The sequence below is a fragment of the Nocardioides luteus genome (assembly GCF_014648595.1).
GTDB lineage: Bacteria > Actinomycetota > Actinomycetes > Propionibacteriales > Nocardioidaceae > Nocardioides > Nocardioides luteus.
In genome coordinates this window covers 30,907-87,340 of the sequence record NZ_BMRK01000010.1, presented here as the reverse complement: position 1 = coordinate 87,340, position 56,434 = coordinate 30,907, and the positions used below count along the sequence as shown (strand labels likewise).

General features: G+C 70.9%; 54 protein-coding genes (1 of these 54 cut by a window edge). 36 read left to right on the top strand and 18 right to left on the bottom strand.

Translation table 11 applies throughout. The features are described 5' to 3' along the window. Positions 1-854, top strand: partial view of a hypothetical protein gene (locus tag IEY81_RS13915; protein WP_189119079.1) — the 3' portion only. It extends 361 nt beyond the left edge of the window; 854 of the gene's 1,215 nt are visible here — the last part of the coding sequence; its start codon lies off the left edge, out of view; the stop codon is at positions 852-854. Beyond that, complete coding sequence (locus IEY81_RS13910) at positions 851-2,098, top strand: M48 family metallopeptidase (protein ID WP_189119078.1); 1,248 nt, start codon at positions 851-853, stop codon at positions 2,096-2,098. Before IEY81_RS13915 ends, IEY81_RS13910 begins: the two co-directional genes overlap by 4 nt. A gap of 129 nt (positions 2,099-2,227) precedes the next feature. On the opposite strand, the gene IEY81_RS13905 is transcribed toward IEY81_RS13910, so the two are convergent. Then, positions 2,228-4,021, bottom strand: coding sequence for an AMP-dependent synthetase/ligase (locus IEY81_RS13905; RefSeq protein ID WP_189119077.1), 1,794 nt, complete (start codon positions 4,019-4,021; stop codon positions 2,228-2,230). 133 nt (positions 4,022-4,154) lie between these two features. Between IEY81_RS13905 and IEY81_RS13900 the strand changes: the two genes are divergently transcribed. The 5 genes from IEY81_RS13900 to IEY81_RS13880 all read left to right on the top strand — a co-directional run bounded on the left by IEY81_RS13900 (position 4,155) and on the right by IEY81_RS13880 (position 8,283). Further along, positions 4,155-4,586 (top strand): SRPBCC family protein, encoded by a 432-nt coding sequence (locus IEY81_RS13900; protein ID WP_189119076.1) that lies wholly within the window; start codon positions 4,155-4,157, stop codon positions 4,584-4,586. 10 nt (positions 4,587-4,596) lie between these two features. After that, a complete protein-coding gene (locus IEY81_RS13895) occupies positions 4,597-5,829 on the top strand; it encodes an ArsA family ATPase (RefSeq protein WP_189119075.1) in 1,233 nt (410 codons plus the stop codon). Between the two features lie 85 nt (positions 5,830-5,914). After that, entirely contained in the window at positions 5,915-6,358 is a 444-nt protein-coding gene (locus IEY81_RS13890) for a hypothetical protein (protein WP_189119074.1), read from the top strand. Positions 6,359-6,361: 3 nt separating this feature from the next. After that, positions 6,362-7,315, top strand: coding sequence for an ROK family glucokinase (locus IEY81_RS13885; RefSeq protein WP_189119073.1), 954 nt, complete (start codon positions 6,362-6,364; stop codon positions 7,313-7,315). Then, the gene (locus IEY81_RS13880) at positions 7,312-8,283 is read left to right on the top strand and encodes an ROK family protein (protein ID WP_189119072.1); all 972 of its coding nucleotides are present in this window, start codon (positions 7,312-7,314) and stop codon (positions 8,281-8,283) included. Before IEY81_RS13885 ends, IEY81_RS13880 begins: the two co-directional genes overlap by 4 nt. Here IEY81_RS13880 and IEY81_RS13875 read toward each other — a convergent pair whose 3' ends face one another. After that, positions 8,284-8,769 (bottom strand): hypothetical protein, encoded by a 486-nt coding sequence (locus IEY81_RS13875; protein WP_189119071.1) that lies wholly within the window; start codon positions 8,767-8,769, stop codon positions 8,284-8,286. It abuts the gene before it with no gap. A gap of 99 nt (positions 8,770-8,868) precedes the next feature. On the opposite strand from IEY81_RS13875, the gene IEY81_RS13870 reads away from it, so the two are divergent. From IEY81_RS13870 to IEY81_RS13850, 5 genes are read left to right on the top strand one after another with little or no spacing between them, the layout of a single operon-like run. Then, positions 8,869-9,621, top strand: a complete 753-nt coding sequence (locus IEY81_RS13870) for a lysophospholipid acyltransferase family protein (protein WP_189119070.1) — start codon at positions 8,869-8,871, stop codon at positions 9,619-9,621. Next, the gene (locus IEY81_RS13865; RefSeq protein WP_189119161.1) at positions 9,618-10,115 is read left to right on the top strand and encodes a flavin reductase family protein; all 498 of its coding nucleotides are present in this window, start codon (positions 9,618-9,620) and stop codon (positions 10,113-10,115) included. The genes IEY81_RS13870 and IEY81_RS13865 overlap by 4 nt, the downstream gene beginning before the upstream one ends. Continuing rightward, positions 10,112-10,954 (top strand): arylamine N-acetyltransferase family protein, encoded by an 843-nt coding sequence (locus tag IEY81_RS13860; protein WP_189119069.1) that lies wholly within the window; start codon positions 10,112-10,114, stop codon positions 10,952-10,954. Before IEY81_RS13865 ends, IEY81_RS13860 begins: the two co-directional genes overlap by 4 nt. Before the next feature lie 25 nt (positions 10,955-10,979). Then, positions 10,980-11,873: a hypothetical protein gene (locus tag IEY81_RS13855; RefSeq protein ID WP_229787857.1), complete on the top strand. Its 894-nt coding sequence runs from the start codon at positions 10,980-10,982 to the stop codon at positions 11,871-11,873. 53 nt (positions 11,874-11,926) lie between these two features. Next, positions 11,927-12,745, top strand: coding sequence for an NADPH-dependent oxidoreductase (locus IEY81_RS13850; protein ID WP_189119067.1), 819 nt, complete (start codon positions 11,927-11,929; stop codon positions 12,743-12,745). Here IEY81_RS13850 and IEY81_RS13845 read toward each other — a convergent pair. Beyond that, entirely contained in the window at positions 12,735-13,343 is a 609-nt protein-coding gene (locus IEY81_RS13845) for a GNAT family N-acetyltransferase (protein WP_189119066.1), read from the bottom strand. The two genes, IEY81_RS13850 and IEY81_RS13845, sit on opposite strands and share 11 nt — an antisense overlap. A 123-nt stretch (positions 13,344-13,466) precedes the next feature. Between IEY81_RS13845 and IEY81_RS13840 the strand changes: the two genes are divergently transcribed. Further along, entirely contained in the window at positions 13,467-14,804 is a 1,338-nt protein-coding gene (locus IEY81_RS13840) for a glycoside hydrolase family 10 protein (RefSeq protein WP_189119065.1), read from the top strand. Positions 14,805-15,798: 994 nt separating this feature from the next. Then, on the top strand, positions 15,799-17,091 hold the full coding sequence (locus IEY81_RS13835) for an HNH endonuclease (RefSeq protein ID WP_189119064.1): 1,293 nt from the start codon (positions 15,799-15,801) through the stop codon (positions 17,089-17,091). Positions 17,092-17,149: 58 nt separating this feature from the next. Here the strand turns inward: IEY81_RS13835 and IEY81_RS13830 are convergent, their stop codons facing one another. From IEY81_RS13830 to IEY81_RS13815, 4 genes are read right to left on the bottom strand one after another with little or no spacing between them, the layout of a single operon-like run. Continuing rightward, positions 17,150-17,419: a hypothetical protein gene (locus tag IEY81_RS13830; protein WP_189119063.1), complete on the bottom strand. Its 270-nt coding sequence runs from the start codon at positions 17,417-17,419 to the stop codon at positions 17,150-17,152. Further along, complete coding sequence (locus IEY81_RS13825) at positions 17,416-17,892, bottom strand: hypothetical protein (protein ID WP_189119062.1); 477 nt, start codon at positions 17,890-17,892, stop codon at positions 17,416-17,418. The genes IEY81_RS13830 and IEY81_RS13825 overlap by 4 nt, the downstream gene beginning before the upstream one ends. Then, positions 17,889-19,361, bottom strand: coding sequence for an FGGY family carbohydrate kinase (locus tag IEY81_RS13820; protein ID WP_189119061.1), 1,473 nt, complete (start codon positions 19,359-19,361; stop codon positions 17,889-17,891). Before IEY81_RS13820 ends, IEY81_RS13825 begins: the two co-directional genes overlap by 4 nt. Next, entirely contained in the window at positions 19,358-20,188 is an 831-nt protein-coding gene (locus IEY81_RS13815) for a DUF1028 domain-containing protein (protein ID WP_189119060.1), read from the bottom strand. Before IEY81_RS13815 ends, IEY81_RS13820 begins: the two co-directional genes overlap by 4 nt. A gap of 144 nt (positions 20,189-20,332) precedes the next feature. Here IEY81_RS13815 and IEY81_RS13810 point away from each other — a divergent pair, with 144 nt between their 5' ends. Together IEY81_RS13810 and IEY81_RS13805 are read left to right on the top strand one after the other, a co-directional pair. Beyond that, complete coding sequence (locus IEY81_RS13810) at positions 20,333-21,781, top strand: APC family permease (RefSeq protein WP_189119059.1); 1,449 nt, start codon at positions 20,333-20,335, stop codon at positions 21,779-21,781. A gap of 143 nt (positions 21,782-21,924) precedes the next feature. Then, the gene (locus IEY81_RS13805) at positions 21,925-23,265 is read left to right on the top strand and encodes a class II 3-deoxy-7-phosphoheptulonate synthase (protein WP_189119058.1); all 1,341 of its coding nucleotides are present in this window, start codon (positions 21,925-21,927) and stop codon (positions 23,263-23,265) included. A 108-nt stretch (positions 23,266-23,373) separates the two neighbouring features. Here IEY81_RS13805 and IEY81_RS13800 read toward each other — a convergent pair whose 3' ends face one another. From IEY81_RS13800 to pknB, 4 genes are all read right to left on the bottom strand, one after another. Next, positions 23,374-23,841 (bottom strand): GNAT family N-acetyltransferase, encoded by a 468-nt coding sequence (locus IEY81_RS13800; protein ID WP_189119057.1) that lies wholly within the window; start codon positions 23,839-23,841, stop codon positions 23,374-23,376. A gap of 11 nt (positions 23,842-23,852) precedes the next feature. Then, positions 23,853-24,827 (bottom strand): hypothetical protein, encoded by a 975-nt coding sequence (locus IEY81_RS13795; RefSeq protein ID WP_189119056.1) that lies wholly within the window; start codon positions 24,825-24,827, stop codon positions 23,853-23,855. 184 nt (positions 24,828-25,011) lie between these two features. Continuing rightward, positions 25,012-25,935, bottom strand: a complete 924-nt coding sequence (locus IEY81_RS13790; protein ID WP_229787855.1) for a deoxyribonuclease IV — start codon at positions 25,933-25,935, stop codon at positions 25,012-25,014. A 2-nt stretch (positions 25,936-25,937) separates the two neighbouring features. Next, positions 25,938-28,052, bottom strand: a complete 2,115-nt coding sequence (gene pknB / locus IEY81_RS13785; RefSeq protein WP_229787853.1) for a Stk1 family PASTA domain-containing Ser/Thr kinase — start codon at positions 28,050-28,052, stop codon at positions 25,938-25,940. Positions 28,053-28,165: 113 nt separating this feature from the next. Here pknB and IEY81_RS13780 point away from each other — a divergent pair, with 113 nt between their 5' ends. The 3 genes from IEY81_RS13780 to IEY81_RS13770 all read left to right on the top strand — a co-directional run bounded on the left by IEY81_RS13780 (position 28,166) and on the right by IEY81_RS13770 (position 29,496). Next, positions 28,166-28,537 carry an Rv2175c family DNA-binding protein gene (locus tag IEY81_RS13780; RefSeq protein WP_189119055.1) on the top strand — a complete coding sequence of 124 codons (372 nt, stop codon included), beginning with the start codon at positions 28,166-28,168 and terminating at the stop codon, positions 28,535-28,537. A 35-nt stretch (positions 28,538-28,572) separates the two neighbouring features. After that, positions 28,573-28,986 (top strand): guanyl-specific ribonuclease, encoded by a 414-nt coding sequence (locus IEY81_RS13775; RefSeq protein ID WP_229787851.1) that lies wholly within the window; start codon positions 28,573-28,575, stop codon positions 28,984-28,986. Positions 28,987-29,073: 87 nt separating this feature from the next. Continuing rightward, positions 29,074-29,496 carry a barstar family protein gene (locus tag IEY81_RS13770; protein WP_189119054.1) on the top strand — a complete coding sequence of 141 codons (423 nt, stop codon included), beginning with the start codon at positions 29,074-29,076 and terminating at the stop codon, positions 29,494-29,496. 25 nt (positions 29,497-29,521) lie between these two features. On the opposite strand, the gene IEY81_RS13765 is transcribed toward IEY81_RS13770, so the two are convergent. Next, positions 29,522-31,060, bottom strand: a complete 1,539-nt coding sequence (locus tag IEY81_RS13765) for a molybdopterin-dependent oxidoreductase (RefSeq protein ID WP_189119053.1) — start codon at positions 31,058-31,060, stop codon at positions 29,522-29,524. Positions 31,061-31,170: 110 nt separating this feature from the next. Here IEY81_RS13765 and sigK point away from each other — a divergent pair, with 110 nt between their 5' ends. Together sigK and IEY81_RS13755 are read left to right on the top strand one after the other, a co-directional pair. Continuing rightward, a complete protein-coding gene (sigK, locus tag IEY81_RS13760; RefSeq protein WP_189119052.1) occupies positions 31,171-31,770 on the top strand; it encodes an ECF RNA polymerase sigma factor SigK in 600 nt (199 codons plus the stop codon). After that, positions 31,760-32,437 carry an anti-sigma factor gene (locus IEY81_RS13755; RefSeq protein WP_189119158.1) on the top strand — a complete coding sequence of 226 codons (678 nt, stop codon included), beginning with the start codon at positions 31,760-31,762 and terminating at the stop codon, positions 32,435-32,437. Before sigK ends, IEY81_RS13755 begins: the two co-directional genes overlap by 11 nt. Before the next feature lie 208 nt (positions 32,438-32,645). Here the strand turns inward: IEY81_RS13755 and IEY81_RS13750 are convergent, their stop codons facing one another. Further along, positions 32,646-33,731 carry a polyprenyl synthetase family protein gene (locus IEY81_RS13750; protein ID WP_189119051.1) on the bottom strand — a complete coding sequence of 362 codons (1,086 nt, stop codon included), beginning with the start codon at positions 33,729-33,731 and terminating at the stop codon, positions 32,646-32,648. 34 nt (positions 33,732-33,765) lie between these two features. Between IEY81_RS13750 and metF the strand changes: the two genes are divergently transcribed. Continuing rightward, positions 33,766-34,656, top strand: coding sequence for a methylenetetrahydrofolate reductase [NAD(P)H] (gene metF, locus IEY81_RS13745; protein ID WP_189119050.1), 891 nt, complete (start codon positions 33,766-33,768; stop codon positions 34,654-34,656). 102 nt (positions 34,657-34,758) lie between these two features. On the opposite strand, the gene IEY81_RS13740 is transcribed toward metF, so the two are convergent. Both IEY81_RS13740 and IEY81_RS13735 read right to left on the bottom strand, forming a co-directional pair. Then, the gene (locus IEY81_RS13740) at positions 34,759-36,078 is read right to left on the bottom strand and encodes a phytoene desaturase family protein (RefSeq protein WP_189119049.1); all 1,320 of its coding nucleotides are present in this window, start codon (positions 36,076-36,078) and stop codon (positions 34,759-34,761) included. After that, positions 36,075-36,710, bottom strand: a complete 636-nt coding sequence (locus IEY81_RS13735; protein ID WP_189119048.1) for a DUF4126 domain-containing protein — start codon at positions 36,708-36,710, stop codon at positions 36,075-36,077. The genes IEY81_RS13740 and IEY81_RS13735 overlap by 4 nt, the downstream gene beginning before the upstream one ends. A gap of 152 nt (positions 36,711-36,862) precedes the next feature. On the opposite strand from IEY81_RS13735, the gene IEY81_RS13730 reads away from it, so the two are divergent. From IEY81_RS13730 to IEY81_RS13710, 5 genes are all read left to right on the top strand, one after another. Then, a complete protein-coding gene (locus IEY81_RS13730) occupies positions 36,863-37,456 on the top strand; it encodes a hypothetical protein (RefSeq protein ID WP_189119047.1) in 594 nt (197 codons plus the stop codon). 189 nt (positions 37,457-37,645) lie between these two features. Beyond that, complete coding sequence (locus tag IEY81_RS13725; protein WP_189119046.1) at positions 37,646-38,086, top strand: SAV_6107 family HEPN domain-containing protein; 441 nt, start codon at positions 37,646-37,648, stop codon at positions 38,084-38,086. Positions 38,087-38,123: 37 nt separating this feature from the next. Next, positions 38,124-38,849, top strand: coding sequence for a methyltransferase domain-containing protein (locus tag IEY81_RS13720; protein WP_189119045.1), 726 nt, complete (start codon positions 38,124-38,126; stop codon positions 38,847-38,849). A 138-nt stretch (positions 38,850-38,987) separates the two neighbouring features. Next, positions 38,988-40,193, top strand: coding sequence for a DNA polymerase IV (gene dinB / locus IEY81_RS13715; RefSeq protein WP_189119044.1), 1,206 nt, complete (start codon positions 38,988-38,990; stop codon positions 40,191-40,193). A 145-nt stretch (positions 40,194-40,338) separates the two neighbouring features. Next, complete coding sequence (locus IEY81_RS13710) at positions 40,339-40,707, top strand: SCO2097 family morphological protein (protein WP_189119043.1); 369 nt, start codon at positions 40,339-40,341, stop codon at positions 40,705-40,707. Here IEY81_RS13710 and IEY81_RS13705 read toward each other — a convergent pair. From IEY81_RS13705 to IEY81_RS13695, 3 genes are read right to left on the bottom strand one after another with little or no spacing between them, the layout of a single operon-like run. Then, positions 40,704-42,992 carry a transglutaminase TgpA family protein gene (locus IEY81_RS13705; RefSeq protein ID WP_194501175.1) on the bottom strand — a complete coding sequence of 763 codons (2,289 nt, stop codon included), beginning with the start codon at positions 42,990-42,992 and terminating at the stop codon, positions 40,704-40,706. The two genes, IEY81_RS13710 and IEY81_RS13705, sit on opposite strands and share 4 nt — an antisense overlap. Further along, positions 42,992-44,293 carry a DUF58 domain-containing protein gene (locus tag IEY81_RS13700; RefSeq protein WP_189119041.1) on the bottom strand — a complete coding sequence of 434 codons (1,302 nt, stop codon included), beginning with the start codon at positions 44,291-44,293 and terminating at the stop codon, positions 42,992-42,994. Before IEY81_RS13700 ends, IEY81_RS13705 begins: the two co-directional genes overlap by 1 nt. A gap of 34 nt (positions 44,294-44,327) precedes the next feature. Next, positions 44,328-45,281 carry an AAA family ATPase gene (locus IEY81_RS13695; protein ID WP_189119040.1) on the bottom strand — a complete coding sequence of 318 codons (954 nt, stop codon included), beginning with the start codon at positions 45,279-45,281 and terminating at the stop codon, positions 44,328-44,330. A 279-nt stretch (positions 45,282-45,560) separates the two neighbouring features. On the opposite strand from IEY81_RS13695, the gene mraZ reads away from it, so the two are divergent. From mraZ to murD, 9 genes are all read left to right on the top strand, one after another. After that, positions 45,561-45,983, top strand: a complete 423-nt coding sequence (mraZ, locus tag IEY81_RS13690) for a division/cell wall cluster transcriptional repressor MraZ (RefSeq protein WP_189119039.1) — start codon at positions 45,561-45,563, stop codon at positions 45,981-45,983. 224 nt (positions 45,984-46,207) lie between these two features. Further along, positions 46,208-47,206, top strand: a complete 999-nt coding sequence (gene rsmH / locus IEY81_RS13685) for a 16S rRNA (cytosine(1402)-N(4))-methyltransferase RsmH (RefSeq protein WP_189119038.1) — start codon at positions 46,208-46,210, stop codon at positions 47,204-47,206. Beyond that, complete coding sequence (gene ftsL / locus IEY81_RS13680) at positions 47,203-47,784, top strand: cell division protein FtsL (protein ID WP_189119037.1); 582 nt, start codon at positions 47,203-47,205, stop codon at positions 47,782-47,784. The genes rsmH and ftsL overlap by 4 nt, the downstream gene beginning before the upstream one ends. A gap of 98 nt (positions 47,785-47,882) precedes the next feature. Beyond that, on the top strand, positions 47,883-49,706 hold the full coding sequence (locus IEY81_RS13675; RefSeq protein ID WP_189119036.1) for a peptidoglycan D,D-transpeptidase FtsI family protein: 1,824 nt from the start codon (positions 47,883-47,885) through the stop codon (positions 49,704-49,706). A gap of 160 nt (positions 49,707-49,866) precedes the next feature. After that, complete coding sequence (locus IEY81_RS13670; protein WP_229787848.1) at positions 49,867-50,298, top strand: MarR family winged helix-turn-helix transcriptional regulator; 432 nt, start codon at positions 49,867-49,869, stop codon at positions 50,296-50,298. A 55-nt stretch (positions 50,299-50,353) separates the two neighbouring features. Further along, a complete protein-coding gene (locus IEY81_RS13665; RefSeq protein WP_189119034.1) occupies positions 50,354-52,069 on the top strand; it encodes an MFS transporter in 1,716 nt (571 codons plus the stop codon). 48 nt (positions 52,070-52,117) lie between these two features. After that, a complete protein-coding gene (locus IEY81_RS13660) occupies positions 52,118-53,683 on the top strand; it encodes a UDP-N-acetylmuramoyl-L-alanyl-D-glutamate--2,6-diaminopimelate ligase (protein ID WP_189119033.1) in 1,566 nt (521 codons plus the stop codon). 138 nt (positions 53,684-53,821) lie between these two features. Continuing rightward, the gene (gene mraY, locus IEY81_RS13655) at positions 53,822-54,940 is read left to right on the top strand and encodes a phospho-N-acetylmuramoyl-pentapeptide-transferase (RefSeq protein WP_189119032.1); all 1,119 of its coding nucleotides are present in this window, start codon (positions 53,822-53,824) and stop codon (positions 54,938-54,940) included. Then, positions 54,922-56,388, top strand: coding sequence for a UDP-N-acetylmuramoyl-L-alanine--D-glutamate ligase (gene murD, locus IEY81_RS13650; RefSeq protein ID WP_229787847.1), 1,467 nt, complete (start codon positions 54,922-54,924; stop codon positions 56,386-56,388). Before mraY ends, murD begins: the two co-directional genes overlap by 19 nt. The last annotated feature ends 46 nt before the right edge of the window (positions 56,389-56,434 follow it).

Genomic DNA, 56,434 nt, shown 5'->3' with positions numbered 1-56,434 from the left:
TGTCGTGGCGCGGGCCAGGTGATCCCGCGTTGACGGAGGAGCTGCGGGTCGGCTTCGACGGCGACGGCGCGATCACCGGCTTCTCGGCGGTCCGCGGCACCCGGATGCCGCTGTGGCTCAGCGGCCCGGTCGAAGTGAGGCGCAGCGGCTCGACCCTGGTGGTCGTCCAGGCCTCCGCCGAGGTCGCCGACCGCTACGCCGAGCTCGCCGCCACTGCGGTCGCCGAGGTGCGCGAGGTCGTCGAGTGGGACGACCCGCGCCTGGTCCTCGAGGTGCCCGCCAGCGGACTCGACTCGGCGCTCGGCGTGCAGCAGGGCACCTACACCGCTGTCGCCGCGGTGACGGCGACCGTGGACGGCTCCACGAGACCCGGCACGCCGCTGCACGTGTGGGTCAACCAGGGTGTCATCGGGGACCTGGAGGCGCCGGGCGCCCAGGTGGTGATCACCCACGAGGCCACCCACGCCGCCACCGACGCCCCGGCCAACGCCCACCGTCCGATGTGGCTGGTCGAGGGGTTCGCCGACCATGTCGCGCTGCGCGACACCAAGCTGCCGCTGAGCAGGACCGCCGGCCAGATCCTCGCCCAGGTCCGCGAGGACGGCCCTCCCGACCACCTGCCCGGCAAGACCGAGTTCAACACCCGCTCGGAGCACTTCGGAGCGGAGTACGAGGCCGCCTGGCTGGCCTGCGAGGTGCTCGCCGACGCCGGCGGCGAGGAGGCCCTGGTCGACCTCTACGAGGCGACCGGTCGTGGCATCGGCCTGGAGAAGGCGCTGCAGGCGAGCTTCGGCTTCGGCGAGGACGAGCTGACCGCTCGCTGGCGGAGCCGTCTGTCAGAATCTGCTCGATGAGCGGGGCGGAGGCGGTCAGCGTGCGGCGTACGGCCTGGGTGGTGCTCGTCCTCGGCGCGGCGGCGTTCGTGGCGCTCGCCTGGGCGCTGATCCCGTGGCATCCCTACCCGGGCGGTCCGCTCGACCTGCCCGACGAGCGGGAGGTGTTCACCCCCGACGAGCTGGAGCGGATGCTGGCCTACTCCGGCACCGCCCGGTGGATCAGCCGCACAGCCCTGGTCGTCTCGCTGCTCGTCTCCTGCCTGCTCGGGTTCACCTCCCTCGGCAGACGGATGGTGGCGCGGCTGCCCGGCCCCTGGCTGCTCCGGGTGGTGCTCGCCGTCGCCCTCGTCACGCTCGTCGGCTGGCTGGCGACGCTGCCGTTCGGGGTGGCGATCCACCGCCTGCAGATGCGCTACGGACTCTCCAGGCAGCCGTGGGGGCCCTGGTTGGGCGACTCGCTGCTCAACCAGGCCGTCGGCGTCGTGACCACGTCGCTGGCGCTGCTCGCGCTCTTCGCGTGCATCCGGTTCGGCCGGCGCCGGTGGCCGGCGGTGGCCGCCGGCCTGGTCGCGGCGCTGGTGGTGGTCGGCTCGTTCGTCTACCCGGTCGTCATCGAGCCGCTCTTCAACGACTTCGAGCCGCTGCCGCGGGGTCAGCTCCGCACCGAGGTGATGAAGATCGCCGACCGCGAGGGTGTCGAGCTCGACGACGTGCTCGTGGTCGATGCCTCCCGCCGCACGACCGCGCTCAACGCGTACGTCACCGGCTTCGGCTCCACCCGCCGGGTCGTCCTCTACGACAACCTCGTCGACTCACAGCGCGCCGCCGCCGCCCACGGGGCGGTGCTCTCCGTCGTCGCCCACGAGCTCGCCCACGCCAAGCACGACGACGTCCTGGTCGGCACCGTGATCGGCGCCGCCGGAGCCGTGGCTGCGGTCGGCCTGCTGGGGGTGCTCTCCTATCGCCGCCAGGACCGGTACGCCACGCCTGAAGGCATCCCGATGCTGCTCGCCGTCTTCGCGCTGGCGAGCGTGCTGGCGATGCCTGTCCAGAACGGCCTCAGCCGGCAGGTCGAGACGCGCGCGGACGTGGATGCGCTGCATGCCACCGAGGACCTGGAGTCGTTCACGCGGCTGCAGCACGACCTCGGCGTACGTTCCCTCTCCGACCCGTCGCCGCAGGATTGGTCGCAGTGGTGGTTCGGATCGCATCCGACTGCGTTGCAGCGGATCGCTATTGCCCGCCGCGTCCTGGGGGACTGAACGAACGCGCCGAGTCGGCGCATCTGCCCCGGAAACACACGCCGAGTCGGCGCATCAGCCCCCTCGCGCTCGCTTCGCTTCGCGCGGCACGGGGGCAGATGCGCCGACTCGGCTACACCAGAACAGCTTTTACTTGCTGTAGAGCGCGTCCACCTCGTGGCTGAACTCGCGCATGACCACGTTGCGCTTGAGCTTGAGGCTGGGGGTGAGCTGGCCACCCTCCTCGGTCCAGGCGTCGGGGATGATCACGAACTTGCGGATCGATTCTGCCTTGGAGACCGCGTTGTTGGCGTCGTCGACGGCGCTCTGGATCGCTGCGCGCAGGTCCTTGTCGTCGACGAGGTCGTTGATGTCGCTGGACTTGCCGTTGGCCTCGGCCCAGGTGGGGAGGGCCTCGGGGTCGATGGTGACGATGGCGCCGATGAACGGCTGGCCGTCGCCGACCACGATGCACTGGTCGACGAGCACGTGGGCGCGGAGGCGGTCCTCGAGGACGGCCGGGGCGACGTTCTTGCCGCCGGCGGTGACCAGGATCTCCTTCTTGCGGCCGGTGATCTTGACGAAGCCCTCGTCGTCGACCTCGCCGAGGTCGCCGGAGTGGAACCAGCCGTCCTCGGTCTTCGCCTCGGCGGTGGCGGCGGGGTTCTGCCAGTACTCCTTGAGCACCTGGCCGCCCTTGAAGAGCAGCTCGCCGTCGTCGGCGACGCGCACGCCGGTGCCGGGCAGCGGGCGGCCGACGGTGCCGATCTTGAAGGCGTCGGGCAGGTTGACCGTGAGCGCTGCGGTCGTCTCGGTGAGGCCGTAGCCCTCCAGGACCGTGACGCCGATGCCGCGGTAGAAGTGGCCGAGCCGGTCGCCCAGCGGGGCGCCGCCGGAGACGGCGTAGGAGCAGTTGCCGCCGAGGGCGGCGAGCAGCTTGCCGTAGACGAGCTTGGAGAAGAGCTTGTGCTTGGCGGCGAGGAGGAACGGCGCCTTGCCGGCCTCGGTGGCGCGGGAGTACTCGATCGCGACCTCGGTGGCCATGTCGAAGATGCGGCCCTTGCCGTCGGCGACGGCCTTCTGCGAGGCGGTGTTGTAGACCTTCTCGAAGACACGCGGGACGGCCAGCACGAAGGTCGGCTGGAAGGTGCCGAGGTCGTCGACGAGGTGCTTGATGTCGGGGGTGTGGCCCAGGCGGGTGCGCGACTTGATGCAGCCGATCTGGATGATCCGCGCGAAGACGTGGGCGAGCGGCAGGAAGAGCAGCGTGCTGCGGCCCTCGAGCGTGAACAGCGCGTCGAGCGACTCCACGACGACGCTGAGCTCGAACATGAAGTTGCCGTGGGTGAGCACGCAGCCCTTGGGGCGGCCGGTGGTGCCGGAGGTGTAGATCAGGGTCGCGGCGTCGTCGGGGGTGACCGCGACACGCCGGGCCTCGAGCTGCTCGTCGGTCACGTCGGCGCCGAGCTTGGCGAGCAGGTCGACGGCGTCGTCGGCGATCGCCCAGACGTTCTTCAGTGCGGGGCAGGAGGCGCGCACGTCGCTGATCCGGCCGACGTGGCCGGCGTCCTCGGCGATGATCGCCACCGCAGCGGAGTCCTGCAGGATCCACTCGATCTGCTCGGCCGAGGAGGTCTCGTAGATCGGCACCGTGGTGGCGCCGGCGAACCAGATCGCGTAGTCGATCAGCGTCCACTCGTAGCGCGTCTTGGAGAGCAGCGCGACGCGGTCTCCGGCGCCGACACCCGCGGCGATCAGGCCCTTGGCGACCGCGGAGACCTCGCCGAGGAACTCGGCGGCGGTGACGTCGACCCAGCCGCCGTCGGCACCGGGCCGGCTGAGGACGGCGGTGTCCGGCGCCTCGGCGGCGTTGCGTACGACATCGTCGCTCAGGTTGCCGGTGGGGGGAACAACGTACGTCGCGGGCGTGGAGAACTCGCGCACAAGGGCCTCCGCATACTGATGGTAGGTGGGTACGAACCGGGAGGTTACCCCCGTCACAGCCCGACCATTTCACCGGGATGCTATCCGGTACGCTCCTTGGCACCTAGCAAGTCAGGGAGTGAGGACACCACCGATGGCCGATCAGACCACCTCGACGATCGTGATCGAGGCCGAGCCCTCGGCAGTGATGGCGGTGATCGCGGACTTCCCGTCCTACCCGGCCTGGGCCAAGGGCATGAAGAAGGTCAGTGTCGTCGAGACCGGCGCCGACGGCCGTGCCGAGCAGGTCCGGTTCGTGCTCGACGTCGCGCCCATCAAGGACGACTACACCCTGGCGTACGTCTGGGACGGCGACCGCCAGGTCACCTGGTCGCTGGTGGAGGGCAACCTGCTGCGCTCGATGGACGGCGCCTACGTGCTTCGCGACCTCGGCGGCCGCACCGAGGTCACCTACCGGCTCGCGCTCGACCTGAGCATCCCGCTGATCGGCATGCTCAAGCGCAAGGGCGAGAAGGTCCTGATCGACACCGCGCTGCGAGGCCTCAAGCAGAGGGTCGAGAGATAAGCATGTCCTTGTGAGAATCCTCCTCTTCACCGGCAAGGGCGGCGTCGGCAAGTCCACCGTCTCGGCCGGCACCGCCGCCATGTCCGCGGCCCGTGGCCGGCGCACCCTGGTCCTCTCCACCGACGCCGCCCACTCGCTGGCCGACGCCTTCGACCTGGCGAGCGCGCGCGAGGGCGGTGCCCTGGGGTCCGACCCCGTCGAGGTCGCCGAGGACCTCTATGTCCAGCACGTCGACGCCCAGCGACGCTTCGAGCAGTCCTGGGCGGAGGTGCAGGGCTATCTGCTGAGCGTCCTGGACACCATCGGGGTGGACCGGATCGCTGCCGAGGAGCTCACCATCCTTCCGGGCGCCGAGGAGGTCTTCGCGCTCCTCGAGCTGCGCCGGATGGCGAACTCGGGGGAGTGGGACACGATCGTGGTCGACTGCGCTCCCACCGCCGAGACGCTGCGGCTGCTCGCCCTGCCCGAGGCGCTGGGCTGGTACCTCGACCGCATCCTCCCGGTCCAGCGCAAGATGGTGAAAGCCCTCAAGCCGGTGCTGACCAAGGCCGCGGGCGTGCCGATGCCCGGCGACTCCGTCTTCGACGCCCTGGTCCGGCTCCACGGCGAGCTCACCGAGGTCCGCGCGCTGCTCTCGGGCCCGCAGTCGTCGGTACGCATCGTGCTGACCCCCGAACGGGTCGTGCTCGCCGAGGCGCGGCGGTCCTGGACCACCCTCTCCCTCTACGGCTACCGCGTCGACGGTGTCCTCGCCAACCGGATCTTCCCGGCCGGCGGCTCCGACGACTGGCGGGCCGGCTGGGTCAAGGCCCAGGACGACGTGCTCGGCGACGTCGGCGCCTCCTTCGAGGGGCTGCCGGTGTGGCGCTCCTACTACCGGCCCACCGAGCCCGTGGGCGTCACCGACCTGCGCGAGACCGCCGAGGCTGCGTACGCCTCGGTCGACGGAGTCGACCCGCTGGCCGTCCCCGAGACGCCGGCGCCGTTCCGGACCGAGCCCGGCACCGATCCTGGGACGACCGTGGTCCACCTGGCGCTCCCCGGGCTGGCCCGTTGGGTGGAGCGCGACCAGGTGCAGCTGGGCCGCAACGGCGACGAGCTGGCGATCACCGTCGGGGCCTACCGGCGGTTGCTGACCCTCCCCGCGGCGCTGGCCCGGATGAGCGTGACCGGGGCGCGGGTCGAGGATGGGGAGCTGCGAGTAACGTTTTCTCGTCCATCGACAGACACCGAGAGCGAGTAGTCGTGAGCGAGCGTCAGCGAGCGAGCCATCAGATCTTCACGCGGCCGCGTCCGTACGCTGGCGCTCGCGCTACGGATGTGGTCGCGTGAGCGAGCGCCACGAGTGGGCCGAGGAGCCGTTGGGGTCGACCGCCGAGGAGCTCGCCCGGCTCGTGGAGGCGATCGGCGAGTGGGCCAAGGACTCCAGGGTCGCCCACCTCGCCGAGTCGTTCGGGGAGCATCTCGATACGGGAGCGCCGGAGTGCGCCTACTGCCCGCTGTGCCGTACCGTTCATGTCCTCCGGGAGTCGAGCCCGGAGGTCAAGGTGCATCTGGCCAGCGCTGCCGCATCGTTGATGCAGGCCGCGGCTGCGGTGCTCAACGCGGCGGCCACGGGTCCGGGTGCTGGCCCCAGTGATGGACCCAGTGAAGGACCCAGTGAAGGCGAGGATGCTCACAGTGATGGCGTGCGGGCTGAGGAAGGCGCGACCCGGGAACGGGTCCAGCGCTCCGAGAAGGTCGAACGGATCGATCTCGACGGCTGGAGCTGACGCGTGACGACGACGAAGAAGCTCTCCTGCGGTGTCGACGTCGGCGGCACCAAGATCCTCGGCGGCGTCGTCGACGCCGAGGGCAACATCATCGAGGACCACCGCGTCGAGTCGCCGGCCAAGAGCCCGGAGGCCATCGAGTCGGCGATCGTCGAGGTGGTCCAGGAGCTGAAGACCCGCCACCCGATCGAGTGCGTCGGCATCGGCGCGGCCGGCTACATCGACAAGGGCCGCTCGACGGTCATGTTCGCGCCCAACATCGCCTGGCGCGACGTGCCGCTCAAGGAGCGCCTGGAGAAGATCCTCGAGCTGCCGGTCGTGATCGAGAACGACGCCAACGCGGCTGCGTGGGGCGAGTTCGAGTACGGCGCCGGCGCCGAGGTCGACAACATGATGCTGGTGACCGTCGGCACGGGCGTCGGTGGCGGCCTGGTGCTCGAGGGCGAGCTCTACCGCGGCGCCTTCGGCGTCGGCGCCGAGATCGGCCACATGCGCGTCGTGCCCAACGGCCACCTGTGCGGCTGCGGCAACCGCGGCTGCTGGGAGCAGTACGCCTCGGGGTCGGCCCTGGTGCGCAACGTCCGCTCCGCGGCGCGCGGCGGATCGCTGCTCGCCCGCGAGGTGCTGGACCGCGCCGAAGGCGACCTGGAGAAGATCAAGGGCCCGCTGATCACCGAGGCCGCCCGCGACGGCGACGCCTTCGCGATCGAGGCGCTGACCGACCTCGGCATCTGGCTCGGCGAGGGGATCGCCTCGATCGCCGCGGTGCTGGACCCGGCCGTGGTCGCGATCGGCGGGGGAGTGGCCGAGGCCGACGACCTGCTGCTCGGCCCGGCGCGCCGTGCCTTCCTGGCTCAGCTGACCGGCCGGGGCCACCGGCCGATGCTCGACATCCGCAAGGCGACGCTCGGCAACGAGGCCGGCCTGATCGGCGCCGCGGATCTGGCCCGCAAGTGAGCCAGGACCTCTTCATCGGTGTCGACATCGGCGGCACCAAGGTGCTCGCGGCGGAGGTCTCGCCGTCCGGTGAGGTGCTCGGCACCGCTCACCGCAGCACCCCGGGCCGCCGGGTCGAGCTCGAGCTGGTCGAGGACGCGCTGACCGAGGCGGTCACCGAGGTGGCCGCCGGTCGGCCCGTCGCCGGTGTCGGCCTGGCCGCTGCCGGGTTCGTCGACGCGGCGGGGGAGCGGGTCATGTTCGCGCCCCACCTGCCCTGGCGCGGCGAGCCGACCCTGACCCGGCTCTCCTCCCGCTGGGGCACCCGGGTGGCCCTGGACAACGACGCCAACTGCGCTGCGCTGGCCGAGATCGAGCTCGGCGCCGCCCGCGGCGTCGACTCCGCGCTGCTCATCACCCTCGGCACCGGCATCGGCGGTGCGATGGTCCTGGGCGGCCAGATGGTCCGCGGCCGCAACGGGATGGCCGGCGAGTTCGGCCACATGCAGGTCGTGCCCGGCGGGCTGCCGTGCGAGTGCGGCCTGACCGGCTGCTGGGAGCAGTACTCCTCCGGCAACGCGCTGGTCGCCTTCGTCCGCGCCCGCGTGGAGACCGAGGAGTACGCCGGCTGCGCGCTCGACGAGCTGGCCGCCGGCGACCCGCTCAAGATCACCGGCCCGGCGGTCACCGCCGCGGCGGCGGACGGGGACGCGCTCGCGCTGGCTGCGTACGAGTCGGTGGGCTCGTGGCTCGGCGTCGGGCTGGCCGGCCTGGTGGCCGCCTTCGACCCCGAGCTGCTGGTCGTCGGCGGGGGAGTCTCGACCGCGGGCGACCTGCTGCTGGCCCCGGCGCGTGCGTCGCTGGAGGCGTCGCTGGTGGGCCGTCTGCACCGCGAGGTGCCGCCGATCGTGGCCACCGGCTTCGGCGCCGAGGCGGGCGTCGTCGGGGCGAGCCTGCTGGCCCGCCGGCTCACCGCGGCTGAGAGCTAGCTAGACGCGAGCGCCGTCGTCCCAGGGGTCGCGGGGCTCGGTCGGCATGGTCATCAGCAGGTAGACGAAGCCGGCGATGAAGGCCGCGACCAGGCCGCCGATCACCCAGCTGCTGAAGTGGCGGCCGGTGATCGAGGTGACCACGATCAGGACGAGCACCGCGACCGGAGCGCCGAGCACGCCGATCCAGGCGAGCAGCCGGGCGGGGGTCGGCTTCGGCAGCGGCGGCGGGGGCGGCGGGACGTATCCCTCGTCGTCGTCGCGCCACATGTCCTCGTAGGCGTCGGGCTCCTCGACGGGCTCGACGATGTCGATCTTCTTCTCGAAGAGACCGCTGGAGACGGGCTCCTCGTCGAGGGCCGGGCGCTCGCCGTAGTTCTCCACGATCTCGCGCCAGGCTTCATCGTCCGACGGGCCGCTGGAGGGCACAGAGGCGTCGTCGGAGGCCCCGGTCGCGTCCTCGGGCCGGTCGTCTCGATCGCTCACGTCCCCAGCGTAGCCGGATCTCATGACAGGGTGCGGCGACTACGAGTACCTATCTCGTTATAGGCTCACCGGTCGAAGACAATTTGGGAAGGCGATGGGGTGTCGACGAAGCTCTTCTACTCGTTCTTGAAGTGGGTCGCGGTCGGCCCTCTCCTCCGTGCGATCTTCCGACCGACCTGGGAGGGCGTGGAGAATCTTCCGCGCAAGGGACCGGCGATCCTGGCCGGCAACCACCTCTCCTACGTCGACTGGCTCTTCATGCCGCTCGGTGCACCGCGGATGGTGCGGTTCGTGGCGAAGGCGGAGTACTTCACCGGCACCGGCGTGAAGGGTGCCCTGCAGCGGCTCTTCTTCAGCGGCACCGGCAACGTCCCGATCGACCGCGGCGGCGCGACTGCTGCCGAGGGTGCGCTGATCGCCGCCAAGCGGGTCCTGGGCGAGGGTGAGCTCTTCGGCATCTACCCCGAGGGCACCCGCTCCCACGACGGCAAGCTCTACCGAGGACGTACCGGCGTGGCCCGGCTGGCCCTCGACACCGGCGCCCCGGTGATCCCGGTCGCGGTGATCGGCACCGACGTGATCGCGCCCCCGGGCAAGAAGTTCGGCAAGCTCGTCCATCCGCGGGTCATCTACGGCGAGCCGCTGGACTTCTCGCGCTACGAAGGCATGTCCAACGACCGCTACATCCTGCGGGCGATCACCGACGAGATCGTCTACGAGATCTTGAAGCTGTCCGGTCAGGAGTACGTCGACATGTACGCCACCGACGCCAAGAAGCTCGCCGAGGGCGAGAAGGCGGCGAAGAAGAAGTCGCGGGCCGCCAAGGCCGCGCCGACCGAGGACGTAGCCTGACGATCCACTCGTCCCACCCGTTCCCGACGCCGGAGGATCCCGTACGCCGGTGGCGGGGGCGTCTGGGTGGGCGGGTCTCGCTGTGGGTCTCCGGCTCTGCCGGTTCCGAGGCCGGGCTCACGGTCTCGTCGCTGATGATGGCCAACGGGTCGCCCGGTGCCGTGCTCGGCCTGCTCGACCCCGACTCCGACCTTCGCGACGAGCTCGAGGAGACCGGGCTCGGGGTGGTCTCGCTGCTCCACTGGCGCCACCGCGACCTCGCCGAGGCTTTCGGCGGCACCGCACCCGCTCCCGGCGGTCCGTTCCGGCTCGGGTCGTGGGAGACGACCGAGTTCGGCCGGCGGCTCGCCGACGCCCCGACCTGGGCGGGCGTACGCCTGGTCTCGATGACGGAGATCGGCTGGTCGGCGCTGGCGACCTGCGAGATCGTGTCGCTGGAGGTCGGTGACGACACCGACCCGCTGGTCCACCGGCACGGGAGGTACGAACGGTGATCGACGGCTACCTGCGACGGCTCGGCATCGCCGGGCGTCCCGAGGCGACGTACGAGACGCTCCTCGACCTCCACCGGCGCCACCTCGACACGCTGCCCTACGACAACCTCTCGATCATGCTCGCCGCCATCGGGGCCGCGGAGGCGCCCGACCCCGTCGACCCGGCGGTGACGCTCGAGCGGGTCGCCGGCGGCGGCAACGCCGGCTACTGCTTCCACCACAACGGCCTGGTCGCGCTGGTGCTCGAGGAGCTGGGCTTCGAGGTCGTACGCCGCCCTGGCCAGCTGATCGAGACGACCGGACCGAGCGGTGAGCTGGACCATCTCGCCCTCGAGGTCCGCGGGCTGCCCACCGCGGAGAACCCGGGCGGTCGCTGGTGGCCCGACCTCGGCTTCGGCGACGCCTTCCGCGAGCCGCTGCCGCTCGTGGACGGCCACCACCGGCAGAACGGCTTCGTCTACCGGCTGGTGCGGGTGGGGGAGCAGGGCTGGACCTTCCACCACGACCCGGCCGGCTCCTTCCACGGCAACCTGATCCGCGGGGAGGTCGGCCTCGACGAGGTCGCCACCCGGCATCCGCAGCTCTCCACCCCGCCCGGCGACTACACCACCAAGCTGGTCGTCCAGCGGCGCGACGCCACCGGCGCCGACACGGTCCGCTCGATCCGCCACACCCGGATCGGTGAGGGCGCCAGCAGCCGCGAGCTGCGCGACTTCGCCGAGTGGACCGCAGCGCTGGAGGGTCTGGGGCTCTCGCTGGAAGGCGTCGAGGAGGCCGCGCTGCGCGAGCTCCACCAGCGCCAGAGCGCCGACTACGACGAGTGGTTGCTGACACGCTGACTGCCGACGTGCTGAGATGACGGACATGAGCGACGACGACTCCGCCCCCGAGCTGCTCGACATCGCAGCCGAGCTCTACGGGCTGCCGCTCGCCGACTTCACCCCGGAGCGCGACGCGAAGGCGAAGGCGCTGAAGGGCACGCCGGTGGCCGCTGCGGTCAAGAAGCTCAAGAAGCCGTCGACCGCCGCCTGGGTGGTCGATCTGCTGGTGCGCTACGAGACCGAGCAGGTCGAGCAGGTGATCTCGGTCGGCGCGCTGCTGCGGGAGGCCCAGACCGGGATGGACGCCGCCCAGCTGCGTGAGCTCACCAAGCAGCGCCGTCAGCTGACCGCGGCGGTGACGACCCGGTCCCGCGGCCTGGCCCGCGAGCACGGCCTGCGTGTGACGGAGGCGGTCGCCACCCAGGTCGAGGCGACGCTGACCGCGGCGATGGTCGACGAGGCCGCCGCCCAGGCGGTACGCAGCGGCCTGCTCGTCTCTCCGCTCGCAGCCACCGGGGTCGACGCCGTCGACGCGGCCGCCGCGGTCGCGCTGCCGGAGGCCCTGGGCTTCGAGGTCGAGGAGGCGACCCCGCCACCGCGCGAGCCGCTGAGAGCGGTGCCGGACCTGCCGGACACGAAGGCGCTCGACGAGGCCCGCGAGGCGCTCGAGGAGGCGGAGTCGGCGCTCTCCGAGGCGGAGAAGTCACGCGACGAGGCCGCCTCGGCCTTCAAGGACGTGGAGGCGCGGTCGCTGCAGGTGAAGTCGGAGATCGAGGACCTGCGCCGCCGGCTCGAGGAGCTCGAGGAGAAGGCCGACGACGTCGACGACGAGCTCACCGAGGCGGAGGAGACGCGCGACTCGGCCGAGAAGGCGGTCTCGGAGGCGGCTGCCGCCCGTGACGCCGCGGCGGCTGAGGTGGAGCGCCTCGAGAAGTAGCCGGTCCGCGGACCGGGGGAATGTCGAGTCATCTGGTCGACTAACCTGGTCCGGTGACCGAGACCGCCACCGACTCCGCTGTCGCCGCCCGCTACCGCGACCCCGCCCTCGCCTCGCTGAGCGCGACCAGCTCGGTGATCGAGCAGCAGCTCAGGCACCGCTCGGTGCGGGCGTTCCTCGGCGACCCGGTCACCGACGACCAGCTCACCGCGATCGTCGCCGCCGCCTCCTCGGCGCCGACCTCGTCCAACCTGCAGACCTGGAGCGTCGTGGCCGTGCGCGACGTGGACCGGAAGGCGCGGCTGGCCCGGCTCGCCGGTGGCCAGGCGTTCATCGAGGCCGCGCCGCTGTTCCTGCTGTGGGTCGCCGATCTCAGTCGCGCCCGCGGTCTCGCCGCTGCAGCCGGGACCAGGGTCGAGGCGACCGACTACCTTGAGTCGACCCTGCTCGGGGTCATCGACGCCGCGCTCGCCGCCCAGAACGCCATCGTCGCCGCCGAGTCGCTCGGTCTCGGCACCGTCTGCGTCGGCGGGGCCCGCAACCACCCCGAGGAGATCGCCGCCGAGGTCGGCCTGCCCTCCGGTGCGTTCGTGGTCTTCGGGCTCGCGGTCGGGGTTCCCGACCCGGCCGAGCCCGCCGGGGTGAAGCCGCGGCTGCCGCAGTCCGTGGTGCTCCACCACGAGACGTACTCGCCTCCGAGCGGGGAGGACCTCGCTGCGTACGACGAGCGGCTGAGCGGCTACAACGCCACCTACGGGCTCGGCGGTGGGTGGCGCGAGCGGGTGCTGGCGCGCCTGGTCGGGCCGGCCAGCATGGCCGGACGCCACCGGCTGCGTGCTCAGCTCGAGCGCCTGGGGCTCATCAGCCGCTGATGCGGACGTCCCGGCGCATCCGGACGAGCGGGACCGGCGCGCCACCGCGGTCGTCGCTGATCCGCTCGACCGGCTCGAAGCCGTAGGACCGGTAGAGGGGCTCGCCGGCCAGCGTCCCCATCAGCTCGAGGCTGGTGAAGCCCTCCGCCGCGGCGGCTCGCTCGCACAGCTCCAGGATCAGCCTGCCGACGCCGCGCCGCGCGAAGGCGGGGTCGGTGTACATCGCCCGCACCCGCGCCGGGTCGTGCGCGGGGTCGAGCAGTGCCGGCTCGCGCCCGGGGGTGTGGTCGCCGCCGTAGAGCGTCGCCCGCCTGCTCCAGCCCCCGCACCCGGCGATCCGGTGACCCTCCTCGACCACGAAGTAGGTGCCGTCCTCGATCAGCTGGGTGTCGATGCCCATCACCATCCGGCTCGAGGCGATCTCGGCCTCGGTGAGGAACCCCTTCTGGAGCTCGCCGATCGCGGTGTCCATGATCGCGGTGAGGGCGGGGATGTCATCGCGGGTCGCCAGCCGGTGGATGAAGGGCACGAGGAGAGCCTGCCACGTGGCGCGTAGGGAGGGCGTCGAGCCGAGGCAGGAATCCTGTGTGACCTGCATCACGAGAATTTACCTTGACCTATTGACGGTGGAAAACGGTGTCGATAACGTTTTCGAACGAGTTCGCGCGAGCTCCGAGGTACCACCACCGAGAACCTTTCATCCGGGAGAACAGGATCGATGATGACCCGAGTTCGAGTTAGACCTTTGCGCGCCGAGCTGGCCAGGAGGACCGCCGGCATCGCCGCCGTCGCCGCCATGCTGGTCACCAGCGGCGTCGTCATCGCCACCACGGCGAGCCCTGCGCAGGCCGACGGCTCCACCCTGCAGGACGCGGCGGCCGAGTCCGACCGCTACTACGGCACCGCCATCGCGGCGAGCCGCATGTCAGACTCGCAGTACATCAACATCGCCAACCGCGAGTTCAACATGATCACCGCCGAGAACGAGATGAAGATGGACGCGACGGAGCCGTCGCAGAACCAGTTCAACTTCTCCTCGGGCGACCAGATCGTCAACTGGGCCCTCCAGAACGGCAAGCGTGTCCGTGGGCACGCGCTGGCCTGGCACTCCCAGCAGCCGGGCTGGATGCAGAACATGGAGGGCAGCTCGCTCCGCAACGCGATGCTCAACCACATCGCCGGGGTCGCCGGCCACTACCAGGGCAAGATCTACGCCTGGGACGTCGTCAACGAGGCGTTCGAGGACGGCTCCTCCGGTGCGCGCCGCAACTCCAACCTGCAGCGCACCGGCAACGACTGGATCGAGGCCGCCTTCTACGCGGCTCGTGAGGCGGACCCCGACGCGAAGCTCTGCTACAACGACTACAACACCGACAACTGGCAGCACGCCAAGACGCAGGCCGTCTACAACATGGTGCGTGACTTCAAGTCCCGCGGCGTGCCCATCGACTGCGTCGGCTTCCAGGCCCACTTCAACTCCGGCAACCCCGTGCCGAACAACTACCACGAGACGCTGCAGAACTTCGCCGACCTCGGCGTGGACGTGCAGATCACCGAGCTGGACATCGCCGGCTCCGGCACCTCGCAGGCCGAGCAGTTCCGCGGTGTGACCCAGGCCTGCATGGCGGTGACGCGCTGCACCGGCATCACCGTGTGGGGCGTACGCGACACCGACTCGTGGCGCGCCTCGGACACCCCGCTGCTCTTCGACGGCTACGGCCAGAAGAAGCTCGCCTACGGCTACGTCCTCGACCAGCTCAACACCGCGGACGGCGGGTCCTCCGACCCGGGCGACGGCAGCTGCTCGGTGACCGCCACCCGCACCGAGTCGTGGGGTGACCGTTTCAACACCGTCTTCACGGTCAGCGGCACCGACGACTGGGTGGTCCGGATCAGCACCGGCTCCGGCCAGAGCCTGCAGAACTCCTGGAACGCCGACATCTCCGGCACCTCCGGGACGTTGACCGCAACGCCGAACGGCAACGGCAACGAGTTCGGCATCACGCTCTACTCGAACGGCAACACCTCGACCCCCTCTGCGAGCTGCTCCGCGGCCTGACCGGGTCTGGACCTCGGCCACGGGATCCCGTGGCCGAGGTCCTTCATGTTTTTGTGGTCGCTCCGGTGGTCGAGCTTGTCGAGACCACCCTGCGAGCGGACATCGGCAGCGACTGTGTTTTTCGCTCCCAGGTTCGCCGCCGACCCGATCTCTGAGTGTTTCTCGATCACGCGCCGCGTCAAGGACGCCCTTCGGGCGCCGCTTGCGCGGTGGCCTTCGGCCATCCTTGACTCGGCACCCGATCGAGAAGAGATTTCCGCCAATATCGGGGCGGCGGCGAGGGGTGTGGCGCGGGCTCGTGGGTCTTCGAAAGAGCCGACGTCGCCGCATGGCAGGGACCGCTCGCCTCCGCTGGTCGAGCCGCCGGAGCCCCTGGGCGGAGGCGTGTCGAGACCAACACAGTCCGCTTCGCGGCGGAGTTCGCCGAGACCTGGCCCATCCAGGACACGCCAACCCGCCGGTGGTCGAGCTTGTCGAGACCACCCTGCGAGCGGACATAGGTCAGCGACTCTTTCTTCGTTCCCGTCTTCGCCGCCGACCCGATCTCTGAGTGTTTCTCGATCACGCGCCGCGTCAAGGACGGGCTTCGCCCGCCGCTTGCGCGGTGGCCTCGGCCATCCTTGACCCGGCACCCGATCGAGAAAAGATCTCCGCCAATATCGGGGCGGCGGCGAGGGGTGTGGCGCGGGCTCATGAAGCTTCGAAAGAGCCGACGCTGATCGGGGCAGCGACCGCTCGCCCCCGCTGGTCGAGCCGCCGGAGCCCCTGGGCGAAGGCGTGTCGAGACCAACACAGTCCGGGCCCAGGACGACCGCCCTGAGCCCCGGACACCGAAGGTCGAGCCTGTCGAGACCCCCATCGCGAACACACCAACCCACCGGTGGTCGAGCTTGTCGAGACCACCCTCCGAGCAACATCTCAATGCGCCCAAAAAGACGGCCTGACTAGGGCAAATAGGTAGCAGCACCGCATCGTTTCGCATATAATGAAACGCATGAACGTGACCCCCGACCAGCTCCTCACCGGACCACCCCCAGGTTCCTCCGAAGCAGAGCTGATCGACTGGATCACCGGTCTCGAAAACCTGAAATGCCGAGCCGAAGCACTCCAGGCCGAAGCCGCCGTACGCCTCGAGGAAGCCACCCGGACACGGCACGTTGAAGCCGGCGTCCCCGCCCGCAGGGTCGGTGACGGTGTCGCTTCCCAGATCGCCCTCGCCCGACGCGTCTCTCCCGCTAAAGGCGCGAAGTTGCTGGGCCTGGCGAAGATCCTCATCGGCGAGATGCCGCACACCTTCGCCCTGATGAAGGCCGGCTTGTTCTCTCAATGGCAGGCCACCATCCTCGCCCGTGAAACTGCCTGCCTATCGCTTGAGGATCGTCGGTTCATCGACCACGAGCTCTGCGCGCGGACGCCCGACGGCGGGGCACCGAAGGTCGTCACGATGGGTCTGCGGCAGCTCGAGAACGCCGCCAAGAAGCTCGCGATCACTCTCGACCAGGAGTCAGTCGTCGCCCGCGCCGCGAATGCGGAGAAGGACCGGCGCGTCAGTCTCCGACCCGCACCGGACACGATGACGTGGCTCGGAGCGTTGCTCCCGGTCAAGGATGGCGTCGCGGTCTTCGCCGCGCTCGACCAGGCTGCGAAGGCTGCCCAGGCCGCCGGCGATCAGCGCACCAGGGGCCAGGTCATGACCGACACACTGGTCGACCGCGTCACCGGCAGGGAAGCCGGCGTGAAGCCGAAGATCGAAGTCAAGATCGTGATGACCGCCGACTCCCTAGTCAACAACGCCGACCAACCCGCCATGGTCGAGGGCTACGGCCCCGTCCCAGCAGCCTGGGCGCGGGAGTCCCTTCATGACTCCGAGGTCTTCGTTCGCCGCCTACTCACCGATCCGGCTGGTCAACTGATCGCGATGGAGTCGCGAGCGCGCAAAGCACCCGACGGGCTCGCCGAGTTCATCACCACCCGCGACGGAGGAATCTGCCGCACCAACGGCTGCGACGCACCGATCCGCAACGTCGACCACATCGAACGTCACACAGACGGCGGCAAGACCAGCGCGGACAACCTCCAAGGCTTGTGCGAAAGATGTAATCAGGCGAAAGAAGCGATCGGCTGGCAGGCCAGACCGGGGCCCGACGGCAGCGTCGTCACCATCACACCCACCGGGCACACCTATCTCAGCCCGCCACCCGAGACCTGGGCACAGGAACCACTGCCGCTGTCCCCAGCCGAGCTCCGGCTGCGCAACGTACTGCTGGACCACACTCTCGCCGCCTGAGGCTGCGCGCTTCCGGGAGACCTTGGGTGGCGGGTACGTCCTCGCCGGTGGCGGGGTCTTAGAGGTAGACCTGCTCGCCGGCACGGGGGTCGCGAGCAGCGAACACGTGGAAGGTCGGGGAGGCCGGGTCGGCGAGGTCGACGACGGTGGCGCCAAGGTGTCCGCTGCCGAGTGCCTCGCGGAGCGGTCCGCGGGCGTCGTGGTTCCCCGTCGAGTAGAGGTCCGGGATGCCGCGCTCGGCGCGAAGGCGCCGACGCGATCCCGGATCGATCGGCAGCGCGCCGTTGACGGAGACATGTGTGTCGGAGAGATGCAGGATCCGGGTCATGTCGTGAAGGCCGACATCAGGACCTCGGCGACGCCGTCGTCCTCGCGGAGGACGGCGACGTCGAGATAGTGCGCGTCGACCTCCTCGTCGACCTGGGTGAGGTCGACCTGGACGCAGGCGATGGCGTCGGTGCAGCCCGTGTCGGTCAGCGCGGGGGAGCCGGGGAGGTCGGCCAGCCAGGCGTCGAGCTCGGCCCGGGGGACCGTCATCGTGCCCTCGAGATGCCAGTCCTGGAACCCGATGTAGGTGCACTCGGCATCAGAGGTTCCGGCCGGCAGCGCCGGCGCACCGACCGCGGCGGCGAGATCGGCACAGTCGGCCGGGTCGGCGTCCGCTCCCTCGCGCAGATCGGCGCCCGCCCAACCCACCCAGGCGGCGAGGCCACCGGCTCCGACCAGCCCGGCCACCACGCCCAGGGCACCGACCCCGAGCAGCCGGGCCCACCATGGGATTCCGCGTCGCGGACGGCTCACGCCCACTGCCGTGAGCGCGCGACGGCCTCGGTCCAGGTTGCGTACGCCTCGTCGGCCGCCTCACGACGCGAGGTGTCGGGGGTGAAGGTGCGGTCCAGGGCCCAGGTCTCCCGGATCTCGTCGAAGGAGGACCACACGCCGACCCCGAGGCCGGCGAGGAACGCGGCGCCGAGACCGGTGGTCTCGACGAAGCGCGGGCGGGAGACGTCGACCCCGAGCTGGTCGGCCTGGAGCTGGCACAGCAGGTTGTTGGCGGCGGCACCGCCGTCGACGTTGAGCGAGGCGACGGGTGTCGGCATGGTCGCCATCACGTCGCGTACCTCGAAGGCGATCGCCTCCAGGGTCGCGCGCACGATGTGGGCCCGAGTGGTGCCGCGGGTGATGCCGATGATGGTGCCGCGGGCGTCGGGATCCCAGTGAGGAGCGCCGAGCCCGGTCAGCGCGGGCACGAACACGACACCCTCCGACGAGTTCACCGTGCTCGCGAGGGCCTCGGTCTCCGCGGCCGACCCGATGATCTGCAACCCGTCGCGCAGCCACTGCACGGCGGCGCCGGTGACGAAGATCGAGCCCTCGAGGACGTAGGTGACCTCCCCGGCGGGAGACATCCAGCCCGGCGAGGTGAGCAGCCCGGACTCCGAGCGCTGCGGGGTCGTGCCGGTGTTGGTCAGCACGAAGGAGCCGGTGCCGTAGGTGCACTTGGAGTCACCCACCTCGAACGCGGCTTGGCCGAACAGCGCGGCCTGCTGGTCGCCGGCGACCCCCGCGATCGGCAGCGAGAGGTCCAGGAAGACCCGCGGGTCGGTGACCACGCCCTGGCCCCAGTTGGGCCCGATCTCCGGCAGCGCGTCGCGCGGCACCCCGAACAGGTCGCACAGCTCGTCGGACCAGTCGTTGGTGGTGATGTCGAAGAGCAGCGTGCGGGACGCGTTGGACACGTCGGAGACGTGGTGGAGACCGCGGGTCATCCGGGCAACCAGGTAGGAGTCGACGGTGCCGATCGCGTAGCGGCCAGACTCCACGTGAGCCCAGGTGTGCGGCTCGTTCTCGCGGATCCAGGCCAGCTTCGTGGCGGTGAAGTAGGGGTCCAGCCGCAGCCCGGTCAGCTCGCGCACGCGGGCGTCGTGGTCGGCCATCGCCGAGCACATCGCGGTGGTGCGCCGGTCCTGCCAGACGATGGCGCGGCGCGGCGACCCCAGCGTCTCCCGGTCCCACAGAACGACCGTCTCGCGCTGGTTGGTGATGCCGATGCCGACGAGGTCGTCGCGCGTGCCGTGGGCTGCGAGCGCGGTGCGGCAGGCCTCCAGGGTGGCCTGCCAGATCCCCTCGGGGACGTGCTCGACCCAGCCGGGGTGGGGGAAGTGCTGGTCGAACTCCTCATATCCCCGGGCGGTGACAGCACCGGACTCGTCGACGATCAGCGCGGTGACGCCGGTGGTGCCGGCGTCGATGGCGAGGATCGAGCTCACTTGGGCGTCCTGACGATGTCGAGGATGCGGCGGTCGATCCAGGACAGGTCCTCGGCGACCCGCATCTCGTAGTTCTCGGTGCCGACCCAGGCGCGGAAGCCGGCGGCACCCTGGGCCGCGGCGTACGTCTCCAGCTCGGCCTCGATCTCGGGTGTGACCTGCACCTTCTCGGCCTCGGTAGAGGCAGTGAGGTAGAAGTCGCTGAGGTCGAGGAGGCGCTTGAGCTCGGTGATCGGCGCGGCGTGGTCGTCGACGCGGAGGTCGGCCGCGATGTCGTCGTTGCCGCCGTAGCCGGCGTCTTCGCGCACGACCAGGAGAGCGGCGCTCTGCCGGCCGCGGCTGTCGCCGCCGGCCTCGTCGCCCGCGGCGAGGGCCGCCAGCAGGCGGTGCTGCAGCGGCTGGTCGGGGGAGGAGGCGAGCCAGGCGGCCTCCATCGCGTCGACCACCTCGGGGCCGGTGAGGATGTTGCCCTGGATCGCGTAGCCGCGGCCGGTGCGGCCGCCGGCCCAGTCGAAGCAGGAAGGGCCGGTGTAGGAGGCGGCGTTGCCGTCGACGTCGACGATGCCGACCTGGCGGTGCTCGCTGCGCTCGTCCTCGTCCAGGAGCCGGTCGAGGGCGACCGAGGCGGTCGCGCCCTCGTCGAGGTGAGCGAGCGCGAGTCCCTTGTAGGCCACGTTGGCCTCGGCCTGGGTGGCGATCGCTCCGACCCCTGCGACGGCGGCCGGGACGGCCGATCCGACGGCCAGGAACTTGGACGCGACAGCCACACCCCAGGTGGGCTCCCCGGTGCCGGGATCGACTGCTCTGGCGACGATGGAGAAGGTCATGGCAGCGACCCTATCCGCCGAATTTCAGGTCGTTACGGCGTGTTGACGAATTGTCGTACACCTGACGGCGTCGTTGGGCTTTGATGGTCGGATCAGTTCATCCCTTTTCGAGCACATGTCTCGAAATCCTTACCAGGAGGAACCATGAGCAACCTGGCGCAAGAGGAGTCACCGGAACTCAAGAGAGTCATCGGTCCGAAGCTCCTCCTTCTCTTCATCGTCGGCGACATCCTCGGCACCGGCGTCTACGCCCTGACCGGCTCGGTCGCAGGCGAGGTCGGCGGCGCCGCCTGGGCGCCGTTCCTGGTGGCCTTCGCGGTCGCGACGATCACCGCCTTCTCCTACCTGGAGCTGGTGACGAGGTTCCCGCAGGCCGCGGGCGCAGCGCTCTACACGCACAAGGCCTTCGGCATCCACTTCATCACCTTCCTCGTCGCCTTCACCGTGATGTGCTCGGGCATCACCTCGGCCTCGACCGCCTCCAACGCCTTCGCCGGGTTCCTCAACGACGGCCTCGGCCTCGGCGCCGCTCCGGGCAGCGCCGCGCTGGTCTTCATCGCGCTCGGCTTCATGACGCTGGTCGCCCTGATCAACCTGCGTGGCGTGGGCGAGAGCGTGAAGGCCAACATCGTGCTCACCCTCGTCGAGCTCTCCGGCCTGCTGCTGGTCATCTTCGTCGGCCTGGCCGGGATGTTCGCCGGTAAGGCCGACTTCTCCCGGGTGATGATCTTCGAGTCGGCCGAGGGCAAGAACGCCTTCATGGCGGTCACCGCGGCCACCACGCTGGCGTTCTTCGCGATGGTCGGCTTCGAGGACTCGGTCAACATGGCCGAGGAGACCCAGAACCCCCGCCGCGACTTCCCGAAGATGATGCTCAGCGGTCTGGGCATCACCGGTCTGATCTACGTCCTGGTCTCCATCTCCGCGGTGGCGCTCGTCCCGGTCGGCGACCTCACCGACGCCTCGAAGGGCTCGGCGCTCACCCAGGTCGTCGCCGCCGGTGCGCCTGACCTGCCCTTCGACACCATCTTCCCGTTCATCGGGATGTTCGCGGTCGCGAACTCCGCGCTCATCAACATGCTGATGGCCTCGCGGCTCGTCTACGGCATGGGCAAGCAGCTCGTGCTGCCGCCGGTGCTGAGCAAGGTCCTTCCCGGCCGGCGCACCCCGTGGATCGCGATCCTGTTCACCACCGCCATCGCCTTCGGCCTGATCATCTGGGTGGTGCTGGCCAGCGGCTCGGAAAAGGGGGCCGAGACGGTCTCGCTGCTCGGCGGCACCACCTCGCTCCTGCTGCTGTGCGTCTTCACCGTGGTCAACATCGCGCTGCTGATCATCCGTCGCCGGCCGGCGGCCAACAAGGACTACTTCAAGGCGCCGGTCTGGGTGCCGGTCCTCGGCGCGGTCACCTGCGCCTACCTGGCCGGACCGTGGGCCCGCAGCTCGGACCAGCTGGACCAGTACAAGGTCGCCGGCGTGCTGCTCATCGTCGGCGTCATCCTGTGGGGCATCACCCGGATCTTCTACAAGCCCGAGGGCGGCCACTTCCAGGACATCGAGCACATGGACCTCACTCCGAAGGACGACAAGTAGGTCGTCGACCCGACCTTCACCTGACGAGCAGCCAGCCGAGGCCGGCGCGCGTTCTCCAGCACGAGCTCGTGGAGACGTACGCCGGCCTCGCCGTGTCTGAGATGACTTCGTGACACAGGCCCTCTCCGCGTACTCTGAGGCACGTGAACGACGCCTTCCCCTCTCTCGAGCAGCTGCACGCCATCGGAGCCCTCCAGCAGCCGACCTATTCCGACCCGGCCGCGCTGGCCGCGGCGGTCGAGAAGCTGAGGAACCAGCCGCCGCTCGTCTTTGCGGGGGAGTGCGACCAGCTCAAGGACTCGATCGCCGCGGCCGGCCGTGGCGAGGCGTTCATCCTGCAGGGCGGCGACTGCGCCGAGGTCTTCGCGGAGGCGACCGCCGACAACACCCGCAACAAGCTGCGCGTGCTGCTCCAGATGGCAGTCGTGCTGACGTACGCCGCCTCCGTCCCGGTCGTGAAGATCGGCCGACTCGCGGGGCAGTACGCGAAGCCGCGCTCCTCCGACACCGAGACCCGCGACGGGGTGACCCTGCCGGCCTACCGCGGTGACGCGGTCAACGGCTTCGAGTTCACCGCTGAGTCCCGCATCCCCGACCCGCAGCGCCTGCTGGACGTCTACCACGCCTCCTCCTCGACGCTGAACCTCGTGCGCGCCTTCACCACCGGTGGCTACGCCGACCTGCGCCAGGTGCACACCTGGAACTCCGAGTTCGTGCGCAACTCGCCCGTCGGCGCCAAGTACGAGGCGATGGGCTCCGAGATCGAGCGCGCGATCGCGTTCATGGAGGCCATCGGCGCCGACCCGGAGGAGTTCCACCGGGTCGACTTCTACTCCTCCCACGAGGCGCTGCTGCTCGAGTACGAGCACGCGATGACCCGCATCGACTCGCGCACCGAGACGCCCTACAACGTCTCGGGCCACTTCGTCTGGATCGGTGAGCGCACCCGCCAGCTCGACGGCGCCCACGTGGAGTACTTCCGCCACCTCAACAACCCGATCGGCTGCAAGCTCGGCCCCACCGCGACCCCGGACGACGCGCTCGCGCTGGCCGCCAAGCTCAACCCGAAGAACGAGGAGGGCCGGCTCACCTTCATCACCCGCTTCGGCGCGGGCAAGGTGCGCGACGGCCTGCCCGGCCTGGTCGAGAAGATTATCGCCGAAGGCGTCAACGTCACCTGGATCTCCGACCCGATGCACGGCAACACCTTCTCCACCTCCAACGGCTACAAGACCCGCCGCTTCGAGGACGTCCTCGACGAGGTCCAGGGCTTCTTCGACGTCCACCACTCGTTGGGGACCGTGCCTGGCGGCATCCTGGTGGAGAACACCGGCGACGACGTCACCGAGATCATCGGTGGCGGCGAGGAGCTCGACGAGTCCGGTCTCGTGCACCGCTACGAGTCCGTCGTCGACCCCCGCCTCAACCGCGTGCAGTCCCTCGAGATGGCCTTCCAGGTCGCGGAGATGCTGAGGTCCCGTTAGTCACACGGGCCCCGTGCGCCCCATGAATACCCGGTTGACCGGGTATTCATGGACTTGACGGGCACTGAAACACCCGACAAGTCCAGGTTTACCCGGTCGACCGGGTATTCATGGCCGCGCCCAGGCGAGCTGCATGATCTCGTCCCCGTCGTGGAGGGTGCTGCGGTTGCCGGTGTCGGTGAACCCGCTGCGCTCGAAGAGCCGCTGGGCGCGGCGGTTGTCGGTGCGGGTCCAGGCCGAGAGGCCCTCCCAGTCGCGGGCCTGGATGTCGCGGACCAGCTCGGTGCCGACGTGGGAGCCCCAGACCGCGGGGTCGACGAAGACCATCGAGATGTGGGCGTAGCCGGGCAGAGGCACGCCCTCGACGAGGTACGTCTCGGCGAGCAGCATCCCCGCGGGGCGGCTGCCGTAGTGGGCCAGCAGGCCGAGCTCGGCCGCGGCCAGCTTCTCGCGGACCCGGCGGAGGCGCGCCTCGGTCGCCGGGCGGCGGCTGGCCACGTTGGCTGCGCGCCACACGTCGAGGGCCAGGTCGCGCTGCTCGTCGTTCTCGATCTCGGTGACGATGATCCTCGGCATGCAGGCAGGCGCTACAGCGTCATCAGCCAGATGCCGAGCACGAGCACGACGATCATGAAGATCGAGCCCACCCAGAGCAGCACCACCCAGGTCGAAGGGTTGTCCTCGGACTCGGAGGCCATCAGCGTGGAGACGTACTCCTGCTGGGCGCCGTAGTCACCGAAGTCCTGCTCGATCGGCTCCGGCTCGGCGGCGTAGCCGTAGCCGGCCTGCCACTCGCCGACCTCCTCGGTGGCGAAGGCGCCCTCCTCGGTGTAGCCCGTCGCGTAGGCGGGCTCGGGATCGTGGAGCTCGGCCGGCGTCTCCTCGGGCGGGGCCCAGTGGCGGGCCTGGCCGTTGCGCGACTGCTCGACGAGCATCCCGGAGGGCTGGACGAAGGGCTGGTACGCAGGCTCCTGCGCCGTCTCGGGCGTCTCCGGCGTCTCGGAGACCGGGCCGGGCTCCGGAACAGGCTCGGGCTCGGGCGTCGGCCCGGGCTCGGGAACAGGACCGGGCTCGGGGACGGGCTGCGGCGTCGGCTCCGGGTCGGGCACGGGGTCCGGTCCGGGGACGGGCGCAGGCTCGGGGAGCGGCGAGGGATCGGGGATCACCGCCTGCGCTGCCGCGGGCGGCGGGGCGGTCGGCGGCGCGAACGCCGGCCGGATGGCGGTCGACCCGTTGGGCTCGTCGTCGTTGTCGAGGCGCTCCTCGACGTCCGGGGACGGGCGCCGCGAGGTGCGCTCGGTGGGCTCGTCCTCGCGGGTCGCAGCAGCGGCCGAGGAGGCCGGACCGGGCCGGTCCTCGTCGCCGTAGGCGCTGATCCGCGGCAGGCTCAGCGAGGTCTGCTCCGAGGCGGGAACGTCGTCGACGGCCTCCGGCGCGGTCGCCGCGACCGGCTTGCGGATCACGGTGGACTCGTTGGGCTCGTCGTCGAGATCGGGCTCGGGCGTGATGTCGTCGTCGGCAGCCGAATGGGTGGCTTCGGGCTTTGCTTCAGCAGTGGACACGGGTGGCGTCCTTTCCTCTACATCGGTGGAGTCAGCCTCGGCTGCTCGGTCGGGCTCCGTGGCGACCTCGAGACCACACACCGGACAGGTCGGCTCTCCGGACAGCCGGTGTCCACACTGTGCGCAGCTGGTCATGCCACCCCCATGGCGTCGAAGATCACTCCCGTGCGCTGCCAAGCCTAGGTCACCTGCCCGAATGGTGCGCTGCTGCGCGCAGATCGCGCAGCACCACCATGTCGGGGTTGTCGGCGTCGCGGGAGCCCGGCGTCTCCAGGATGAACGGCACTCCGGCCGTCGCCGGATGGGCGAAGAGCTCGCCGAACGCGGCCGTGCCGATGTGGCCGCGACCGATCTGCTCGTGGCGGTCGAGGTTCTTGCCGCGTACGTCCTTGGAGTCGTTGGCGTGGATCAGCCGGAGCCGCCCGGGGCCGCCGATCTCGACGATCCGGTCGACGCATGCGGTGGCGCCGCCGGGCTCGTCGAGGGGCTCCCCGGCGGCGAAGACGTGGCAGGTGTCCAGGCAGATCCCGGCCTTGGGGTGGAAGTCGAGAGCGCCCAGGTAGGTCGGCAGGTCCTCGACTCCGGCGCACAGCGACCGGCCCTGGCCGGCGGTCGGCTCGAGAAGCAGCCAGGGAGCACCCTCGGCCGCGATGCTGTCGAGGACGGGCAGCAGCGCCTCGCGTACCTGCTTCATCGCGGCTGCGTGGTTCTCGCTCGCGTCGCCCTCGGGCGAGACGAACGAGCCGGTGTGGACGACGACGCCCTCGGCGCCGATCTCGGCGGCCCGGCGCAGGTTGTGGGCGACCAGCGCTGCCGACCGCTCGTAGGTCGCCGGGGTCGGCGAGCCGAGGTTGACCAGGTAGGGCGAATGGATGAAGGCGCGCATCCCGCGCCGCTCGATCTCGGCCCGGAAGGCCTTGTCCTCGGCGGGCTTCCCCGCCGAGAGCGCCCAGCCCCGCGGGTTGCCGACGAAGATCTGCAGCGTCTCGCCGCCGACCGCGTCGGTGTTGGCGAGGGCTCCGGCGACCAGGCCCTTGCCGACCTGGACGTGGGTGCCGATCGGGTTGCGGTCGCTCGGCGGGATCGGGAGCGTGTCGTCGATCGTCAAGGTCAGTTCAGCCAGATCGTGATCTCGGAGCCGTAGGGCGCCTCGCCCTCGGCGGGCTCCTGCCGGGTCACGTAGTCGAGCCCGAGGGAGAGCGGCTCGCGCTCCTCGCGGACCTTGAACCCGGCCGCCTCGAGGGTCTGCCTGGCGGCGTCCTTGCTGCTGCCCACCACGTTGGGGACCGCGACGGCGGCCGGGCCCTTGGCGACCACGAGCGTCACCGTCTCGCCCTTGGGGAGCTTGCCGGAGTTGGGGCTCTGGCTCAGCACCGTGCCCGGCCGAGCGGTCTGGCTCTCCTCCTCCTGGATCTCGACCTTCAGACCGTCGCCCTCGAGGGAGTTCTTCGCACGCTTGGCGCTGCGACCGGTCCAGTCGACGATGTCGACCGGGGCGGGGCCCTTGCTGATCACGAGCGTCACCGCCTTGCCGGGCCGTACGAGCGTGCCGGGGCGGGGCTGGGTGTTGATGACGTGGCCTTCTTCGACCTTGTCGTTGAACTTCTCGATCGGCTCACCGACGCTGAGTCCGATCTCGCGCAGCTCGTCTTGGGCGTCGTCGGCGAGCATGCCCTTGAGCTTGGGCACCGAGTACTCCTCGACGCCCTTGCTGACGCTGATCTCCACCGTCGAGCCGGGCAGCGCCTTGCGGCCACGACCCGGGTCGGAGTCGATCACCACGCCCTTCTTGACCGTGTCGGAGAACTCCGTGTTGGAGGTGACCTCGAAGCCGGCGTCCTGCAGCTGGGTGGTCGCCGCGGCCTTGGTCAGGCCCGCCACTGACGGCACCCGCTCATAGCGTCCGTCGACGAACCACCACAGCCCGGAGGCCACCAGCGCGACGGCGAGCACGGCGGCGCCGACCGCGATCGGCGCCTTCCAGCTCGTCGGCACGGCCCGGCGCTGCTTCGGCTGGTCCGGGGTCGGGGCGATGCGTACGTTCTCCTCCGGCTGGCTCAGCGAGAGGCGCGCACCGGCGGGCAGACCGACGCCGGGAGGCGGTCCGGTCGGGCCCGGCGGACGGCCCGGAGGGGGAGCGGCCGGACCGCTTGCGCCCGCTGGGAGCGGGGGCAGGACGGCTGTCGACTCCGAGCTGGACTCGCCATGGGCACGCATCGGCGAGTCCGCGTCCTTGGCGGTTACGTCGGGTGTGCCTGCGGTGGGCAGCGCCAGGTCGGCGGCCAGGTCGGGGTCGTCGAAGATGCCGGCCGACAGCGTGGCCATGACCCGGTTGACCATGCGCAGCAGCACGCCGGCGTCGGCCGGGCGCAGCTCGGGGTCACGAGCGGTCGCGCGGGCGACCAGCGCGTCGACGTACCGGGGGATCCCGGGGGCCGCCTTCGACGGCGGCGGGACGTCCTCGTGGACGTGCTTGTAGGCGATGTCGACCGGCGAGGGGCCGCTGTGGGGCTTGCGGCCGGTGAGCAGCTCGTAGAGCACGACACCGACGGCGTAGACGTCGCTGCGCGGCCCGGACTTCGACTCGGTGACGAGCTCGGGCGCGAGGTAGGAGACGGTGCCGACCAGGTTGCCGGTGGTGGCGTCGTGGGAGTTGTTGGTCATCACCCGGGCCAGGCCGAAGTCGGCGACCTTGACCCGCTGCGAGATCGAGGCGGCGCCGGTGGTGATGAGGACGTTCTCCGGCTTGATGTCGCGGTGCACGATCCCGACGTCGTGCGCGGCAGACATCGCGCTCAGGATCGGCTCGATGTAGGCCAGTGCCTTCGCCGCGCCCAGCGGCGCCTGCGAGGCGATCGTGTCGCGCAGGGTGTGGCCCTCGATGTACTCCATCGCGAGGAAGGCGATGCCCTCGTCCTCGTCCTGGTCGTAGACCGCGACCACGTTGGGGTGGGAGAGCTTCGCGGCGGAGCGGCCCTCACGTACGAACCGCTCGGCGAAGTTGCCTTCCTCGTCGAGGTTCTGGTGCATGACCTTGACCGCGACGATCCGGTCCAGCCGGGTGTCGTGAGCGACGTAGACCGTCGCCATGCCGCCCTTCGCGACCTTCTCGATGATCCGGTAGCGCGCCCCCAGGACCTTGCCCAGAAGGGGGTCGGAAGCGGTAGCCGAGCCTCCGCCGTGGCGTCCGATGACGCTGTCACGGGGGTCCGCCTCACTAGCCACGCGTTCCTCCTGTCTCCGGTCGGAGAAGTATTCCGGACCGGGCAATGGTACGGACCAGCGGGTCCGACTCACGACTTTCCGCACGGCCTACCCGGGCCGGTAATGTGATTGTTATGAGTGAAGTGCGGCTGGCCGAGCAGGACCTGAGCGTTCTGGTGGACGAGTGGATCGACTGGGCGACCGCTGCCTCGTTGCTCGGCGTGACCGTGGGCAAGGTGCGCACGATGATCCGTGAGCACGAGCTCGCCGCGGCGGTGCCTCCGGGCATCAAGGGCCAGCACATCCCGGCCCTGTTCATCCAGGACGGCCTGCCGGTCAAGGGCCTCGGCGGGCTGCTCCACGTGCTCCACGACGGTGGCTACGACGACCGCGAGATCATCGCCTGGCTCTTCCTCGACGACGACCTCCCCGGACGCCCGATCGACGCGCTTCGCGAGAACCGCGGGTCGGAGGTCAAGCGCCGGGCCCAGGCCATGGCACTCTAGGCCACCTCACCCGTACGTCTCGGAGGGATCATCTCGTGAGGTCGAAGTCCGCACTGGTCGGTCTGCTGCTCGCGGTCGTGATGGCGCTGCTGGCCGGATGCGGAGGCGCCACCGGCGACTCGGGCTCCGGTTCCGACGGGAGGACCGGCACCGACCCCGAGAGCGGGCTGGCCTGGATCGCCGAGTCCGATCTGCCGCCCGAGGGCGTGGAGACGCTCGAGCTGATCGACGCCGGCGGGCCCTTCCCCTACCCGGGCAAGGACGGCAGCACCTTCGGCAACCGCGAGGGGATCCTGCCCGACGAGGAGCACGGCTACTACGCCGAGTACACCGTCCCGACGCCAGGATCCGACGACCGCGGCGCGCGGCGTATCGTCACAGGCGAGGGTGGGGAGTTCTACTTCACCGAGGACCACTACGAGTCGTTCTCACGGATCGACCGGGGGTGATGGGGCAATGAGCGAGCGACAGCGAGTGACCGTGGACCTCAGGCTGCCACGTCCGTATCCTGGCGCCTGCGCTACGGAGGCGGCAGCATGAGCGGACTGGCAGGACTCTTGGCCGGGAAGGTCGATCCCGGCGTCTACCGGTGGCACACCGAGCTGTCTGCCGCCGACCTCTCCGAGTCGGTGACCGGCGCCGGCTGGTCGCTGGCGCAGATCGCCGACGTGGCCGAGACCAAGGACGAGGTGCTGGGCGCCATCGGCGCCGCGCTCGGGTTCCCGGCCCACTTCGGTCGCAACCTCGACGCGCTGTGGGACTCGCTGCGCGACCTCTCCGCGCCGACGGTGCTGCTGTGGGAGACCTGGGGGTGCGCCGCGTACGCGGACCGGGCCGGGTTCGACCGGATCGTGCGCGTGCTGCAGGACCGGTCCGCGGAGATCTCCGAGGACCGGCCCGCCTTCACCGTGCTGCTGCGCGGGGAGGGACCGGAGACCGACCTGCCCGACCTGGGCTGATCCCGGGCTGATCCTGGGCTGGCCTTCAGCCGACCGTGACCGTGCGGGTCGGGTAGCCGGTCGCGCCGTTGGGAGCCGGCGGGGCCTCGTCCGCGGTCTGCGGGGTGCCGGTGCGGTCGTACGCGCGGGCCTGGATGTGGTGCTCGCCCTCGGTGGCGGCCCAGCGGTAGGTCCACTGGCGCCAGGTGTCGATGCTGTCCTCGGCGGCGAGGGTGGCGGGCTGCCAGGGGCCGTCGTCGATGCGTACCTCGACCTTGCTCACGCCGCGGTGCTGCGCCCAGGCGACACCTGCGATCGTCCGCTCACCGGGCATGACGTCGTCGCCGGGGATGTCGATGCGGCACTGGGTCTTGATCGGGCCCTCGGCCGACCAGCCGCGGTCGGTCCAGTAGGCGCGGAAGTCGTCGAAGCGGGTGACCTCGAGATCGGTGAGCCACTTGGTCGCCGAGACGTAGCCATAGAGGCCGGGTACGACCATGCGGACCGGGAAGCCGTGGTCCTGGGTCAGCGGCTCACCGTTCTGGGCGATCGCGAGCAGGGCGTCGCGGCCATCGGTGAGCGCCTCGAGCGGGGTGCCGATGGTGATGCCGTCGGCACCGGAGGACTTCACCGCGTCGGCGTCGGGGTCGATTCCGGCCTGCTTGAGGACGTCGCGGATGCGTACGCCGGTCCAGGTCGCGTTGCCGATCAGGTCGCCGCCGACCTCGTTGGAGACGCAGCAGATCGTCACCCGACGCTCGTAGAGCGGCATCGCCAGCAGGTCCTCGTAGGTCAGCTCGACCGGCTTGTCGACCATGCCGTGGATCTTGAGGCGGTAGTCGGCGAGGTCGACGCGTGGGGTGAGCAGCGCGATGTCGATGCGGTAGAAGTCCTCGACGGGGGTCACGAAGGGAGTCAGCCCGTCGATCCGCAGCGCCGCGCCCTCGGCAAGTGGGGCGGCGGGGGAGACGGCCGACGGGATGGCCACCTTCGCCGACGGGTGACGGCGACCGGTGACCACCTTCGCGCCGATCCCGCCGGCCGCGCCCACCGCGGTCACCGCCGCAGCGGCGGTCAGGAACTTGCGGCGGTCGAAGCCGTCGGGTGCTGTCGCCTCTGATGCCGTCCCTGTTGTCGCCCCGGGAGTGGCGGTGTCGGGGATCTGCCGCGTGAGCAGGACGAGCGCGGTGATGCCGACCGCCAGCCCGATCAGCAGGGCGACGATGCCCGTCGTCCCGTTGCCGGCGCGGTCGGCGAGGAGCGCGGCGATGTCGACGGCACCGAGGAGCACCAGCATGCCTGCGCCGAGCAGCGGGCGGCGTACGGCCAGGGCGCCGGCTGCGCCCAGGAGGACGAGGGTCACCAGGGCGACGGAGGCCAGCAGGATCGGCTTGTCGGCGGTGCCGAAGGTCGAGACCGCAGCCTCCTTCAGCCAGCGCGGGGTGAGGTCGATGACCCGGTCACCGAGGGCGAGCAGGGGAGAGGCGCCGCGGGCGAGGGCGGCGATCAGCTCGGCGACGCCGAGACCGAGCACGCCGGCGGCGATGCCCGCGACCGGTCCGCTCGGGAGTTTGCGCGATGTCATGTTCGTTGGTTCGTCGCCGATCGGTGCTCGGATGGGACCCATCCTCCCACTGTTCGGCTGCGAACCATGGGTGAGAAGGTTTCATCAGTACGTGGTCGGAAGGAGCGCAGGTGCGGCGAGCGTTGCGGGTCGTCGGCGGGGCGGCGCCGGAGCCGGAGGACGAGCCGGACACGACGGTGCTGCTCGCCGCGGTGGCCGGCGGGGACCTCGACGCCTTCGGTCGGCTCTACGACGACCTGGCCCCGCTGGTCTTCGGTGTCGCCCGGCGGGTGGTGCGCGACCCGGCGCGGGCGGAGGAGGTCGCCCAGGAGGTCTTCACCGAGCTGTGGCGACAGGCGGCCAGGTTCGACGCCTCCCGCGGCTCGGTCCGCACCTGGGCCTCGACCATCGCCCATCGGCGTGCGGTCGATGCGGTGCGCTCGACCGAGGCATCTCGTGCCCGCGAGGACCACGTCGCGCGGCGCGAGCCTGTGGACGTCGCCGGCCCCGAGGACGCGATCGTCACCGCCGCAGAGCACGAGGGAGTACGCCGCTGCCTGGAGTCGCTCACCCCGCTGCAGTCCCAGGCGGTGAGGCTGGCCTACTACCAGGGCTTCACCTATCCCGAGGTCGCGCAGCTGCTCGACCGGCCGTTGTCCACGGTGAAGACGCGGATGCGCGACGGGCTGATCCGGCTGCGCGACTGTCTGGAGGCCGGCCATGGCGCCTGACGTCCACAGCCTCGTCGGGGCCTACCTCCTCGAGGCGATCCGACCGGCGGAGCGGGCCGACTTCGAGGCCCACCTCGCGGTCTGCGCGGAGTGCCGCGAGGAGGTCGACTCGCTGCGCGCCGCCACCGCGGCGCTCGCCGGGACGGTCGCCGCGGCCCCGCCGCCGTCGCTGCGGGAGCGGGTGCTGCGTACCGCCTCGGAGACGCCGCAGCTCCCGCCCCTGATCTCTCCCGCGCCCCGCCGTCGGCGCCGGCTGATGGCTGCCGTCGCAGCTGCCGCCGCGGCCGTCATCGGCGTCGGCGCGACGGTCGGGATCCTCGTACGCGATGACGACCCGCCCGCCATGACCGCTGCTCAGGTCATGTCCGCCCCCGACGCGAGCATGCACAAGAAGTCGACCTCCGACGGCGAGCTGATGGTCGCGATGTCCCCCGAGATGCACATGGTCGCCGTCGACACCGCCCACCTCGAACGCCCCACCGGCATGACCTACCAGGTCTGGTGGCACACCGAGGACGGCATGGAGTCCGCCGGCGTGCTCGACGAGAAGATGTCCCTCGCCCTCCCCGTCGAGGACGGCGACCTGATGGTCACCATGGAACCCGTAGGCGGCTCCGACAAACCCTCCCGGCGGATCCTCTTCCACATGCCCGCTGCGAGCCTCTAGCGCCGAGACGTCAGCTGCGTCGGTCGAGATGGCAGTTCGGTCGGTCGAGACGGCAGTTGGGTCGGTCGAGATGGCAGTTCGGTCGGTCGAGACGGCAGTCCGGTCGGTCGAGATGGCAGTCCGGTGCCAACTCGGCCGCCCCAGGTGACGTCTCGCCCGACCCAAGTGACGTCTCGGCCGTCAGAACTGACGTCTCGGCCTGGTGGGGTCAGACGGTGCGCTGGGTGGCGGCGGTGGCGAGGGAGCGGAGGACGGCGGCGGCGCCGGAGTCGAGGGTGCCGGAGGCGGAGGCCTGAGCCAGGGCGGTGAGGCCCTGGTCGGCGAGCTCGGTGATGGTCTTCTCGACCTGCTGCTCGGCGCCGGAGGAGGCGATGACGGTACGCAGGGCGGCGACCTGGTCCTCGGTGAGCGGCTGACCCAGGGAGCGGTCGAGGAGGTCTGCGTCGGCGGGGGAGGAGCCGGTCAGGGCGAGGGCGACCAGGACGGTGCGCTTGCCCTCGACGAGGTCGTCGCCGGCGGGCTTGCCGGTGACCGAGGGGTCGCCGAAGACGCCGAGAAGGTCGTCGCGGAGCTGGAAGGCCTCACCGACGGGAAGACCGTAGGCCGAGAGCGCCTCGATCTGCTCGGCAGAGGCGCCGGCGAGGGCGGCGCCGACGTGGAGGGGTCGCTCGACGGAGTACTTCGCGGCCTTGTAGCGCACCACCTTCATCGCAGCCTCGATGTCGGCGGCGCCGCGCGCCTGGACGGTGATGTCGAGGAACTGCCCCGCGATCACCTCGCTGCGCGTGTGGTCGAAGACCGACAACGCGGCAGCGGTCTCGGCGGCTCCGAACCCGGAGGTACGCAGCAGCTCGTCTGACCAGGTCAGCAGCAGGTCTCCGAGGAGCACCGCCGCGGCGTCGCCGTAGGCGCGGGACCGGCCCGGCCAGCCAGCCGCCGCATGGTCGGCCTCGAAGGCGCGGTGCGCGGCCGGCGCACCGCGCCGGGTGTCGGAGTCGTCGATGACGTCGTCGTGGACCAGCGCCGAGGCCTGGAGCAGCTCGAGCGCGGCGGCGGCGCGGACGAGCGCCTCGTCCTCGGCAGGCGTAGGGGAGGGGCGTACGGCGCGGTGACCCCAGTAGCAGAACGAGGCGCGCAGCCGCTTGCCGCCGGACATCGACTCGCGGGCGCGGCGCAGCAGCGGTTCGACCTCGTCACCGAGGGGAGCCAGCCGCTCGGACTGGATCTCGAGGAAGGTGTTCAGCGCCGCCTGGACGCGACTGCGGAATTCATCGGCGTCCCACGTTTCGTTCACGCACCGAGCCTATGGCACTCCCTAAGATGCTCGGATGGCGACCGGACGTGGGCGCTCCCTCGCGGAGCTGATCAACCAGGGTGAGCGTTCCTTCTCCTTCGAGTTCTTCCCGCCGAAGGACGAGGCCGGTGAGGAGCAGCTGTGGGAGGCCGTACGCGCCCTCGAGCCCTACCGGCCGACCTTCGTGAGCGTCACCTACGGCGCCGGCGGTTCGACGCGAGACAAGACGGTCGCGATCACCGGCCGGATCGCCGCGGAGACCGAGCTCCTTCCGGTCGCCCACCTGACCTGCGTCGGCCACACCCGCGACGAGGTCGTCGCGATCCTGGACGCGTACGCATCGAAGGGGGTCGCCCACGTGATGGCGCTGCGCGGCGATCCCGCCGACGGCCCGCGCGCGGAGTGGGTCCCGACGCCGGGCGGCCTCGACTACGCGATCGACGTGGTGCGGCTGGCCCGGGAGCGCGGCGGCTTCCGCATCGGCGTCGCGGCCTTCCCGGAGGGTCATCCGAGCGCGGCCTCGGTCGAGGCCGACGCCGACGTGCTGGCAGCCAAGGCGAGGGCGGGGGCGGAGTTCGCGGTCACCCAGATGTTCTTCCGGGCCGCGGACTACTTCGGTCTCGTCGACCGGGTGCGCGCCCGCGGCGTCGACATCCCGATCCTGCCGGGGATCATGCCGATCCTGAACCTCACCGCGATCCGCCGCCAGAGCGAGCTGATCGGCGCCGCGGTGCCCGACGAGATCGTGGAGCGACTCGAATCGGCCGGGCCCGATCCGGCCGACATCCGTGCCGAGGGGATCGCGGTGGCCGCCGAGCTGTGTCAGGAGCTCCTCGACGGAGGGGCGCCCGGGTTGCACTTCTACACGCTGAACCGGTCGCGGGCGACGCTGGAGATCTTCGCGAAGCTGGATGTGACGGTGTAGGGGGTCTCGACAGGCTCGACCACCGTGGCGGGCGACGCTCGAGATCTTCGCGAAGCTGGACGTGACGGTGTAGGGGGTCTCGACAGGCTAGCCCGCCGAGCCTCAGGCGGGGCCGATCGTCTGCGCGACCAGCGCCGCCGAGAGCCCGGTGAACGGCAGCCCGGCGCCCGGCGTGGCGTGCGCCCCCGCCGCGTAGACGTTCGGGATCGGGGTGCGCGGCCCGAGGCGCTGGAAGACGGTGCTGCGCCCGGCCCACTTCACCCCGAGCGGGGACCCGCGCCAGCGGCGGACGAGCTCGGCGGCACCCAGGTCGACCCGGTGCACGACGTGCTCGCGGACGTCGATCTTGTGGCGTGCCAGCGCCAGCAGCACGTCCTCCATGAGCTTGCCGTAGGAGTGGATCGTCCAGGCGTGCCGGCCCTCGGGTGCGAGCCCGCGGGTGCGCACGACCAGCGTGGGCTCGCCGTGCAGCACCAGCTCGTCGGGGAGGTCGGTCAGGTGCTCGGGGAGCGCGTCGAGGCCGAGGTGGAACGTCATCGGCGGGATCGCCGGGAGCGTACGGTCCACCAGCGGCCGGAGGGCCGGCAGCGACCGCGGGTCGAATGCGACCACGACCGCGCCGTCGGCGCCCAGGTCGATCTCGCCGGCAGCCGTGCTGACCGCCACCGCCCGCCCGTCGCGTACGACGATGTCCTCCACGCGGGTCGCGGTCTGCACCGAGACCTTGCGAGTCTTCATCCGGTTGGCGAGCACCTCGGCGACGACGCCCATCCCGCCCTCGACCCGCCAGGCGCCGAAGCGCTGCTCGAGATAGGCGGTGAGCCCCGCCCAGGCAGGTACGTCGCGCAGCTCCTGCCCCGCGGCGACGAACGGGTGGGCGGCGACGAGCCGGAGGCGCTCGTCCTTGAACGTCTTGCGCAGCCGCTTGTGAAGCGTCTCGCGCGAGCGGAACCGCTCCTCGACGGCCGCGGGGAGCGCGGTCGGCTCCCAGGGCACCTCGAAGTAGTGCTGGCGCAGCACCTCCCAGTCCTCGTTGAACCGGGAGACGTAGTCGAGCCACTGCTGACCCCTTCCGGGACCCAGCTCGTCGAAGGCGGCCAGCTGGGCGCCCCGGGTGCCGCCGGGCACGGCGACCGAGCTCTTGTCGGTGAACCGGTGCTCGCGGACGACGTCCATCGGCACCAGCTCGAGCTCGCGCTCGGCCGGGCGTCCGGACTTGCGGAACAGGTCGCGCATCACCGCGGGCAGCAGGGTCGAGGTCGCCGAGGCGTCCCAGGTGAACCCCTCCTCGCGCACCGGCACCAGGGCGCCCCCGAGCTGTCCGGACGCCTCGAGCAGGGTCACCGAGTGGCCGAGCTTGGCCAGCCTCGCGGCGGCAGCCATTCCGGCGTACCCGCCCCCGAGGACGACGATGGTGCTCACTGGACGGGGTAGGGCTTGGTGGACCCGTCGGAGGGGCCGTCAGGTGGTGGCGAGCCGCGCCTGCCCCGACGCGTCAGCCTGCGCCAGCCGCCGCGGATGGCACGAAGGATGAGGTACGCCACCACCAGCCCGGCCACCAGCAGGACCGCAGCGATGCCGGCCGCGATGAGCGGGTGCGCGGTCGCGAACCACACCACGAAGAGGACGAGCCCGTCCTCGGCCAGGCTGACCGCCGAGTTGGAGACCGGCTCCGGGGAGGCGTTGACGGCCAGCCGCTCGCTGGCCTTGACCAGGTGGGACATCAGGGCAGAGGTGCCGCCGACGACCGCGCCGACGGCCTCGTTGAGCGAGTCGGCCTCGCCAGCGATCAGGATGCCGATGACGGCACCGATCGTCGGACGGATCACCGTGGAGATCGAGTCCCAGGTGGAGTCGATGTAGGGCACCTTGTCGGCGACGAACTCGACGAGGAAGAGCAGCCCGGCCGCGGCCAGCACGGGCCAGGTGCCGAGCACGTCGGGGATCTCCTCGGCCCCGGTCGTACGCTGCACGACGCCCAGCACGAGCACGACCAGGTAGGCGTTGATGCCGCTGGCCCACCCGCTGGAGAACGTCAGCGCTAGAGATTCCATGGGGACATCTTGGCCTACCGGGGCGCGGGCACGGACCGACACCCGCTCGCCCCACACCCGGGCGCGACCCGCCGTATTTACCTCCGTTGTGTCCCGTACGGCAGAATGGGCCGCTCAGCGCAGAGCGAACCCCCACGTCACAAGGAGACCGGATGACCATGACGACACCCGACGAGAACGAAGGTGTGGTCGTGAACGAGGACCCGGAGGTCGCCGTCGAGGTGGCGGCGCTCGCCGCCGAGCCCGTGCCGCGCGAGATGACGTGGGCGATCCGCCTGATCATCGGACTGATCGCCTTCAGCGCGGTCGTCGTCGTGGTGATGGTGGTGCGCTCCGACGACCTGGTGCGCGCCTGGGCGGAGGGCAACGCCTCGGCCAAGCGCATCTTGGAGACCGAGGGTCTCGACGCCCTGATCAACCCGCCCACCGACAACCGGATCAGCGCGCCGGCGTTCATCGCCCCCGCGATCACCCTGTTCGGGGTGATGGCGATCATGATGGGCGTGCTCGCGGTCTTCCTCCGCAACGGCTTCGAGTGGTCGCGGATCACGATCACCTTCCTGGTGTTCATCTCGGCGGTGGCCAGCGTGGGCGGCATCCTGACCGGCCCGCCGGTCCTGATCAGCGTGCTCACCGCGATCGCGATCGTCATCGCCGCGGCGCTGCTGGTGGTCATGTGGCTGCCGGCCAACACGCGCTACATCCACCCGCCGCACCGCGTCCGCGGTGTCGAGATCGACGACTGAGGGACCCCAGCACTCCTCGACACGCCCCACCACCGGAACAGTCTTGTGAGTGTCGGTGGTGGGGTGTAGTTTGTTCATGTGTTCGAACAGATGTTCGAACAAGCAGGCTCCGGCGGGCGTCGTCCTCGACCCCCGCCGCCCGTCGGAGCCGTCCACTGCGGGGTCGACCGTGAGCGAGAAGGACGACCCATGCATCTGCTGCCGGCGACGACCCACAGCTACCTGTTCCGCGCCACCGAGTCGCTCTCGGAGGCCATCTCGGCCGACGACGTGCCCAGCAGGTACGCCATGGCCCATGTCGCCGCGCTCCAGGCCGCCGCGGCGCTGATCGCGGCCCGCACCGATCCCGTCGAGGCCGCGAGCCGCGCGGGTCGCCGCCGCCCGTGGAACGCCTGGGTCCGCCTCAAGAAGGTCGCGCCCGAGCTCTCCGAGTGGGCCGACTACTTCGCCGCGGGCGCCGCGAAGCGCGCGGCCGCCGAGGCCGGCTCGATCCGGGCGGTCACCCCCGAGGAGGCCTACGACCAGGTCCGAGACGCCGACCGCTTCCTCGCCGTCGTCGAGGAGTCGCTCGGGCTGATGGCCCACACCTCCCACGTCACCCGCGTCCAGCCTGACCGCCTCGTGGGCTGATTCAGGTGATGCGTACGCAGGGCCTACTCTTGGCCACATGGCAGCTGGCTCCGCATCAACCAGTCGTCGGGCAGGGGCCCGGACCGTCGCGGTCTGGGACGCGCTCGACCCGGTCCTGGCCTCGGGCCCGCTCGACGTCCTGGACATCGGCGGTGGCACCGGCACATCAGCCGTACGCCTCGCCGGGAACGGCCACCGGGTCACCGTGGTCGACCCCAGCCCCGACGCGCTCGCCGCGCTCGACCGCCGCGCCCGTGAGGCCGGCGTCTCCGTCGACGCCCGCCAAGGTGACCTGGCCGCGCTCACCGACGTCGCCGACCCGGCAGGCGCCGACGTGGTGCTCTGCCACGGCGTCCTCGAGGTCGTCCCCGACCCGGCTGCGGCACTGGCGCGGATCCGCGACGTGCTCCGTCCCGGAGGCACCCTCAGCCTGCTGGTCTCCCAGCGCACCGCCGCCGTCCTCTCCCGCGCCCTCGCCGGCCACTTCGCCCAGGCCGCGGAGCTGCTCGACGGCACCGCTCCGCAGGGGCGCTCGGGTCGGCGGTTCTCGCTCGAGGAGGTCACCGGGCTGCTCGACACGGCCGGGTTCGACGTCGCTGACGTTCGGGGAGTTCGGGTCTTCGTCGACCATGTTCCTGGGGCGCTGCTCGATGCCGAGCCTGGGGCGACCGGGGCGCTCGTGGATCTGGAGCAGGCGGCTTCTACTCGGGCTGAGTACCTGCCGTTTGCTTCTCAGGTTCATCTGCTCGCTTCGCTTCGTTAGCTGCTCGCTTCGCTTCGCATTCGGCTCGCTTCGCTTCGCCGGACGGCGCCGACGCGGCGCAACCGTCCCACCTCCGCTAGCGCTCCGGCGGGGCAGTTGCGCCGAGTCGGCGCTTGTCCGCGTCCTTGGAGGATCGGTGTGACCTCCTCCGCTGGCGCTCCGGAGGTCACACCGATCCTCCATGTCGACATGGACGCCTTCTTCGTTTCGGTGGCTATCCGCCACCAGCCCGAGCTCTGGGACCAGCCGGTGGTGGTCGGGGGACATGCTCGTGGCGTGGTGACGTGTGCCAACTACCCGGCCCGCGCCTACGGGGTGCATGCCGCGATGCCGGGGTCGATGGCCCGGCGGCTGTGCCCGCAGCTGGTCTCGGTGCGACTCGACTTCGGGGAGGTCTCCGAGGTCTCCAAGCAGGTCCGCGAGATCTTCCGGCGGGCCACGCCGCTGGTGGAGGTGGTCAGCGTCGACGAGGCGTTCCTCGACGTGAGCGGGGCGACCAGGCTCTTCGGCAGCCCCGAGCGGATCGCCCACCGGATCCGCCGCCAGATCGCCGAGGAGCTGAGCATCACCTGCTCGGTCGGCGTCGCGCCGACCCCGAGCGTGGCCAAGGTCGGCAGCCGCAAGGCGAAGCCCGACGGGGTCGTGGTGGTCCGGCCCGAGGACATCCCGGGGTTCCTCCACCCCCTCGACGTCGGGGAGCTCTACGGCGTCGGGCCGAGCACCCGCAACCGGCTGCGGCGGCTCGGGTTCGAGACCGTGGGCGACATCGCCCGCACCCCGGTGCCCACCCTCCACCAGATCCTCGGCCCGCGCCTCGGCGGCCACCTGCACCGGCTCGCCACCGGCACCGACCGGCGCGAGCTGACCGGACGACGTGGCCCCGACCTGCCCGACCGCTCGACCGGCGCCCAGGAGACCTTCGGCCACGACCTGAGCGCGCGCGAGGACATCGTCCGCGAGTTGCTGCGCCTCTCGGCCCGGGTGACCCGGCGGATGCGGGCCGCCGGCACGGTCGGGCGCACCGTCTCGCTGACTGTGCGGTTCACCGACTTCACGACGATCTCCCGCTCGCGCACCCTGTCCGACCCCACCGACGTGACCCAGGAGGTGCACGCCACCGCGGTCCGCCTCTACGACGAGCTGAACCTGCGCGGCCGAGCGCTGCGCCTGGTCGGCGTCCGGGTGGAGCACCTGGTGACTCGAGAGGGCACCGACCGGCAGCTGCTGCTCGGCGAGCGGGAGAGGGGCTGGTCGGAGGCCGACCGGGCCGTCGACCAGGTCGCCGAACGCTTCGGCTCCAGCCTGGTGCGCAGGGCGAGTCTTCTCCACGGCGGCCGGGGTTGACGCAGACGACTGTTCGGTTGACACAATCAGCCCATGTTGTGCCATGTGGCAGAACGTCGAGCGGCAAGAATTTTCCGGGCTCACTACCGCCTTCAGGGTGGCCAGCCTAGACTTGGAGATGCCCCAACAGGACATGGGAGGTACGGTGCCACTCTCGGAAGAGGAGCTTCGCCTGCTTGAGCAGATGGAGCGCGCGCTCTCGGCGGAGGACCCGAAGTTCGCCTCCGCCCTCCGAGGCACGGCCTTGCGCCGTGCCCAACGTCGACACGCGGTCATCGCGGGCTTCGTGCTCGCCGGTGGGGTCGCGCTGCTGATGACCGGTGTGATCTCACGGATGTGGATCGTCGGCGTGGTCGGTTTCCTGGTGATGCTCGCCTCGACCTCCGTGCTGCTCACCGCTCTGCGCGGCGCTGCTGCGGTCGAGGACGACGACGAGGAACACACCCCACGCAGCTCGTTCCTGGACAGGGTCAGCGAGCGCTGGAAGCAGCGCCGCCGCGGCGACGACCTCTAAGAGGAGATCAGCTCCCGCTCGGACCGCGACGTCGGCCCGTCGCTCGCCTGCGCGGCCGGACGACGGAAGATCGACGCTGGCCACAGCCGCGCCCGACGCCGCGAGCTCTTGTCGGCGTGCTCCCTGAGAGCTGCCGAGACCAGACGTACGTCCTCGCCCACGGCCGCGCCCGCCCCGTGCTCCGCGTAGCGGTCGCGCTCGACGGCCGCCACGATGCGCTGCAGCGCGAGCATCGGCTCCCGGCCCTGCAGGTGCGGTGACAGGATGCCGGCCTCCTCGCGTGGCGACCGGGTGCCGGACCAGGGCAGGCCCAGGTCAATCGCGGTGTCGCCCAGCTCGGTCCAGGCGGCCTCGACGTCACCACCGAGCCGAGCCCTCCGCCGCCGTCGCCGGATCACCGCAGGCGCAGCGAGTGCGACGGCGCCGAGCAGCGCCACGATCCCGACCCCGGCCCACACCGCGCCGGCGTTGGACTCCTCGTCGGCGGTGTCGGTGACCTCCGGGGTGTCCGGCGCCTCCCGCTGCGGGCGGTTGGGCACCGGCGCGACGCTCGTGCCCGCGCTGGGGACGGGCGCCTCGGGCTCGTCGGGCGCGTTGCCGAGGGCGCCGGTGGTGTAGTTGGGCTCGCTGGTGTCGGCGGCCGCCGGGGTCGGCTCGAACCGCACCCAGCCGATGTCCTCGAACCACAGCTCCGGCCAGGCGTGCAGGTCGCGGCCGCGGAAGTGCCACACGCCGTCCTCGTCCTCGTCGCCACGCAGGAAGCCGAAGGCGACCCGGGCCGGGATGCCGAGCTCGCGAGCGAGCACGGCCATGGCCGTGGCGTACTGCTGGCAGTAGCCGACCTTGTTGTCGGTCAGGAAGTCGACCAGGGCGGCGGCGTCGGTGCCGACGTCGCGCTCGAGGCTGTAGGTGAACTCGCCGCTGTGCCGGAACCAGTTCTGCAGCGCGACGGCCTTGGTGAAGGGCCGGTCCTGGTCGGCCGTCTTGGCCAGCGCGATCTCCTCGACCTCGTCGGGCAGCAGCGGCAGGTCGGTCATGCCCGGCGGCGCCCCGACGCCCGGCTCGCCCGCGGCGAGCAGACGCTGCTGGGAGGGCTCGACCGGAGCAGACGTGGTCCGCCACTGCTGACCGGCGACGGTCGCGTCGCGGCCCTCGGTCGACATGAAGTCGAGGGTGTCCTCGTCGTAGCGCCACGGTCCCTTGGCGATCACCTCGAGCGGGTGGGTGAAGACGGGCAGCCAGGTCGACTGGAACTTGTTGCTGGCCCGCAGCTGGTAGGTCGTCTCCGCCCCGAGCAGCGTCGGGTCGGACATCGGCGGCTCGAAGGTAGCCACGCCGGTCTGGTCCGAGGGCACGTCGCGGTTGCCCGAGGTCCACTCGGTGCCGGTGAATTTCGTCAGCGCACCGACCCGGAGGTAGGTCGGGGGAGTCTCGGTGTCGCCGTAGACCGGGGTCACCGAGACCATGATCTCGTCGCTCTGCCGGCGGAGGTCGTCGTAGAGACCCACGGTCGGGTTGATCACGCGCAGCGGACCGTTGCCGTCGCCCGGCCCCAGGCCGGGGAGGGTGATGTCCGGGCTCGGCATCCAGGCCGGGGCGAGGAGCGCGATCGCGACCGCGGAGACGCCGATGACCGCCGGCCCGGCAGCCGGCGCGATCGGGAGGTCCTCGTCGAGGCGGCGCCCCCAGCGGCCGAGCTGCTGGGCCCGGTCGAGACGCAGCATCACCAGGAACGTGGTGGCGGTGAGTGCGAAGGTCACCCAGGAGACCCCGCCCCAGCCGCCGGCGCCGATGATGCTGAACGGCACCGTGAAGACGCCCAGCACCACCAGGCCCATCATCGGCGGCCGACGCATCGAGACCGCCAGGATGTCGGCGAGCAGCACCGCAGCCACCCCGCCGGGGATGAGGTAGGGCGCGATCCCGGAGCCCGACATCGGCAGGTCGAAGGGGTTGAACGCGGTGTAGGCCTCGGTCATCTCGGCCACGACCCGTGCCCGGCCTCCGGCGGTGACCGGCATCGGGTGGTGCACCACCAGCAGGCTGGTGGCGATGGTGCCGAAGAGGAGCTGCAGCAGCACCACCACCGCTCCGTGCACGCGCAGCAGCCGTGCGGAGACGCCGGTGCCGACCACGAGCAGGCCGGCGACCAGGATCGGGCCGAGGTAAGGGAACCGGTCGTCGGTGAAGGAGCCCCACGAGACCAGGGCGAACATGACGGTCAGGAAGCTGGTCAGCGGCACCCCCAGGGCGGGGGTGAGGCCGCGTACGTCGTTGGTGGCCATCATCGTCTCGACCCCGCTCCCGCGCCGGTGGCCGCGCCGCGTGTGCCGAGCTCGCGCCAGCGGGTCGCCACCGAGTCGCCCGGGGCCAGCTCGACCGCCTTCCAGCCGTGCTGGATCAGCAGAGGTACGCCGCTGGGCCGCCGCTGCTCGGGCGCGAGCGGCACCGAGCTCCAGCCGTCGACGGCGAGCGAGAAGGCGAGGGCCGTCCCGGTGTGATGACGCACCCGGCGCAGCACGCCGGCGTCCTCGTCGTCGATGGAACCGAGGACCGCGACGGTCACGCCGCCCTGCCCGGCCTCGCCCATCCAGGAGGCGTCGATGTGGTGGTGGGAGACCGTCTCGACGACGGCGAGCGCCTCCAGCAGCGCGGCCGCGTCGGCCTGGCCCTCACGGTCGTGCCAACCGGAGCTGAGGTCACCGACCACCCCGGCGGCGGTGGGCGTCGGGCCACCGGAGGTCACCAGGCGCACGGAGTATCCGGCCTCGACCAGGTGGACCGCCACGGAGGCGGCGACGACCACGGCGTGCTCGAAAGAGGAGCCGGCACCCTGGCCACGGTGGACCGAGCGCCGGTTGTCGAGGAAGACCGTCGCCCGTGCCTGCCAGGGCTGCTCCTCACGGCGCACCATCAGCTGGCCCAGCCGGGCCGAGCTGCGCCAGTGGACCCGGCGCAGCTCGTCGCCGCGGCGGTACTCGCGCACGGTGACGTCCTCCGCGCTGCCGCCCAGGAACGCCCGTGGCCGGGAGTCGCCCGATGCGGTCGCGTTGCCGGTCAGCGGCGTCTGCGGCAGCGTGACCACCCGCGGTGTGACGGTGAACGGGATCGTGGACTGGAAGGCGCGGTTGAGCTCGACCAGACCGAACGGGTCGGCCACGGTGACGCGCATCGGGCCGATGTCGAAGCGCCCCCGGATCTCCGAGCGGATCTGGTAGCCGAGCTTGTGGCGCCAGCCGAAGCCGATCCGGTCGACCACGAAGCGCGGCCGCCCGCCCAGCGCGTACGGCACCGTCTCCTCCAGGAGCAGGGTGCCGGTCGGGATGCGGCCCTCGTTGGCGATGGTGAGCTCGACGCGGGCCGGCTGGCCGGCCTCGGTCAGGTGGGGCTCGATGTGGCGTACGAGCGCGAGCCGGTAGCGACCCCAGGCGGCGACGACCGCGGTGACCAGCGGCAGCGCGACCAGCAGCATCCCGATCCGAGACAGCGTGGACTGGTCGAGCAGGATCCCGCAGACGATCGCGGTGATCCCGGCGGCCAGGAACGTACGACCCCGGACGGTCAGCCCGGACAGCGCCTCGCGCATCGTCTCTCTCCCTCGGAAGATCGGCCCGGTGGGGTCAGCCCTGCGGCACCGCGACGGCCGAGACGACGGTCTCGAGGATGTCGGTGACCGACCGGCCGTGCATCGCCGCGGAGGCGCTGGGGAGGAGACGGTGGGCCAGGACCGGGCCGGTCAGCCTGCGTACGTCATCGGGGAGGACGAACTCGCGTCCGTGCAGTGCGGCGTGAGCCTTCGCGGCCCGCAGCAGGTGCAGGCTGGCGCGGGGGGAGGCGCCCAGGGCGAGCTCGTTGTTGGTGCGGGTCGCGGCGGTCAGCGCCACGGTGTAGCGGCGGACCGCGTCGGCGACGTAGACCTGGTTGACGACGCCGACGAGCTTGCGGATCTCCGCGGCGTCGGTGACCGGGTCGAGGTCGTCGAGCGGGTTGGCCGCGCTGTGGCTGGCCAGCATCGCGATCTCGGAGCCGACCGGCGGGTAGCCGACCGAGACCCGGGCCATGAACCGGTCGCGCTGGGCCTCGGGGAGGGCGTAGGTGCCCTCCATCTCGATCGGGTTCTGAGTCGCGATCACCATGAACGGCGACTCCAGCTGGTAGGTCACGTTGTCGACGGTGACCTGGTGCTCCTCCATGCACTCCAGCAGAGCGGACTGCGTCTTGGGGGAGGCGCGGTTGATCTCGTCGCCGACCACGATGTTGGCGAAGATGCCACCCGGGCGGAACTCGAACTCGCGGGTGTTCTGGTTGAAGATCGAGACCCCGGTGACGTCGCTCGGGAGCAGGTCGGGCGTGAACTGGATGCGCCGCACCGAGCAGTCGATCGAGCGCGCCAGCGCCTTGGCGAGCTGGGTCTTGCCCACGCCGGGCACGTCCTCGATCAGGAGGTGGCCCTCGGCGAGCAGCACGGTGAGCGTGGAGTCGACGACGTCGGTCTTTCCTTCGATCACCTTCTCGATGCTGTCGCGAATGCGGCCCGCGACCCGCACCAGTTTCTCGATCTCTGCCCCATGCACTGGGCCCGGCCCTGGGGCCTCCAACGGCGTCGTCACGTCGCGTCCTTCCGACTCACACCTGCGTATGGGAACACCGTACGGGGTAGTGCCCACGGCGTCTGCGGCATTCACCCGACTGTGACCTGCTCTGGGGAGTCCGTCGAGTTTCGCCGGGGGAGCGGCTCGTGGTGCGAAATCACCTCGTGGGGGAGGAAGGTGGTTTGAATGTGGGGGATTGTGGGGTACGGTGGGGCAAAGTGGAGGAACGATCCACGTTGAGCTGACCGCGGGGGCGAGCACATGTTCTTCATGGGCACGTACACGCCGAAGCTCGACGAGAAGGGCAGGGTCTTCCTCCCCGCAAAGTTCCGAGATCGACTGGCGGAGGGGGTTGTCGTGACGCAAGGTCAGGAGAACTGCCTCGTGGTGTGGCCCGAGGACGTCTTCATGCAGGAGGCGCAGCGGGCCCAGCAGACGCCGCTCACCTCCCGGGACGCACGTGACTACGCCCGAGTCCTCTTCGCGGGGGCCGAGCAGACGACACCCGACAAGCAGGGCCGGATCGGCATCTCGCCGCTCCTGCGCGACTACGCCGGGATCGTCAAGGACGTGGTCGTGATCGGTGTGATGGACCGGATCGAGATCTGGGACCCGGCCAAGTGGGCGGAGTACTCCGCGGGTGCACAGGCCAAGTTCGCAGAGCTCGACGAGTCGACGGACTGATAAAGGGACAGATCGACAAAGCGACAAGCAATCACAAGTCAACAGCGGATCCGCAGGACGAGGTCTCAGTCCCGCTCCACAGCCAGCCATCCGGGGCACCTTCCCCGGTTCCGGACGGCACTCGGTGTCGGAGCGGGCATGAGACCTGGCTCTGCGGATCCGGCGTTGTCAACCCGTGGCTCTGCCAGAGAGACGGGGGAACACACACCAGACGAAGCCGTGCGATGGGGGTCGAGGCGGTGACGAACCAGAAGCACGTGCCGGTGATGCTCGACCGCATCGTCGACCTGCTCGCGCCGGCGCTCGCCGATGGTGGCGTCATGGTCGACTGCACGACCGGTCACGGTGGCCACACCGAGGCCGTCCTCGACCGCATCCCGGGCTCGCGCGTGATCGGCATCGACCGCGACACCTACGCCCTCGGCATCGCGGGGGAGCGGCTGGCCCGCTTCGGCGACCGCTGGACCGGCGTCCACGCGGTCTACGACGAGATCCTCGACGTGGTCGCCGCGCAGGGGCTGGACGAGGTCCAGGCGGTGCTCTTCGACCTCGGTGTCTCCTCCATGCAGCTCGACCAGCGCGAGCGCGGTTTCGCCTACGCCGAGGACGCGCCGCTCGACATGCGGATGGACGCCACCCGCGGGAAGACCGCGGCAGACGTCCTCAACACCTACTCGGCGGGCGAGCTGACCCGGATCCTGCGCGACTACGGCGAGGAGAAGTTCGCCAAGAAGATCGCCTACGCCATCGTCAACCGGCGCGAGAAGGTGCCGTTCACCACGAGCGGGCCACTGGTCGAGCTCCTCTACGCGGAGATCCCGGCCCCGGCCCGGCGCACCGGCGGACATCCGGCCAAGCGCACCTTCCAAGCGCTGCGCATGGAGGTCAACGACGAGCTGGGGGCGCTGCGTACGGCGCTCCCGGACTCGTTGGAGGCCGTCGGTGTCGGTGGGCGTGTGGTGGTGGAGTCCTACCACTCGCTCGAGGACCGGATGACCAAGCGAGCCTTCGCCGAGGCGACCAAGCTCGACGTACCGCCCGACCTGCCTTTCGTGCCGCCCGAGGCGGAGCCGTCGTTCCGGCTGCTCACCCGCGGTGCCGAGCAGGCCAACCCCCAAGAGATCGAGGAGAACCCGCGAGCCGCCTCGGTGCGGCTGCGTGCGGTGGAGCGCACCAAACCACGAACCAAGCCAGCCAAGTCGACCCCTGGAGCAACCAGATGAGCATCGCCGCCGCGCCACAGGCGCCTGCGCGTGGCCCGGAGCGGGCCACCGAGACGACCCAGACCAGGCTCACCGCCGTCCCGGCCCCGCTGCCGTCCCCGATGGCGCCGCGCCTGCCGTTCGTCGTGCTCGTCTCGATGCTGCTCGTCGGTGGTGTGGTGGGTCTGCTGGTGTTCAACACCTCGATGCAGCAGTCGGCCTTCCAGGAGGCCCGCCTCCAGGAGCAGGCGACCACGCTGGCCGCCCGCGAGCAGGCCCTCGACGGCGAGCTGAAGAAGATGGAGAACCCGCACAAGATCGCCGCCAAGGCGAAGGAGCTCGGCATGGTCGTCCCGCAGAACGCGGCCATGCTGCGGGTCCCCGAGGCGAAGGTCGAGGGCGAGCCCGCTCCGGCCGACCGCTCCGCGACGCCGCCGCTGCACCCGAAGGTCGGCAAGCCCTACAGCGTGCTGCTCGCGGAGAAGAAGGCCGCCGAGGCCGCCGCCGCGAAGAAGAAGGCAGCCGAGGACGCCAAGAAGAAGGCCGAGGAGAAGGCGGCCGACGAGGAGCAGCGTACGTCCACGGACGAGGCTCGCTGAGGGCGCGTCGCTGGCTGATCCATGAGTCACTTGCGACACACTGGCATCATCAGTCACAGCCTGTAGCCGAAGCTGCACAGATCGAGGGTAGGAGAGCGATGGCCGAGCGAGGTCTCCAGCGGAAGCGGCGCCGGCCCGCCGGATCGTCCGCGCGCAAGCCGGCCCCGAGGAAGACGCAGCGACGCGGGCCGGCGCACATCCGGCTCCGCGTCGGCTTCATCCTGGTGGCGATGGTGCTCTCCGTCTTCGGCGGCCGGCTGGTGCAGCTGCAGGGCATCGACCCCTACTCGTACGCAGCGATGGCGGCCGCCGAGAACGTCGTCGACGTCGTGCTGCCCGCCGAGCGCGGCGAGATCCTCGACCGGGACGGCGAGGCGCTGGCCGACTCCGCCGACGGGCTGATGGTGCTCGCCGACCCGAAGCAGACCAGGAAGGACGCTCCGGCGATCGCGGCCTTCCTGTCCAAGGAGCTCGGGGTCGACTACGCCTCCGCGCTCAGCAAGCTCCGCAAGGACGGCAGCAGGTTCCAGTACATCAAGCGTCAGGTGCCGGCGACCCAGGCCACCGCCGCGGTCGAGAAGGCCGGCAAGGAGGGTTACCAGGGGCTGTGGACCAGTCGTGACCCGCTGCGCAACTACCCCAACGGCGACGTCGCGGCCAACCTCGTCGGCTTCCTCGGCAACGACGGCCCGCTGGCCGGCCTCGAGGCGGCCTTCGACAAGCACCTGGCGGGCAAGGACGGGCACGCGGAGTACGACGCCACCAGCCCGGTCAGCGGCACCCGGATGCCGCTCGGCACCAACAACCGCGTCGACCCCGTCGACGGCCACGACCTGACTCTGACCATCGACCGCGACCTGCAGTACTACGTGCAGCAGACCCTGATGGACGCGGTGCAGAAGTCGCGCGCGGAGTCGGGGATGGCCGTGGTCATGGACACCCAGACCGGCGAGATCCTCAGCCTGGTCGACTACCCGACCTTCGACGCCCGCGACCCCGCGGCGTCGCCGAAGACCCTGCGCGGCAGCAACGCCCTCTCCAACGTCTACGAGCCGGGCTCGGTGCAGAAGGTGCTCACCGTCGCCGGCCTGCTCGACCAGGAGCTGGTCGCGCCGTCGACGCGGCTCAAGGTGCCCGGCTCCTACCGCTCGGGCAACGCCGACATCCACGACTGGTACGAGCACGGCATGGAGAAGCTCACCCTCGCCGGAGTGATCGCGAAGTCCTCCAACATCGGCACCGTGATGGCGGCGGACAAGTTCGCCGACGGTCAGCTGCGCGACTACCTCTCCGCCTTCGGCCAGGGCCGGCGCACCGGCATCGGGCTCGACACCGAGTCGCCCGGCCTGCTCGCCTCCCCGGAGAGCTGGACCGCGGCCAACGAGGACCGCATCGACTTCGGCCAGTCGATCTCGGTCAACGCCGTGCAGATGACCGCCGCGCTCAACACGATCGCCAACGGCGGCGTACGCATCGACCCGAGCCTCATCTCCGGCAGCGCCACCAACAACTCCGGCATCGAGGTCGGCACCGACACCGCCCAGCGCAACCGCGTGGTCTCTGAGAAGGCCGCCTCCCAGACCGCGGAGATGATGGAGCGGGTCATCACCGACCCCGTCAACGGCACCGCCCCGCAGGCCGGCGTCGAGGGCTACCGCGTCTCCGGCAAGACCGGCACCGCGCAGCGCGTCAACTCCGAGTGCAAGTGCTACGACGGCTCCACCACGGTCTCCTTCGGCGGCTTCGCCCCCACCGACGACCCGCGCTTCACCGTCTACGTCGCCATCCACAACCCTGGCAACGGCGGTGGCGGTGGCACCGTCACCGGCCCGGTGTTCTCGCAGATCATGTCGTTCGCCCTGCGGCGTTACGGTGTCCCGCCGACCGGGACCGAACCGTCGAAGATGCCGACCGGGTGGTGAGGGCCAGGGATACCCGGTCGACCGGGTATCCCTGGACTTGACGGGCACTGAAACACCCGTCAAGTCCACAAAGTGCCCGTCATGCTCCGAGATCTGTCTCGCCATCCGGACCGCACGCGTCAGTTCAACCCAGATACATAAGCGTGTTATGGTGTTGCGAGTGAGCACGGAAGCGACGGGACGAGACCTGGCCCCCACGATGGAGCGGCTGGTCCGGCTCGCTCGAGAGGTGTCGACGGCGGGGGAGGTCTCGACCACCGGTGCCGCGGTGCTGGCCCGGCTGGGCCGGCTCGGCGGTCAGCGGATCACCGATCTCGCCCGGGCTGAGGGAGTCACCCAGCCGGCGATGACCCAGCTGATCAACCGGCTGGCGAACGACGACCTCGTGCGGCGGACGGCCGACGCCGAGGACCGCCGCGGCGTCCTCGTCGAGGTGACCGATCGCGGTCGCGAGGTCACCACCGCCAGGCGTACGCAGCGGGCCGAGGCCCTCGAGGCGGCACTCGTCCGCCTCGACCCGGCCGACCGCACCGCCATCGCGGCCGCGCTCCCGGCCCTCGACCGGCTCGTCGACGCCGTGCTCGGGTCCTGACGCGCCGGCCGCCGGCGACGCGTACGAAACCAACGTCAGAGAAGAGGCAAGAAGAATGAGCTCCCACCAAGGGGCGGCTGCGCCCAGCCCGTTCAAGCAACCGCGGGCCGTGTGGGCGGTCGCGTTCGCCTGCGTGGTGTCCTTCATGGGCATCGGGCTCGTCGACCCCATCCTTCCGGTGCTGGCCGAGGAGCTGGAGGCGACGCCCGCGCAGGTCTCGCTGCTGTTCACCAGCTACCTCGTGGTCACCGCCGTCGCGATGATCGGGGTCGGCTGGGTCTCCAGCCGGATCGGCGCCAAGTGGACGCTGATCCTCGGTCTGGTCCTCATCGTCCTCTTCGCCGGCCTCGCCGGCACCGTGGACGGCGTCGACGGCATCGTCGGCTTCCGCGCCGGCTGGGGCCTCGGCAACGCGCTGTTCATCTCCACCAGCCTCGCCGTCATCGTCGGCTCGGCCACCGGAGGTTTCGCGGGCGCGATCATCCTCTACGAGACCGCTCTCGGCCTCGGCATCGCGGTCGGCCCGCTCCTCGGCGGCGTGCTCGGCGGCATCTCCTGGCGCGGCCCGTTCTTCGGTGTCTCCGCGCTGATGGCGATCGCGCTGGTCGCCACCCTGGTCTTCCTGCCGCCGACGCCCAAGCCCGAGAAGAAGGTCTCGCTGGTCGCCCCGCTGGTCGCGCTGCGCCACCGCGGGCTGCTGACCATGGGCATCATGGCGCTGCTCTACAACTGGGGCTTCTTCACCCTCCTCGGCTACGCGCCCTACCCGATGCAGCTGCACGACCCGCTCCAGCTCGGCTGGGTCTTCTTCGGCTGGGGCATCCTGGTCGCGGTCTTCTCCGTCTGGGGTGCGCCGTGGGCCCAGCGCCGCTTCGGCACCGCGCCGACCCTCTACGTCAACCTGCTCGGTCTCGGCGTCCTGCTCGCGATCATCGGCCTGGGGGTCTCCAATCCCACCGTGGTGATCGTGGCGGTGGTCCTCTCCGGCATCTTCGTCGGCCTCAACAACACCCTGACCACCCAGGCCGTCATGCTCGTCTCGCCGGTGGAGCGGCCGATCGCCTCCTCGGCCTACGGCTTCGTACGCTTCATCGGCGGTGGCCTGGCCCCGTTCTTCGCCGGCAAGATCGCCGAGGCGACCCACCAGTCGATGGCCTTCTACGTCGGGGGCGCGGCCTTCCTGCTCGCCATCCCGGTCCTGGCCAGCGGCCACAAGCTGATCACGGCCGCCGAGTCGGGGGAGACCGCCGAGCCGGTCGCGCCGAGCCTCGAGCCGGTGGGCGACGTCCGCGGCGAGGGCCGTCCGGTGCTGGTCGCCGTCGGCGCCACCGCCGACGCCGACGAGGTCGTCGACGCGGCCGCCGAGCTGGCCGCCTCCGAGGGTGCCCCGCTGGAGGTGGTCCACGTCCGCGAGACCGAGGTCGTCGAGGAGTCGGCGATCGACGCCGAGGACCCGGAGACGGCCGCCGCGACCGTACGCGCTCACCTCGACCGCCTCGCCGCACGCGGCGTGAGCGCGACCGGGCTGGTCCTGCACAGCGTCGGCGACCACGCCAGCGCGGGCGTCGAGCTGGCCAGGTACGCCAACGAGGCCCGGGTGCGCACCATCGCGATCGGCTCCTCGCCCCGCGGCCGGGTCGTCCAGCTCGCCGACGGCTCGCTGACCACCGCGGTCGTCAACAACGCCGGCGTACCCGTGGTGCTCGTCGTCCCCGGCGAGGAGCCCCGCCAGCTCAGCGCGGCCGCGCTGACCCAGCTGCGCCACGCCTGATGTCGGCCCGGCGGGACCTCGTCCCGCCGGGCGGATAACCTTCGGCTGGTGAGCAGTGCGTACGACGAGACGGCGGCCTCGAAGAGCCCGACCCGCCCCCGGAAGACCGAGCCCGTGACGCTGGCCGAGCTGGCCGGCGAGTTCGGAATGGACGTACGCGGCGACGCCCGCGTCACCGGCGTCACGCTGAGCTCCCAACGGGTGCTGCCCGGCGACCTGTACGCAGCGCTGCCCGGCAGCCGCGCCCACGGCGCGAGCTACGCCCCCGGTGCCGTCGAGGCGGGCGCGGTGGCGGTGCTCACCGACGCCGCGGGCGCCGCCCAGCTGGCGGCCGAAGGCCTCGAGAACACCCCTCTGCTGATCATCGAGCAGCCCCGCAAGGTGCTCGGCGCGCTCTCCGCGCGCGTCTACGGCAACCCGTCGGACCGGCTGCGGCTGATCGGCGTCACCGGCACCCAGGGCAAGACCACGACCACCCGACTGGCCGAGAGCGCGCTGCTCGAGGCCGGTCACCGGGCCGGGGTCATCGGCACCGTCGGCACCCGGATCGGCGGGCACGACGTGAAGACGACGCTGACCACGCCCGAGGCCCCTGACCTGCACGGACTCTTCGGCCGGATGGTCGAGGAGGAGACCGAGGCCTGCGCCATGGAGGTCTCCTCCCACGCCCTGGTGATGGGCCGCGTCGACGGGGTCGTCTTCGACGTCGCCGTCTTCCTCAACCTCGGCCGCGACCACCTCGACTTCCACGAGACTGTCGAGGACTACTTCGCCGCCAAGGCCGACCTGTTCACCCCGCAGCGGGCCAGGCTCGGCATTGTCAACATCGACGACGAGCACGGCCGCCGCCTGGCTGCCGAGGCGACCATCCCGATCATGAGCTACGCCCTCCACGACGAGGGCGCCGACTGGCGCGCCACCGACGTCGAGCTGCGCCCCGACGGCTCCACCTTCACCGTCCACGGCCCCGGGGGGCTGGAGTTTTCGGCCGCCAGCCCGCTGGCCGGCGACTACAACGTCAGCAACACCCTCGCCGCCCTGGCGAGCATCCATGTGGCGTACTCCTCCGCGGCCGACGCCCCCGAAGCAGCCGACGAGGTCGTACGCAGCGTCGCCACGGCCCTGGCCAGGGGCTCCGGCGTCCCGGGGCGTCTGGAGCGGGTCGACGAGGGCCAGCCGTTCACCGTCGTGGTCGACTACGCGCACAAGCCGGACGCGGTCGAGGCCGCGCTCGGCACGCTGCGTCCGCTGACCGAGTCGCGGCTGATCGTCGTGATCGGGGCCGGGGGAGACCGCGACACCGGCAAGCGGCCGATCATGGGGGAGATCAGCGCCCGCCTGGCCGACCACGTCATCGTCACCGACGACAACCCCCGCACCGAGGACGCGGCGAGCATCCGGCGCCAGGTTCTGGACGGCACCACCGGCGGCACCGCGAGCGTCGAGGAGATCGGCGACAGGCGGGCCGCGATCGAGCGCGCGATCAGCATCGCCGAGCCAGGGGATATCGTCGTTGTCGCAGGTAAGGGGCATGAGACCGGCCAGGAGATCAACGGCGTCACCCACCCGTTCGACGACCGCGAGGTCGTGCGCGCGGCGCTGGCGTCACACTGATCGAAGGGCCGATACGGCGGGGTGCCGCAGAGCCGGCGAAGCCGTAGGGAAGAATGCCCGGGGCCGGTGTCTTCGCTATGCACGCCGGCCCGGGGGCAAGGACATGGAACGGCATGGCAAGGAAGGCACCCGGCTGACATGAGAGCGATCTTGCTGAGCGGAGCGATTGCGCTTCTGTTCTCGCTGCTCGGCACCCGATTTGCGATCGTACAGTTCACGAAGTTGGGCTACGGGCAAGAGATCCGCGAGGACGGGCCGACGACCCACCGCACCAAGCGCGGCACCCCGACCATGGGTGGCGTCGCGATCGTGATCTCGGTCCTCGTGGCCTTCTTCGCGGCCAAGCTGCTGACCGGCGACGCCCCGAGCGCGACCGCTCTCCTGCTGCTCTTCCTGCTGGTGGGCATGGCCGCGGTCGGCTTCGTCGACGACTTCATCAAGGTCTTCATGCAGCGCAACCTCGGTCTGCGCGCATGGTCGAAGATGGTCGGCCAGACGCTGGTCGCGGTCGGGTTCGGCGTGGTAGCGATCCACCCGGGGATGGCGAACGCCGACGGGATCACCCCGGCGGCCGACCAGCTCTCCTTCATCCGAGACTTCGGCCCCCACTTCCTCGGGGGCGACGGCATCCTCTTCTGGCTCGGCGGCGCGCTGCTGCTGGCGATCTTCTGGGTGATGGTCACCGGCACCTCCAACGCCACCAACCTCACCGACGGCCTCGACGGCCTGCTCGCGGCCTCCTCGGCCATCGTCTTCGCGGCCTACACGATCATCTCGATCTGGCAGAACAACCAGCGCTGCGGCCGCCCGAGCGTGGAGATCGGCACCTGCTACGAGGTGCGTGACCCGCTCGACATGGCGATCCTCGGCGCCGCGATCAGCGGCGCCTGCATCGGCTTCCTGTGGTGGAACGCCAGCCCGGCGAAGATCTTCATGGGCGACACCGGCTCGCTCGCGCTCGGATCCGTGCTGGCCGGCTTCGCGATCATGTCGCACACCGAGTTCCTGCTGATCATCCTCGGCGGCCTGTTCGTCATGGAGACCTCCGCGGTGATGATGCAGGTCGGCTGGTTCAAGCTCTCCCGCAAGCTCACCGGCACCCCGAAGCGCATCTTCCGGATGACGCCGATCCATCACCACTTCGAGCTGCTGGGCTGGGAGCAGGTCACCGTCGTGATCCGGTTCTGGATCATCACCGGTCTCTGCGTCGCCGCCGGCCTCGGAATCTTCTACGCCGAATGGGTGGCGACGATCTGATGACCCCCGAACAGCTCGACGGACTCGGCCGCAACGACTCCTGGGAGGGCGTGAAGGCGGTCGTCGCCGGCTTCGGCGTCTCCGGCTTCGCGGCCGCCGACAACCTCACCCACCTCGGTGCCTTCGTGATCGCGCTGGACGAGTCCCAGGGTGACGAGGAGCGCCAGGAGAAGGCCAAGCTCCTCGGCATCCTCGGTGCCGACATCCGGCTCGGCGAGGGCGCCACCCACGTGCTGCCCGACGACGTCGACGTCGTGGTCACCTCGCCCGGGTGGCGGCCGACCGCTCCGCTGCTCGCCCAGGCGCGCGAGCGCGGGATCCCGATCTGGGGCGAGGTCGAGCTCGCCTGGAGGCTCCGGGACCCCGACAACGCCGCTCCCTGGCTGGCGGTCACCGGCACCAACGGCAAGACCACCACCGTGCAGATGCTCGACAACATCCTGCGTACGGCCGGGCTGCGGTCGGTCGCCGTCGGCAACGTCGGCCTGCCGATCGTCGAGGCCGTGATGGACCCCGAGCCCTACGACGTCTTCGCCGTCGAGCTCTCCTCCTTCCAGCTCCACTACACGACCTCGATGGCCGCCGAGGCCGCCGTCGTCCTCAACATCGCCGAGGACCACCTCGACTGGTACCCATCGATGACGGAGTACGCCGCCGACAAGGGCCGCGTCTACGAGGGCGTCGAGCGGGCCTGCGTCTACAACGTCGCCGACGACGCCACCATGCACCTGGTCGAGGAGGCCGACGTCGTCGAGGGCGCCCGTGCGATCGGCTTTACCCTCGGCACCCCGGCCGTCGGCCAGGTCGGGATCGTCGAGGACATCCTCGTCGACCGCGCCTTCATCGCCGAGCGCCAGACCTCCGCCGCCGAGCTGTGCCAGGTCTCCGACCTGGCCTCCGCCGCGCCCCACTACGTCCAGAACGCCCTCGCCGCCGCCGCGCTCGCCCGCGCCCACGGCGTCTCCCAGGCAGCCGTACGCGACGGGCTGAAGTCCTTCCGCCCCGACGGCCACCGCATCGAGGTCGTCGGCGAGGCCGAGGGTGTGACCTGGGTCGACGACTCCAAGGCCACCAACCCGCACGCCGCCCAGGCCTCCCTGCAGGCCTACGACCCGGTGGTCTGGATCGCCGGCGGGCTGGCCAAGGGCGCCCGCTTCGAGGATCTCGTCGCCTCGGTCCACGAGCGGCTGCGTGCGGTGATCCTGATCGGGCAGGACCGCGACGTCATCGCCTCCGCCCTGACCGCGCACGCCGGTGGCGTCGAGGTGATCGAGCTCGACGAGGCCGACGGCGAGGCCGCCCTCGCCCAGGCCGTCGACCGCGCTGCCGCCCTGTCCCAGCCCGGCGACACCGTCCTGCTCGCCCCCGGCTGCGCCAGCCAGGACCAGTTCCGCGACTACAAGGCCCGCGGCGACGCCTTCGCCGCCGCCGTCCGCCGCCGCCTCTGACCCTGCCGAGGCGTCACCCCGGTCGGCCGAGGCGTCGCCCGGGTCG

Coding starts and splice junctions, on each gene's coding strand:
- IEY81_RS13700 (WP_189119041.1), bottom strand. CDS start 44,293: ATGCGCGAGGCGCTGTCCGGGCTGACCGTCCGGGGTCGTACGTTCCTG.
- IEY81_RS13780 (WP_189119055.1), top strand. CDS start 28,166: ATGAGTGAAGTGCGGCTGGCCGAGCAGGACCTGAGCGTTCTGGTGGAC.
- IEY81_RS13755 (WP_189119158.1), top strand. CDS start 31,760: ATGGCGCCTGACGTCCACAGCCTCGTCGGGGCCTACCTCCTCGAGGCG.
- IEY81_RS13735 (WP_189119048.1), bottom strand. CDS start 36,710: ATGGAATCTCTAGCGCTGACGTTCTCCAGCGGGTGGGCCAGCGGCATC.
- mraZ (WP_189119039.1), top strand. CDS start 45,561: ATGTTCTTCATGGGCACGTACACGCCGAAGCTCGACGAGAAGGGCAGG.
- IEY81_RS13725 (WP_189119046.1), top strand. CDS start 37,646: ATGCATCTGCTGCCGGCGACGACCCACAGCTACCTGTTCCGCGCCACC.
- IEY81_RS13835 (WP_189119064.1), top strand. CDS start 15,799: ATGAACGTGACCCCCGACCAGCTCCTCACCGGACCACCCCCAGGTTCC.
- IEY81_RS13810 (WP_189119059.1), top strand. CDS start 20,333: ATGAGCAACCTGGCGCAAGAGGAGTCACCGGAACTCAAGAGAGTCATC.
- IEY81_RS13900 (WP_189119076.1), top strand. CDS start 4,155: ATGGCCGATCAGACCACCTCGACGATCGTGATCGAGGCCGAGCCCTCG.
- IEY81_RS13800 (WP_189119057.1), bottom strand. CDS start 23,841: ATGCCGAGGATCATCGTCACCGAGATCGAGAACGACGAGCAGCGCGAC.
- IEY81_RS13910 (WP_189119078.1), top strand. CDS start 851: ATGAGCGGGGCGGAGGCGGTCAGCGTGCGGCGTACGGCCTGGGTGGTG.
- IEY81_RS13845 (WP_189119066.1), bottom strand. CDS start 13,343: ATGCAGGTCACACAGGATTCCTGCCTCGGCTCGACGCCCTCCCTACGC.
- IEY81_RS13840 (WP_189119065.1), top strand. CDS start 13,467: ATGACCCGAGTTCGAGTTAGACCTTTGCGCGCCGAGCTGGCCAGGAGG.
- ftsL (WP_189119037.1), top strand. CDS start 47,203: ATGAGCATCGCCGCCGCGCCACAGGCGCCTGCGCGTGGCCCGGAGCGG.
- metF (WP_189119050.1), top strand. CDS start 33,766: ATGGCGACCGGACGTGGGCGCTCCCTCGCGGAGCTGATCAACCAGGGT.
- IEY81_RS13705 (WP_194501175.1), bottom strand. CDS start 42,992: ATGGCCACCAACGACGTACGCGGCCTCACCCCCGCCCTGGGGGTGCCG.
- IEY81_RS13765 (WP_189119053.1), bottom strand. CDS start 31,060: ATGACATCGCGCAAACTCCCGAGCGGACCGGTCGCGGGCATCGCCGCC.
- IEY81_RS13830 (WP_189119063.1), bottom strand. CDS start 17,419: ATGACCCGGATCCTGCATCTCTCCGACACACATGTCTCCGTCAACGGC.
- IEY81_RS13720 (WP_189119045.1), top strand. CDS start 38,124: ATGGCAGCTGGCTCCGCATCAACCAGTCGTCGGGCAGGGGCCCGGACC.
- mraY (WP_189119032.1), top strand. CDS start 53,822: ATGAGAGCGATCTTGCTGAGCGGAGCGATTGCGCTTCTGTTCTCGCTG.
- IEY81_RS13815 (WP_189119060.1), bottom strand. CDS start 20,188: ATGACCTTCTCCATCGTCGCCAGAGCAGTCGATCCCGGCACCGGGGAG.
- rsmH (WP_189119038.1), top strand. CDS start 46,208: ATGGGGGTCGAGGCGGTGACGAACCAGAAGCACGTGCCGGTGATGCTC.
- IEY81_RS13730 (WP_189119047.1), top strand. CDS start 36,863: ATGACCATGACGACACCCGACGAGAACGAAGGTGTGGTCGTGAACGAG.
- IEY81_RS13675 (WP_189119036.1), top strand. CDS start 47,883: ATGGCCGAGCGAGGTCTCCAGCGGAAGCGGCGCCGGCCCGCCGGATCG.
- IEY81_RS13665 (WP_189119034.1), top strand. CDS start 50,354: ATGAGCTCCCACCAAGGGGCGGCTGCGCCCAGCCCGTTCAAGCAACCG.
- IEY81_RS13855 (WP_229787857.1), top strand. CDS start 10,980: ATGAGCGACGACGACTCCGCCCCCGAGCTGCTCGACATCGCAGCCGAG.
- IEY81_RS13770 (WP_189119054.1), top strand. CDS start 29,074: ATGAGCGGACTGGCAGGACTCTTGGCCGGGAAGGTCGATCCCGGCGTC.
- murD (WP_229787847.1), top strand. CDS start 54,922: ATGGGTGGCGACGATCTGATGACCCCCGAACAGCTCGACGGACTCGGC.